Raw genomic sequence first — 56922 nt, 5'->3', positions numbered from 1 at the left:
ATCGCCGCCCATTTGGCGCCGCATCAGCTGCGCCTGGTCAACCTGCACGGCGGCGAAGACACGTATTACTTGGGTGTGGTGCGGGCGCAGGATGCAGCCGCGTTCAGCAAGGTGGCGCTGCAGGCGGCCTTGCGGCCCGTGTTACTGTGATTTATCCAATACAAGGAATCCATGCACGCGAAAAAATTCATCGATGCTGTCGTCGCATCCAATACGTCGCTGCTGGCCTTGTATGCGCAGGGACGCCAGGGACAGACGCGGCTTGGCACCCTGCTCGACGCACTGGCACTGGCCCAGGCCCAGCGCGAGCAAATCCTGGCCTTGATCAAGCTAGCGATCGATGACGCCACGTACCAGCTGGTGTGCGGCATCGAGGGCAGCGCTTCGCTGGGCGACAGCCAGCAAGAATACACGCTGCTCGACGAAGAGGGCCATACGCTGACGGGCGCGCTCGATGCGCTGCTGTATGACAGGCTGAACACCTGATCGACCGTCAGGCGCAGCGCACTTCGCCGAAATGCTGCGCCAAAGTCAGACCTAATCCCTGCTCCACGGCGTTTTCCACCTGCGCCGCCAGCGCGGCCGCCTCGATGGCAGCCTTGATGTCGCGCTCGTTGGTGGAGCCGGCCGGATAGCCGGAATTGACGCGCATGCCGCCGAAGACGAATAAACGGTAGACATCGGCCAGGCTGATGCGGTTGACGTTGCCCAGCAAGACCCAGTGGTCGGAACTGTCGGCCACGCGCTTGCCCCACTGCACGCGCACGGCGCCATCCACGTTGACTCGTCCCACCCAGCCCTGCTGCACCATCTTGTCGAGCAGGGTTTCCATCTCTTCGAAGCCCAGGCGCGTGCTGCGGCGAATCTCGGCGGCGCCCACCAGGGCCGAATCGGCGCAGTGGCAGGCCTGATGCAGCACCTTCAAGATGGCGACGGCATCGACGAATTCGCTGCCCGGCGCCGCCTCGTACCACCAGCGTTCATATTTCACGACGGGCAAGGCGGCCACCAGCAAGGCGCCCACCAGGGTGATCATCCAACTCAGGTAAATCCACACGAGGAACAGCGGCAAGGCGGCCAGCGCGCCGTAGATGCGCGAATAGGTGGGGAACTCCTGGATGAATTCACCGAAGCCCCGCTTGGCCACCTCGAACGCCAGCGCCGCCAGCAAGCCGCCCCAGGCCGCGTCGCGCCAGTCCACGTCGCGGTTCGGCACGGCGATGTAGAGCAGGGTAAACGCCAGCATGGTCAGGCCGATCGATACCAGCGTATAAAACACGGCGCCGATGAAAGGCACGGCGCCCACCACGCCGCTGGTGGCCATGAAGAGGCGCGAGGTCACCGTCAGCGAGACGCCCACCAGCAGTGGCCCCAGTGTGACGATGGCCCAGTAGACGAGCAGGCGTTTGCTCCAGCGGCGTTCCTGGCGCACGCGCCAGATGCGGTTGAAGACGCGTTCGATCAAGCCCATCATGCCCACCGAGGTGACGATCAGGGCGCCCGCGCCGATGGCCGACAGGCGCGTGGCTTTCGAGGCGAACGTCGTCAGATAGCCAAGGATGGTGTTCGAAATCCCCTTGGGCATCACGCTTTGCACGAAATAATCTTCCAGCGCGTGGCGGAAGGTATTAAACAGGGGGAAGGTGGTGAAGATGGCCAGCGCCAGGGTCAGCAGCGGCACCAGCGCGAACACGGTGGCGAAGGTCAGGCTGCCGGCCACCTGGGGCAGGCTTTCCTCGCGCACGCGGCGGCGCGCGAACTGCAGCAGGTCGCGCGTTTCGGACCAGGTCAGGCCGCGCACGACGGCCAGCCCCATGCTCAGGGCGCGCCACAGGTATTGAAAGAACGGGAGTATATATTTTGAAAACATGTGCAAAATCAGAACGGCGCCATGACAGCAGTCGTATCAGGCTGTAAAGCGCCCTATAATACCAATGATGAAGCCAACCAATCTGATTATTCTCGTCTTGTTTTATTCACGCCATGGCGCCACGCGCCAGTTGGCCGAGCTGATAGCCCAGGGAGTGGAAAGCGTGCCTGGCTGCGATGCGCGCCTGCGCACCGTGCCCGCCGTCTCGACGGTGGCCGAAGCGACGGCGCCCGAGGTGCCGCCTGATGGCGCTCCTTATGTGGAACTGGAAGACTTGCAGGACTGCGCTGGCCTGGCCCTGGGTTCGCCCACGCGCTTCGGCAACATGGCCGCCGCCATGAAGTACTTCTGGGATGGCACGGCCAGCGACTGGCTGTCCGGCAGCCTGTCCGGCAAGCCCGCCTGCGTGTTCACGTCCACGGGCAGCCTGCACGGCGGCCAGGAATCGACCCTGCTGTCGATGATGATCCCCCTTTTCCATCACGGCATGCTGGTCATGGGCCTGCCCTACACGCATGCAGAACTGATGACGACATCCACGGGCGGCTCGCCGTATGGCGCCACGCACTGGTCGGGCATCGCTGGCGACAAGGCCTTGAGCGACGATGAAAAACGCCTGGCCATCGCCCTGGGCCGGCGCCTGGCGGAAAACGCCGCGAAACTGGCAGGCGCATGATGCACGGCGCACTGCACAAGTATTTTCACTGGGGCGCCATCGCCAGTCTGGTCACCCTGATCGTCTGGTGCCTGCTGTGGGAAACCGTCGTCGCGCCGCTGCAGCCGGGCGGCTCCTGGGTCGTGCTGAAGGCGGCGCCCCTGCTCATTCCCCTGTATGGCGTCATCAAGCGCGACGTCTACACCCTGCAATGGTCGTCGATGGTGATCCTGCTGTATTTTACAGAGGGCGTGGTGCGCGGTTACAGCGACACGAATCCCGTCTCTGCCCTGATGGCCTGGGGCGAGGCGGCCATCGTCTGCATCTACTTCTTTTGCGCCGTGCTGTATCTGCGCCCGTATAAAAAGGCTGCCAAGCGCATGGCCAGGGAACTGCTGGAAAAAGTGAATAAAGTGAGCATCAAGAAATGAGCGAACAGACTATGCGTGAACAAACCGATTTCCTCGCCGCCTGCCGCGACCTGCTGGGCGCAGCGTATGTATTGACGGACCACGCCGACACGGCGCCCTTCCTCACCGACTGGCGCGACAGGTTGACCGGCAAGGCCCTGGCCGTGCTGCGCCCCGCCACGGTGGAACAAGTGGCAGGCGTGCTGCGCGTTTGCGCGCAATGGCGGATTCCCGTCGTGCCGCAAGGCGGCAATACGGGCCTGGTATTGGGCAGCATCCCCGACGACGCGGGCACGGCCATCGTGCTGTCGCTGGCGCGCCTGAACAGCATCCGCGCGCTCGACCCCGTCAACCGCACCATCACGGTGGACGCGGGCTGCATCCTGCAAACCATCCAGGAAGCGGCCAGCGCCGCCGGCTGTCTGTTCCCCCTGTCGCTGGCGGCCGAGGGCAGTTGCACCATCGGCGGCAACCTGGCCACGAATGCGGGTGGCACGGCCGTGCTGCGTTACGGCAATACGCGCGAGCTGTGCCTGGGCCTGGAAGTGGTCACGCCGCAAGGCGAAATCTGGAGCGGCTTGCGCGGTTTGCGCAAGGACAATACCGGCTACGACTTGCGCGACCTGTACATCGGCGCCGAGGGCACCCTGGGCGTCATCACGGGCGCGGTGATGAAACTGTATCCGCAGCCGAAAGCCTGCATCACGGCGCTGGCCGCCATGCCCTCGCCGGCCCACGCCCTGCGTTTGCTCTCGCTGATGCAGGACCATTGCGGCGCCAGCCTGACGGGTTTTGAATTGATGTCGCAGTATTGCTTGCAACTGGTGGCGCAGCAGTTCCCCCAGCTGCCGCGCCCATTTACCTGCGCGCATGGTCAGTACGTGCTGCTCGAATTATCCAGCAGCCAGTCCGAGGCGCACGCCGTGCAATTGCTGGAAGCGAGCATCGGCGCGGCGCTGGAAGAAGAGTTGATCGAAGACGCCGTCGTCGCCAGTTCCGTGGCCCAGTCCGAAGGCCTGTGGCAGCTGCGCGAACACATTCCGCTGGCGCAGGCGCAGGCGGGCAAGAACATCAAGCACGATATCTCGCTACCCATTTCCTGCATCGCCGATTTCATTGCCGTCACGGACGTGGCCCTGGAAACGGCCTTCCCCGGCTGCCAGCTGGTGTGCTTCGGCCACCTGGGCGACGGCAACCTGCATTACAACGTGGCGCCGCCGCCCGGCATGACGGACCAGGATTTCCTGTCCAACCAGGACGCCATCAACCGCATCGTGCACGACAGGGTAGCAGGCTTTGGTGGTTCGATTTCGGCCGAACACGGCATCGGCGCCCTGAAAAAGGACGATCTGGCGCGCTACAAGTCGCCGCTGGAATTGCAGCTGATGCGCGCCGTGAAACAGGCGCTGGACCCGCAAAACATCATGAATCCGGGGAAAATCCTGTGAAATCGCCGTCCCTCCTGCTCTGCGCCATGGCCTTGCTGGCCGGCTCCGCCCGTGCGCAGGACGTCTACAAATGCGTGCAGGATGGCCAGACCAGCTACAGTGCCACGCCCTGCACGGGCGGCCAGCTGCAAATCCTGGAAATCCCCTCGCCCCCGCCCGCCGTCGACAAGGGCGCGGCCACGCGCCAGCAACGGGTGGCCAGCCAGCTGGAGGCGGCACGCAAGAAACAGGAAAATCTGGCAGACCAGGCGCGCGAACGGGCCGCCAAACAGCTTGAAGCGCGAGACAAGCATTGCGCCCAGCTGCGCCTGGAGCAAAAATGGGCGGCGCAGGACGCCGTCGGCGCAGGCGACAGGAACCGCGACGCGGCGCAACTGAAATCGCGGCGCGCCGGCGAACGCCTGGCCGTCGAATGTCTGAATTGAGTGCACCGCTGGCCAGAGCGGCGACGACGCGCCTGCTGTCGCGCTGGCTGCTACTGGGCGAATGGCGCGCGCATCCCGTGCGCGCCCTTGTCGCCATCCTGGCCATCGCCATCGGCGTGTCGCTGGGCTTTGCCATCCATTTGATCAACGCGGCCGCCTTCAATGAATTTTCCACGGCCGTCAAAAGCCTGTCCGGCCAGGCCGACGTGCAAGTGGCCGGGCGCGAAGCGCTGTTCGACGAAGCCATCTACCCCTGGCTGGCGCAACGCGACGGCGTGGCCATGGCCTCGCCCGTGCTCGACCTGCAGGCCGCGGTGGCCGGCAAGACTGACGGCGGCCCGCTGCACATCCTGGCGTTCGACGTCTTCCGCGCCGGCTTCATCTCGCCCGACCTGATCGGCGCACCCGCCGAGGGCCACCCTTTCGACACGCTGGCCGACGACGCCCTCTTTTTATCGCCGGCCGCCTTGCGCTGGCTGAACGTGGCGCAAGGCGACAAGATTGCCCTGCAATCGGGCACGGGCACGGGCACGGTGTCGCTGCGCGTGGCCGGTTCGCTGCAGCGCGCGCGCGCCGGCCAGCGCATCGCCGTGATGGATATCGGTGCGGCGCAGTGGCGCTTCAACAAGCCGGGCAAGCTGTCGCGCATCGACTTGAAACTGCGCCAAGGGGTCAACCGCGATGCCTTCCAGGCGGGTCTCTCGCGCGCGCTGGAAGCGCAGTATCCGGGACGTTTCCAGGTGGGCCAGCCGAATGACGAAAACCAGAATAGCCGCAACAATAACCTCAGCCGCGCCTACCGGGTCAATCTGACGGTGCTGGCCCTCGTCGCCCTGTTTACGGGCGCCTTTCTGGTGTTTTCCACGCAGGCCTTGTCCGTCATCCGCCGCCGCGGCCAGTTCGCGCTGCTGCGCGTGCTGGGCATGGAGCGGGGCCAGTTGCTGCGCCAGGTGCTGCTCGAAGGCGCCAGCCTCGGCGTGGTCGGCGCAGCGTTGGGCATCGCTGGCGGCTATGCCATGGCGGCCGTCGCCCTGCGCTTCTTTGGCGGCGACCTGGGTGCCGGCTATTTCGCGGGCGTGCAGCCGCAAGTGCAATTCACGCCCGTCGCCGCCTTCGTGTATTTTTCCCTCGGCCTGGGTGTCGCCTTGCTGGGCTGCGCGGCGCCCGCGCTGGAAGCGGCGCGCGCCGCCCCCGCCATCGCCCTGAAATCGGGCAGCGAAGAAGTCGTGACGACGCGCCTGGCGAAAACCTGGCCCGCGCTGGCCTGTTTGCTGCTGGCGGGGGCCCTGACCTTGCTGCCACCCGTCTTCGAGCTACCCCTGTTCGGCTATCTGTCCATCGCCCTGCTGCTGATAGGCGCCATCGCCCTGATGCCGCAGCTGGCGGCCGTGGCCTTCCGTTTACTGCAGCGCGCCTGGCTGCGCACGGAAACGAGCAAGCACGCGCCCGTGCGCAGCCTGACCCTGTCCCGGCTGGCGAACGCCTCGGGCCAGGCCGGCATCGCGCTCGGTGGCGTGCTGTCGAGCTTTAGCCTGATGGTGGCGATGGCCATCATGGTGTCGAGCTTCCGCGTTTCCGTCGACGACTGGCTGTTGCAGATCTTGCCGGCCGACGTGTATGCGCGCACGGCCGCCAGCGGCGGCACGGCGGGCCTGCATCCACGCGAACAGGCGAGCATCACTGCCCTGCCCGAGGTGGCCAGGGTGGATTTCCAGCGCCTGCGCTCGCTGTCACTGGCGCCGGACCGCCCGAATGTGGTGCTGCTGGCGCGCCCCGTCAACCTGGCCGATCCGGGCAAAAGCATGGTGCTGGTGGGCGAGACCCTGCCCGTGCCGGATGGCGCGCAAGCCGTGTGGCTGTCCGAGGCGGCGGCCGACCTGTACAACCACAAGCCGGGCGACAGCATCAAGCTGCCGCTGGCGGGCGGCTTACACCAGTTCTTCGTCGCCGGCATCTGGCGCGACTATGCGCGCTCTTCCGGCGCCATCCAGATGCCGCTGGCCGACTACCGCGCCCTGACCGGCGACCTCGATGTCAGCGATGCAGCCCTGTGGCTGGCCAAGGACGCCACGGGCGAGCAGCTGCAGCAGCGCCTGAAAGCCCTTCCGTTTGGCGCCAGCCTGGAAGTATCGAACCCGTCGGCCATCCGCGCCCTGAGCCTGCAAATCTTCGACCGCAGCTTTGCCGTCACGTATTTACTGGAAGCCATCGCCATCGTCATCGGCCTGTTCGGCGTGGCCGCCACGTTTTCCGCGCAGACCCTGGCGCGCGCCCGCGAATTCGGCATGCTGCGCCACGTGGGCGTGACGCGCGGCCAGATTTTAGCCATCCTGGCGCTGGAAGGTGGCGCGCTGACGGCGCTGGGCATCGCCACCGGTTTTGTTTTGGGCCTGTTGATCAGTTTTGTGCTGGTCTTCATCGTCAATCCCCAGTCATTCCACTGGACCATGCAGCTGCACTTGCCATGGCCTTTGATCGCCACCGTGGCCGCCGCCCTGCTGACGGCAGCCGCCGCCACGGCCCTCATCGCGGGCCGCCAGGCGCTGTCCGCAGGCCCCATCCGCGCCGTCAGGGAGGACTGGTAATGCGCCGTTTGACTTGTTTGCTGTTGTTCTGCGGCGCAGCCGCCATCGCCGCGCCGCCCGTTTTCGCCCCCGTCACGCCGCTGCCGGCCGGACAAAGCCTGCGCCTGCCGCACGATTTCGGCGCCCATCCCGCGTACAAAACGGAATGGTGGTACGCCACCGGCTGGGTCAAAACCGCCGGCGGAGAACAACTGGGCTACCAGGTGACCTTCTTTCGCAGCGCCACCGCCACGGATACGATGAATCCCAGCGCCTTTGCGCCGAAACAGCTGATCATCGGCCACGCGGCCCTGTCCGACCCGAAGGTGGGCAAGCTGCTGCACGACGAGAAAAGCGCGCGCGAGGGTTTCGGCCTGGCCTACGCCAAGGTGGGCAACACGGATGTAAAACTCGACGACTGGCGCATGCAGCGGCAAGCCGACGGCAGCTACCAGGTCAGCCTGGCCGCGCGCGACTTTAGCTTGCAGCTAACCCTCGCCCCCACGCAGCCCGTGCTGCTGCAAGGCGTTGGCGGCTACTCGCGCAAGGGCGCGCGGCCCGCGCAATCGAGCTACTACTACAGCGAGCCGCAGCTTGCTACCCGTGGCACGATCGCCCGCGCGGGCGGCAAGCCGGAAGCGGTGACGGGCACCACCTGGCTCGATCACGAGTGGTCGAGCCAGGTGCTCGATGCGGACGCCAGCGGCTGGAACTGGATAGGCGCCAACCTCGCTGATGGCGGCGCCCTGATGGCCTTCCAGATCCGCAGCAAGACAGGTGCTAAACTATGGGCGCACGCGACATGGCGCGATGCGTCCGGCAAGATAACGCAGTTCGCCCCCGGCGAAGTCGATTTCACGCCCACGCAGCTGTGGCGTTCGCCCCGCACGCAGGCACAATACCCGGTCGCCACCGAAATCCGAACGGGCGCCACGCGCTGGCAGATCAAGCCATTGCAGCCCGACCAGGAACTCGATTCGCGCCGCTCGACGGGCGCCGTGTACTGGGAAGGCGCCGTGACGGTCGAACGCGATGGCCAGCCGGTGGGCCGCGCATACCTGGAAATGACGGGCTATGTCCAGCCGATGAAGTTGTAAGTACTACCGAATAGGTAAATCAAAGCGAAAAACAATGACAACCAGCACAGAAACAGGCAGCACGAGTACCACCGCAACCACACCGTCCCTCGACACCGGCAGCAGCCGCGAACTGAAAAAAGGCAGCCTGGCCGCCTTCAAGGGTTTGATGCCCTTTTTGACGCCGTACCGCAAGCAGTTCTTCCTGGCCGGTATCGCGCTGGTGGTGGCCGCCGCCTCCACCCTGGCCATCCCCGCCGCGTTCAAGCAGATGATCGACCTGGGTTTCGGTGGCGCGGCCGGATCGAAAAGCATCGAGCATGTCGACCTGGTGTTCCTGGCCCTGTTCGGCGTGGCGTCCATCCTGGCGCTGGCCACGGCGGCGCGCTTTTACACGGTGTCGTGGCTGGGCGAGCGCGTCACGGCCGACATCCGCAGCGCCGTGTACCGCCACGTCGTCACGCAAAGCCCCGAATTCTTTGAAACCACGCAGACGGGCGAAGTCCTGTCGCGCATTACCACCGACACGACACTGATACAAGCCGTGGTCGGCACCAGCATCTCCATGGCGCTGCGCAATGTGCTGCTGTTCCTGGGCGGCCTGGTGATGCTCTTCGTCACCAGCGCCAAGCTGGCCGGCATCATCATCGGCTTGCTGATCCTCGTCGTCGTGCCCATCATCGTGTTTGGCCGTCGTGTGCGCAAGCTGTCGCGCGATTCGCAGGACCGCATCGCCGACGCTTCGGCCATGGCCGGCGAAATCCTTAACGCCATGCCCACCGTGCAAGCGTTCACACACGAGAAAATCGAATCGAAACGCTTTGGCGACTCCGTCGAAGGCGCGTTCATGACAGCCATGCGGCGCATCCGCGCCCGCGCCCTCTTGACCATGATCGCCATCCTGCTGGTCTTCGGCACCATCGTGTTCGTGCTGTGGCTGGGCGCGCGCGCCGTGCTGGAAGGGTCGATGACGGGCGGCGATCTGGGCCAGTTCATCCTGTACGCCTCCATCGTGGCCGGCGCCATCGGCGCTTTGTCTGAGGTCATGGGCGAAGCGCAGCGCGCCGCCGGCGCCACCGAGCGCCTGCTGGAATTGATGGCCGTCAAATCGGAAATCGAGTCGCCTGTCACGCCGCTGCCGCTGCCGGCACGTGCCGCAAACGGCGCCTCTCTGTCGCTCGATGATGTCATGTTCTCGTATCCGTCGCGTCCGGACACCCACGCGCTCGATCACGTCAGCCTCGACATCCGCGCCGGCGAAACGGTGGCAATCGTGGGTCCGTCGGGCGCCGGCAAGACCACCCTGTTCCAGCTGTTCCTGCGTTTCTACGACCCGCAAAGCGGCAGCATCCGCCTCGATGGCGTGGATATCAAGCAGCTGGACCTGCATACCCTGCGCGACGCCATCGGCATCGTGCCGCAAGATACCGTGATCTTCTCGGCCGATGCCATGGAAAACATCCGCTACGGCCGCGCCGGCGCCAGCGACGAGGAAGTCATCGCGGCCGCGAAAATGGCGGCCGCCCACGAATTCATCGAGCGCCTGCCGAATGGCTATAAATCCTTCCTCGGCGAACGGGGCGTGCGCCTGTCCGGCGGCCAGCGCCAGCGCATCGCCATCGCCCGCGCCCTGCTGAAAAACCCGCCCCTGCTATTGCTCGATGAAGCAACCAGCGCGCTGGACGCGGAATCGGAACGCCTGGTGCAAAAGGCCCTGGAAGCGGCCATGGTGGGCCGCACCACGGTTATCATCGCGCACCGCCTTGCCACCGTCCAACGGGCCGACCGCATCATCGTCATGGAAGACGGCAAGATCGTCGAGACGGGCACGCATGCCTCGCTCGTTGCCCTGGGCGGCATTTACGCCAATTTGGCGGCCCTGCAATTCCATCACGTACAACTCAACTAAATACGACTCGCCATGAACGCCTTATTCCTCGCCAACCTGGGCATCACCGATTTCTGGACCTTTTTACTGGGGACCATCTTCATCGTCATCCTGCCCGGTCCCAATTCCATGTATGTGCTGTCGGTCGCCGCGCAACGGGGCGTGCGGCCCGCCTACCAGGGCGCCTTCGGCATTTTCGCGGGCGACCTGATACTGATGGTGTTGTCGGCCTGCGGCGTGGCCTCGCTGCTGAAAGCCAGCCCGGCCCTGTTTTATGTCGTGAAATACATCGGCGCGGCCTACCTGGGCTGGATCGGCCTGCAAATGCTGATCGGCTGCTGGCGCAAGCTGCGCGCGCCCGCGCCGGCTGAAGGCGTAGCGGCAGCGGCGCCAGCGCCCGGCAAGGAAAGCGATCCATTCCGCAAGGCCCTGATCATCAGCCTGATGAACCCGAAGGCCATTTTGTTCTTCATTTCCTTCTTCATCCAGTTCGTCGATCCGGCCTTCCCGAATCCCGTGCTGTCCTTCATCGGCCTGGGCCTGATCTGTCAGGTGATCAGTTTTACCTATCTGACAGCCATCATCTTTGTCGGCGCGCGCCTGGCCGAGACCTTTCGCCGCCGTCGTCGCCTGTCGGCCGGCATGGGCGGCGGCGTGGGCGCCATGTTCATCGGCTTCGGCGCGAAACTCGCCACCGCCACTCTGTAAGGAACTACCGTGAACGAGCTTGAACTGCGCCAGCGCTGCCATACCATCCTGCCGGGCCACCGCCAGCCCATGCCAGCGGCCACTTTCGCCGCCATGGCCGACTGGTGCGACGCCAACGACATCGCGCACGACACCTATGGCGAAGGCGCGCTGATCGAGCAATTCGAAAACAAGGTCGCCAGCCTGCTCGGTTTCGAGGCGGCCGTGTTCTGCATCACGGGCACCATGACGCAAGTGACGGCCCTGCGCCTGGCCTGCCAGGACCGGGGTTCCTCGCTGGTGGCACTGCATCCGACGTCGCACATCCTGCGCCACGAGCGGGGCAACCATGCATTGCTGGAGCACTTCAAGGGCTTGATGATCGGCGACCCGCACCGTCCATGGACGGTGGACGACTTGCGCGCCGTGCCCGATGCGCTGGGCGCCGCGCAGGTCGAACTGCCGATGCGCGAAATCGGCGGCCAGTGCCCGTCGTGGGATGCGTTGAGCCAGATCAAGCGGCACTGCCGCGAGCACAATATCCATTTACACATGGATGGCGCGCGCCTGTGGGAAGCGCAAGCGGGTTTTGGCCAGCCCTTGCCCGCCATCTGCGACGGCTTCGATTCCGTGTATGTCTCGCTGTACAAGGGCATAGGCGGCCTCGGTGGCGCCATGCTGGCCGGCAGCCGCCCGTTTGTCGAACGGGCGCGCGAATGGTTCCGCCGCCAGGGCGGCAATATCGTGCACCGCACGCCCTACGTGGTGGCCGCCGCCATGCAGTTCGACGCGCGCCTCGCCGCCATGCCGCAGTATTTTGCGCGCACGCAGTGGCTGTACGCGCTGCTGCGCGACTTTCCGAGCATCGCCGTCAACCCTGCGCAGCCGCAGGCCAACATGCTGCATCTGCACCTGCCAGTCTCACGCGAACGGGCCATCGCCATCCGCAACCAGGTGGCCGCAGACCAAGGCATCTGGCTGTTCAGCCGCGCCAGCCACGCAGCCCTGCCCGGGCACAGCGTGGTCGAATGGTATGTGGGGGATCAGTTGCTGGAACTGCCGGACGACACCGTGCGACTGGCCTTGACCCTGCTGCACCAGGCGCTGTGCGCCAGGGAGTAAGCCGACAACACCACAGTCATGCCAAAAAAAAGCGCCCGAAGGCGCTTTTTTCATTTCATGGCGGCCGGGTTGGCCGCCACTACCTGCTTAAAACTTGTAGTTATAAGCGAGACCGATCAACTGCATGCGGGTCTTGAACAGGCCCTTGGTGGTTTCACCGTTGCCGGTGCAGCCAGTCATTACCGGCGAGCAGTCATTCTTGTAGTTGACGTCAGCATCCTTGAAGTCGATATAGCTGTAAGCCAGGTCGATCGAGGAATTGGCATTCAGCTTCCAGTTCGCACCGATCGAATACTGCATGCGGTCGCTGTCCGGCAAAGCTGGATGGCGCAGCTCGGCGCTGGGTACCGGTGCCTGGTCGTGGGCGATACCGGCGCGCAGCATCAGGCTCTCGCTGTACTTGTAGTTGGTGCCCAGCGAGACGCGGTAAGTGTCTTTCCAGTTCTGGCGAATGCGCTCGGCGCCTTCGGCCGTCGGCGGGAACTGGATATCCAGGTTCTCCAGGCGCGAAGTACGGGTCCAGGTGACGTCGCCCATCAAGGCCCAACGATCATCCATTTGATGGAAGGCGTTGACCGACAGGGTTTCCGGCGTGCGCAATTCCACCAGCGCTTCCGAATTGACCTTGTTCGAGGCCTTGGCGATGAAGGCGTTCACGGCAGGATTGCTCGTCACCTGCGAGAAGTCCCAGATGGTGCTGCCCTTGAGCTTGTGCGAAATCGACGAACGGTAGGCGATGCCGAAACGCGTGCCTTCGTTCAGTTGGTACAGATAGCCCAGGTTGAAGCCAAAGCCCCAGTCATGGCCATCCATCGAAGCATGGCCATCCTTGATCGGGCCCTGCAGCGCGGCGCCGGCAGCTTGCGCCGCAGCCAGGCCTTGCGTCTTGGCGATATTGGCCAGGAATGCCTGCGATGCGGTTGGCGCAAATTTGCCCAGGAAAGCCACCGAACCCGGCACGTCCACGCCCTGGCCCAGTTCGGCCTTCATGTATTCGGCCGTCACGCCGAAACCGAACGAGTGGTGCTGGTCCAGCTTGAACGACACGGAAGGATTCAGGGCGATGGCTTCGAGCTTGATATTGGTGATCGCATAGCGGCCATACCAGTCATTGCCATAGTCCAGCTTGGCGCCATACGGCACGAACAGGCCCGCACCGACGCTCCACTGATCATTGATTTTCTTGCTGGCGTACAAGGCAGGCGCGACCACGGCGTCCGGCGCGTAATCCTTGGTGTCAGCGTAAGGCGTGCGATTGCCTGCGAAGAAAGGCTTCGAACCCGCATCTGTATAGGTCGAATGCGGCACGACAATGGTGCCGCCGCCGACGAACTGCGTGCCTTCCAGGCGCGACAGGCCGGCCGGGTTGTAGAAAATGGTCGATGCATCGCCGGCTTCGGCGCCGCTGGCATCGGCAGTACCCTGGGCGGTAACGCTTTGCGAACCGAAACGGTAGCCCGATGCTTGTGCGGTGGAGGAAATGCCGGCGAACGCGGCAACGATCAAAAGGGGCAGATATTTATGTTTCAAGTTAGTCTCTCTTTATTATATGAAATGTCTTCGGCACACTATCGTGGGCATACCAAGCTGCCCGTCTTGCACTTTTCTTGCCGCCGTGAACTCCAATCCACTGACGGCATGAGCGAAGCATATAATATTTTTAAAAAAAAAGCGAACGTTCGCTCTTTTTATGAAACGGCGTTGTTTTCCCTGCCAATCGTGGGGCCTCAGGCCGACAGCACGGGGGCTGGAAGCGGTATCAGAAAGCGCTGAAGCATCAGCGCCAGCATCTGTTCGGCCGGCACGGGGCGCGAGATGAAATAGCCTTGCACTTCGTTGCATTGCAGCGCGCGCAGGATATCGAGCTGCTCGCGCGTCTCCACCCCTTCGGCCACCACGCTCATGCCCAGCGCATGCGCCATCGACAGGATGGCGCGCACGAAGACTTCACCCTGCTCCGAGCGGCCCAGTTCCATGGTGAAGGCGCGGTCGATCTTCAAGCCATCCATGGCGAATTTCTGCAGTTGCGACAGCGAAGAATAGCCGGTGCCGAAATCGTCGCCCAACAGGCGCACGCCCAGCGCGCGGATGGCCGACAACTGTTCCACGGCGCGGTTCTGCTCATCCATCATGGCCGATTCCGTGATTTCCACCTCGATCAGCCGCGCATCGATGCAGTGGCGCGCCAGCGCCGACGCCAGCACCTGGTGCACGTCGCCACGGCCGAACTGGCGCGCCGAGACGTTGATGGAGACGGGCACCAGTTCCAGCCCGCTGGCCTGCCAGCGCGCCATCTGCAGGCACACCTTCTCGATGACAACTTCGCCCAGCTGCGAAATCAGGCCGCTGCTCTCGGCCACGGGGATGAATTCCAGCGGCGGCACCATGCCATGCTGCGGATGCTGCCAGCGCACCAGCGCCTCCATGCTGCACAGCTGCCCGCTCATGGCGTCGACGCGCGGCTGGTAGACGACGAGAAACTGGTCCTGCTCCAGCGCCGCCACCAGGCTTTGCTCCAGTTCGCGGCGGTTGCGGATGGTCTCGAACAATTCGGGCTGGAAGAAGCGGTGATGGCCCTTGCCTGCCACTTTCACGGCATACATGGCGATATCGGCGTTCTTCAGCAGCACTTCCGTTTCGGCGCCATCGCGCGGATACAGGCTGATGCCGATCGAAGCGCCCATCTTGTGGCGTTCGCTGCCCAGGTAAAACGGTTCGTCGAAGGCGATGGCGATACGCTGCGCCACTTGTTCGGCGCGGCTATCGTCCTCCACCGGGTTGAGCACGACGACGAATTCGTCGCCGCCCAGGCGCACCACATGGTCGCCCGGCCGCAGCACGGCCTTCAGGCGCAGCGACGCGGCGCGCAGCACCTTGTCGCCCTCGGCGTGGCCCTGCGTATCGTTGATATCCTTGAAACCGTCGAGGTCGATGAACAGCAGCGCCAGCATCTGCCCGGCAATGGCGGCGCGCCCCAGGGCGCCGGGCAGGAATTGCTGCAGCCAGTAGCGGTTGGGCAAGCCCGTCAAGCCATCTTCATTGGCCAGGCGGCGCAAGTCGCGCTCGTGCTCCTTGGCCGTGCTGATGTCTTGCAGGGTGACGGCCAGGCGGTCGCCGCTGCGCACCAGGCGCCGGCGTATCCAGCGCAGCTTGAAAGGATTGCCTTCCGGCAACTCGATTTCTTCTTCGGAAAAGCCGGACTGCATGGCGGCCCGGTAGTTATGGATCAGGTCGCGGAAATACGGCTCATGGGCGCGCGACTGAAAGCGCATGCCCAGCAATTGTTCGCGGCGCACGCCGAAGTAGCCGGCGCCCGGCTCGTTGCAGTCGACGATCTCGAAGTCGAGGATGCTGCCATCCTCGCCGCGCAGGGCGGCAATGATGTAAAAGCCATCGCTGGTGCCTTCGGTCGCCATGCGGTAGGCGTTGCGCACCCCTTCGGACTGGTGGTGGCGCCACGCCAGGCGCAGCGACAGCACAGTGGCGACGGCGGCAAAGGCCAGCAGCAGCACGGTGACGGCCAGGGCGATGCCGATATATATGGTGCGCGTTTCCTCGTAGGGATGCAGCATTTCGCCGTCCGACAGGCCGACCATGGCCGTAAACGGATAGGCTTTCAGCGCCTGCCAGCCCACATAGCGGCTTTGCTTGTCGGAAAAAGCGATCCTGCCGCCCGAATGCATGGCGCCGCTCTCCGTTTCCAGGAAGCTGGTGTCGAGAAACGGCGTGCCCTGGCCGTTCTGCATGGGCAGGACGCGCGCACCGAGGCGCGTGCTGAACAGCTCGCCCTCTTCGCCCACCATGGCGGACATGCCGAACTTGCCGAAATTGACGCTATTGTAGAATTCGGAAAAATAGCTGGAATGAAGGGAAACGAGCAGCACGCCGTCAAAATTGCCATCCTCGTCTTCCAGCCGGCGCGTGAAGTGCACCAGGCTTTCGTCGGCGCCCGGCACTGTGACCTCGCTGGCTGCATTGGCCCGTCCCAGCGCGATGCGCAGCGCGCTGGAATTGCTGCGCCAATGGCGCAGCAGGAAATCGCTGCGCTCGTTGACCCGCAGGCGCTGCAGCGGCGCTGTGGCCGTCACGGGGTGGCCCTTGCGGTCGAGGATGGCGACGATGGCAAATTGCGGCAAGGCATACATGCCCTGCGTCTTCAATTGATCGAGGCGCAAACGGCCGCGCGAATTTTCCCACTCATACTTGAGCTGCAAGGTCAGCTGGTCCATCTGCTCCAGGGTGCGCAGCAGGTACTGGCTATAGGCCTTCGACTGTGAAGACACGCTGTCGAGCGCCTGCTGCTGCGCCACCTTTTTTTCCGCCTCCAGCTGCAGCAAGGTGGCCGTCCACAGTACCGTGCACAGGACCAGCCCCAGCAAGGGCCACGCCAGGATCAGGCGCAAGTTGGCCTTCAGAAAATCGGCCCTGCTCATCTCCACCACGGCGGCGTTATTATTATTTACAAATTGTCGCAAGAACATGGTCCAGCATCTGCCGTTTCTATGTATTTCTTTAAGGACACACAAATTACCACAGAGTCATGTTTGCAGGTGAAACGGCAGCGCATTTATGTGTGCGGACGGCAGCCCGGCTGTCGCGCCTGCGTTACAATCACCATCCTTACCGTTGGAGAAATACATGCAGCAATATCAAGATTTGATCAAGACCGTGCTCGAAACGGGCAGCTGGCAAGACAACCGCACGGGCATCCGCACCCTGAGCGTGCCGGGTGCCATGATGCGTTTCGACTTGGCCAACGGCAACTTCCCAGCCGTGACAACCAAGAAACTGGCTTTCAAATCCGTGATCGGCGAATTGTGCGCCTTTTTGCGCGCCTCGCGCAACGCGGCAGAGTTCCGCGCGCTGGGCTGCAAGGTGTGGGACCAGAACGCCAACGAAAATGCGCAATGGCTGGCCAATCCCTACCGCGAAGGCGAGGATGACCTGGGGCCCGTGTATGGCGTGCAATGGCGGCAATGGCCTGCCTACAAGCTGCTCGATGCCGCCCAGCCCGCGCAGATTGCCGACGCGCAAGCGAACGGTTACGCGCTGGTCGCCCCCATCGTTGAAGACGGCGTGCAAAAAGTGCTGCTCTACAAGGCCGTCGACCAGTTGCGCGAGTGCCTCGATACCATCATGACGAACCCGGGCAGCCGGCGCATCCTGTTCCACGGCTGGAACCCGGCCGTGCTGGACGCCGTCGCCCTGCCCGCCTGCCATTTGCTGTACCAGTTCATCCCGAACGCCAGCACGCGCGAAATTTCCCTGTGTTTATATGTGCGCAGCAACGATATCGGCCTGGGCACGCCGTTCAATATCGCCGAAGGCGCGGCCCTGCTGCACCTGGTGGCGCGCCTGACGGGCTACACGCCGCGCTGGTTCACGTACTTCATCGGCGACGCGCACATCTATGAAAACCACCTCGAGATGGTGGAAGAGCAATTGAAGCGCACACCCTTCCCCGCGCCGCGTTTCGTCATTTCCGAGCGCGTGCCCGACTATGCGAAAACGGGCAAGTACGAGCCGGAATGGCTGGAAAAGATAGAACCGTCGGATTTCTCGCTGGAAGGCTATGAACACCATGCGCCCATCAAGGCGGCGATGGCCGTCTGATGGCGGTCGCACCGCTGGCCGCCCTGCACCGCAAGCTGTTTGACGAAACGGATGGCAGCAAGTTCGCCCGGCTGAAGGAGCGCCTGCTGAAAAAGCATGCGCCCGACGAGCGGCTGGCCGTGCTCGATATTCTGACGGCGTATGCGCGCGATGGGCAACTACTGCACTGGCGCAGTTTTTTGATGAGCGATATCGTGCACCTGGTGGAAGGCAGTCAACACGCGGCCTTTTTCGCCTGGGCATTGGAGCAGCCCAAACTGGCGTACTGGGGCATCGACGGCTTGCTGAAAAGTATAGGCGTGGATGCGTATGCGCCACTGGTGGCGCTGGCAGCGTCCGGCGCCACCAGCCTGGAAGTGCGCGCCAAGGCGATCAAGAGCCTGGCCGTATTCAGCCGCCAGCCGTTTGACCAGGGCTTGCCGTCCGATCCCGGCCACTGGAAGGCAGAGCAGCTGCGACTAAGCGCCGTGCTGGCCTGGCAAGCGGACGGCTACCCTGAGGGTGCAGGCTACAAGGCGCCCGCCACGCATGACACGCTGACCCAGCCGCTTTCGCGCCTGGAAATGGCAGCCACCTTCCTGGAGCGAAAACTGGCGCTGCGGCGCCAGCACGCACAGGACCTGGCGCAACCGTCGAACTGGCTGACGGTCGCCAGCGCCGAGGACATGGCCACCATCGACGCGCACTGGGTCTTGCCGGAGATATACCGCCGCTTCCTGGAATGGTATTCACCGCTGCGCGTGCATGTCGATGGCAAGTGCTTTCCCCAGGGCCTGCATCTGTACGGCGCGGCCGAGCTGGTGAAGGCCCAGCACGGCTACTCAGTCCATGCCGTGCAGCATCACACAATCGCTGCCTGGCCGCCGAAGCTCGTGGTGATTGCCGATGCGGGCGGAGACCCGTACTGCGTGCACCTGGAAGAAAGAAGCATCGACGGCGACTTGCCCGTGTACCGCGCCGAACATGGCACGGGCGGATGGCGCTTCGAGCTCCATACGGACGATTTTATCGCCTTCCTGCACCAGATCGCGCTGGCGGCCTAGCCTGCTTCGCCTCCCGGCCCACCCGGGCCGGGGCCGCCTGGCCCCCGTCCGCCCGGCGGACCGAAGCGCGGTTCGCGTTCGCCTTCTTTCGCCGCCGTGGTGGCGCCGCCGAGGCGATACGACAGCCCCACATAAATCATGCGTCCGTCGAAGCGCCGCGTGCTCGTCTCGCGCAGGGATGCGCTATTGATGACGGTTTCCATCTTGTTGCTGCTGAACACATCGGTCACGTTCATGACCAGACTCAATTGCGGCGTCGCCGTGTGGCGTAGACTGAGGTTCAGCGTGTTGTTCGGCGAGCGGTAGCCCTGTCCCGACAGCATCTTGCCTTGCATTTGCAGGGCCAGTTGCAGCTGGTTAGCCGGATTGATCTGGTAATTGAGGCGCGCGCGGCCGCTCAGGGCATTCGCCGTGCGCGTGCTGCGGTTGCCCAGGTCGTCCGAGCTGATTTGCTGGCTCCGCGCCAGATTGCCACTCGTGTTCAGGGTCAAGGATGGGGTCAGCTTGCCGCTGACACTGAATTCCAGGCCGCTCGAATGGCTGCCTTCGCCGTTTTCGCGCGTCGTCAGCAGCACATTATCGCTAATAAAATAGCGGTAATCGACGATGGCGTCCGTGTCACGCCGGTGGTAGGCGCGCAAGCTGCTTTCCAGTCCCGCGATCTTCGTTTCATAGCCGATCTCGAACGCGTCCGTCTGTGTGGGTTTCAGCTTGGGATTGCCGGCCGACACATTGAATTCGTCGCGGTACACCACGTACGGGTTCAGGTCGCCCGCGCTCGGGCGGCGAAGGCGGTGCGCATAGCTGAAGCGCAGATTGCTCTCGTCGCTGACTTTATAGGTGGCAAACAGGCTGGGGATGTAGTTGACGTAATTGTTGCCCACCTCGACGCCGCCCGTGATCTGGCGCACGTTCAAGTCCGTGTATTCGGCGCGCAAGCCGGCCAGCGCGCCCCAACGCTCTGTCAGGCGCATCTGGTAGGAACCGTACAGCGCGACAGTGCGCTCATCCATCTCGAAACGGTTGCTGCGCATGGGGTTGACGGTTGCCGCCAGGCTGGCCGGGTTGATGTCCGTGTACAGGGTGTCGAAGCTGCTCTGGTTGTCGGCCACCTTGTAGCCGAGCTTGACCGTGCCGCCCGCCAGCGGACGCTCGTAGTCGCCGCTGAAGTCGACGATGCGGTTGCCCGTTTCACTGTGCTGGCGCGCGCGGCTGTCGAAGGCATACACGGGCGCGACCGTGTAGGCGTTGGCGTAATCGCTGTCGCTCTCGTTGGTCGACGAGGACACGCGCAAGTCGATCTTCAGGGTTTCGCCCGGCACCGCTCCCTTGTGATCGTAGCGTGCGCCCCAGCTGGTGTTGCGGCTGTCGCCATTACGCACGGTGCTGCGCACATAATCGCCAATGAGATTGCCAGTGCTGTCGCCATTGAGGTAGCGGTCGAGCGAGCGCTGGTCGTTGCTGCGCCCGTTATACGACACGCTGGCGGCCAGGGTGTCGTTCGTGTTCAGGTTGTAATTGACGGTGCCGTGCAAGCCCAGCGAGTCATTCAAGCCAGTGCTGGTGGCGCTTTGGCTGCTGGGGGCGAAGGCGCCCATGCCGGGCGCCCGGCGTTCCAGGCGCTCGCGGCTGACCTCGGCGACGGAGTTGCGGCCGTCATGGCGCACATTGATGCCGCCCTGGTAGCCCCAGGGACCTTCGTTGTAGCTGCCGGAGACGGAACTGTTGTAGCGCCCGGCGATGCCCGCATTCGCATTCACGGTGGCAAAACCGCCCGGCTTGCGGTTGCGCCGAATCACCAGGTTCAAAATCGGGCCGCCACCGGCCTCGTTGCCGAACTGGGCGCCGGGATTGTTGATCACTTCCACGGACTCGATATCGTCGGCCGCCATGGCGTTCAGGGTGGCGCCGCGCGAATCGCCCTGCAGCATGGCCGATGGCTTGCCATCGATCAATATCTGCACATTGCTGCTGCCGCGCAAGGACACGGAACCGTCGGGATCGACAGCCACCGACGGCACATTGTTCAAGGCATCGGCCGCCGTACCATTGCTGCTGCCCACGTCGGACTTGACGTCGTAGACTTGCCGGTCGATGCGGCCAGTAGGACGTTCGGCCGTCACGCTGACGGAAGGGGGAGTATCGGCGGCAGGCGCCTTGGCCGATACGGGTGCTGGTGCGGGCTTGACGACAGTATCGCCGGTGACAGTTTGCGCCTGGACAGCGGCGCCGGTGGCCAGCAGGCTACCGCCCGCCAGACAGTGGAAAAGGATTTTATGCATTTGGCTACAAAATAATCGAGACGCTACGGATGAGGCGCTACGCCGCAGCGTGAGGGCACAGGTATGGGCATAGTTAAAGCATGCCACGACTCCATTCAGCAAAGCAAATGCGAACCATTGTTATTTACTTCAATTTACAAATCTCTTGCACTTGTGGTCGTACAGCCTCATCGGATGACCTTTACGCTACCTCAGCAAGCCATTGCCGCGCGCCAGTTTCAGCCAGCCCGGATATTCCGTCATCAATAAGTCATACAGTTCCGCATCGCTGTGTTCGTCCGGCGAGCTGACGGAAAAGTAATTGGCGTTGTCGACCAGGCGGCCCTGCAATTCGTCGAGCTTTTCCAGGAAGGGAAAGTCGGAATCGGCAAAGGCGGCGAGGAACTTGCTTTTCGATTTGCGCCCCTTGCCGATGCCCATGAATTGCCAGAAGATGGGCTCCTTGCTGGCCCAGCGCAATTGCTTCTCCGTTGTCGCCTGGTCGCTGGTGCCGCCATCGGTGACGAACATCACGTACACGGGCAGCTCGGCAGCAACGGGCCGCGTGCGCTCGCCGCCGGCCGCGTCGGGGAAGTAAAATGCGCGTATCGCCTGCATGGCGGCGCCATAGCGCGTGTCGCCTTCCAACGGGTGACGGGTGATCGCCTGCCCCACGTAAGTGTTGCAATTACTCAATGCCATGGGCGCCGGATGGTGGACATTTTTGCCGAACAGGAAAACATCGATTTCGCCATCGTCGTCGAACTTGCAGCCCAGGGCCAGGATGCGCTCGGCAAAACGCTGCACCAGCCCCTCCTTGTACAAGCGCCCCATGGAACCGGAAATATCCAGGCACAGACACACCTTGGCGCGATGCTCCGACAAGCCCACTTTTTGCAGCGACACGCCAGCCTGCTTGACCAGGCTGACCAGTTGTGGCGCCTCGCGCTCGACGCGCTTTTCCAGCTGGATCTTCGCCTGCTGCATTGCCGATGCCGCTGCAGCAGCAACAGGCGCGGCCTGGTCGACTTCGCCGCCGAAATGGCGCACCAGCGCATCGAGGCCGCCATTGAAACCCTGGCCCACGGCCATGCAGCGCCAGCCGTCATCCTTGCGGTAGAGTTCAAGCAGCATGACGGCTTTTTCTTGCGCAAAATCAGAGCCGGCAAAGGTAAAGCGGGCCAGTTCGCGCCCGCCCGCCCGCAGGCGCACGTAGCCGGATTGCAGCTGCGCCATCACGCCACCGCCATCGATGGACGCCGTCACGACGAGCCGGTCCATGCCGGCCGGCAAGCGCGCCAGTTGCAAGGCAAACGCGGCCATGTCGCCACCGCTGCCGGCGCGCGCTTCCACGCCGCCGCACGGCGTGCGCGGCTGGTTGAAAAAGGTCATGTAGCGCTCGTCGGACAGTTTGCCCGCCGTATCGAGGCCGAAGCACGCCACGTCGAGCGCCAGGCCCTGCGCGGCGACGCCGATTTCCAGCACGCCATCGGGAACGAGATTGGCCAGCGGCAAGCGCTGACCCTTGGCAAGAGTTTCCATCAGTGCCTCCTAGGCAATGTAGCGGCGCGGATTGTCCGCATTGAAATCATCTTCATCATCCTTGTCCTCGCCCTTGAAGACGACGGGACCGTTGAAGGCCAGCTGCAGGTTCTCGCCCTGCCAGCTCAGCCACGGCGTCGCTTCGCTGCCCGGCTCCGACGTCTTGCCCGACGGCTCCAGAATGATGCTGTCAGGCGTGATGCGCGCCATGCCGATCACATAGGTGTAGACCGTATCGTCTTCGGCCGCCTTGCACAGGCGGAAGTCGAACGCGCATTCGACGATCTGCTCGCCGTATTGCATGACCATTTTCGGGCGCATGGACGCCACCGGGACGGCGCCGTTGGCCAGCGCCGAATACACGCTGAAGACCAGGCCCACCGTGCCGCCGTAATGTTGCGCCAGCGCAGGATTGACTTCCACCGTTTCCGTGGCCGGCTCCTTGCCTGACGCGCCCGCCACATCGCCCAGGTGACGCACATAGGGCATGGCATCGAAGTTGCCGGGCTTATCGGGTGCCTGGATGAAGCGCATCTGGCCGTTCGGCAAGAGAATGCCGACCCGCAAATCGAGATCGTCGTTATCCTCGTCGCCATCGCCGTTATCGACCCAGGTAGCCTTCACGATGAGTTTTCTCGGCGCGCCCGCGCCCTTCTCCAGCGAGACCTTGTGCGTCTGGCCCGCCTTGGTCAGCGAGATTTTCGACAAGGAAATCTTGGGAGACGGCACGGGTTCAACGATGGCCTGCGCCACGACACCGCCGAAATGCGCGACCAGCGCGTCCAGGCCGCCATTGAAGCCCTGGCCCACGGCCATGAAGCGCCAGCCGCCATCTTTGCGGTAGAACTCGCCCAGCATGACGGCTTTTTCTTGCGCAAAATCAACGCCCGCATACGCGTAGCGGGCCAGCTCACGCCCGCCGTCGAGCAAGCGTACATAGCCGCTGGCCAGCTGCGCCATGGTAGCCGCGCCTTCGATGGCGGCCGTGACGACCAGGCGCTCGATGGAGGCCGGCAAACGCTCAAGCTGGTAGCTGAAACCGGCAGCATCGCCGGACGGCGCCGATGTTTCCACGCCACCGCACGGCGTGCGCGGCTGGTTAAAGAAGGTCATGTAGCGGTCGTCGGACAATTTACCGGCGGCATCGAGGCCGAAACAGGCAAAGTCCAGCGGCACGCCCGCACTGGCGAGACCCAGTTGCACGACATTGCCCGTGACGAGGCCGGACAGCGCAAGACGTTGCCCCTTGATCAGGTTTTCCATGGAGTCAGGGAGAAAGAAGGGAGAGACAGAACCGGGCAGCGGTGCCACCCGGTACATTTACGCAAACAACTACTTTTTACGCATTGATGCCGAAAGAACGGGCCAGAGGACCTAATCCACCCTTGAAACCCTGGCCGATGGCCTTGAATTTCCATTCGCTGCCGGCGCGGTAGATTTCGCCGAAGATCATGGCCGCTTCCGTCGAGCCGTCTTCCGACAGGTCGTAGCGGGCGATTTCCGCGCCATTGTCACCGTTCAGGCAACGGATGTAGGCCTTGCCCACCATGCCGAAGTTCTGCTTGCGGGCTTCCGCGTCGTGAATCGTGACGGCCACGGCGATCTTGTCGATGTCAGCCGGCACGTTGGCCAGGTCGACGGCGATTTTCTCGTCGTCGCCATCGCCGCCGCCCGTGGTGTTATCGCCCGCGTGGACGATGGAACCGTCAAGCGACTTCAGATTGTTGTAAAAAATGAAATCGGCGTCGGAACGGGACTTGCCATCCATTTTCAGCAGGAAGGCGCTGCCGTCCAGGTCGAAAGCGGCACCATCGGTGGCGCGCGGGTCCCAGCCCAGGCCAATCACGATTTTCTTCAAGCCAGGAGCTTCCTTGCTCAGGTTGACATTGCCGCCTTTTTGCAAACTGATCGCCATGGTAATTCCTTTTTAATTAATGTGGGGGTTGCATTCGGTGTTACAGGTCACGTCGCCGGCACCCCGGCTTGATGAGCCATGAGCCTACCATAAAGTCCCGGCTTGCCAGCCGCGCACTATTGAAAATAATGCCATACAGAAAGGACTGCGTCACGACCCTCCTGGCCAGAATGACGGATAATGCCGCTCGAGAAAAATTTTCACCATCCTGTACCAGGCTTATCGTTGAACAATACAAAGATACGACTCGTTTGCATTCCCGGCACCTTGTGCGACGAGCGCCTGTGGTCGCGCCTGGCGCCTGCCTTGGGCGACGCCTTTCATGTGCAACACCTGCCCTTGCACCAGGCGTGCACGCGCGCGCAGATGCAGGCAATGATTGCCAGCCACAGCGCCCCGCAGGCGCATCTGGTGGGCTTTTCGCTGGGCGCCTACCTGGCGCTCGAACATGCGCTGGCGCACCCGCAGCGCGTGAAGTCCCTCACTTTGATCGCCAACTCCGCCCAAGGTTTGCTGCCGGCTGAAATGAGCGCGCGCCGGCGCATCGTCACCATGCTCGAACGCAACGCCTATGCGGGCATCACGCGCCAGCGCCTGCGCGAACTGCTGCACCCGACGCACCTGAACGATGTCGCCATCACGGGACTGATCCAGCAGATGGGGCTGGACCTGGGCAAGGACGTGCTGCTGGCACAATTTCTCACCACCATCAACCGCCCCGACCTGATGGCGCGCTTGCCGGAACTCGATTTCCCCGTGCTGATCGTGGGCGCCGAAGAAGACAAGCTGGTCAACCCCGACGACCTGCGTGCCATGGCGGCCCGCTTGCCACAAGCCACCCTGCACGTACTAAAAGACAACACGGGCCACATGATACCGCTGGAAGCACCAGGCGCGCTGGCACAAGCCATGCGCGCGCATCTGGAGGCGGCAGGCAATTTCAACGATAATGACGGGCATCGGGCATCGCCCCCACCTTTTTCACAGAATCCATGAGCCATCTGAACATCATCGTCGCCACCGACCAGCAAGGCGGTATCGGCATCGACAACACCCTGCCGTGGAAATTGCCGGAAGACCTTGCGCACTTCAAGCGCCTGACGACGGGCCACCCCATCCTCATGGGCCGCAAGACCTTCGATTCCATCGGCCGCCCGCTGCCGAACCGCCGCAACATCGTCATCACGCGCAACCCGGACTGGCGCCATGAGGGCGTGGAAGCGGTGTCGTCGGTGGAGGCGGCCATCGCGCTGCTCGACGGCGCGCAAGGCTATGTCATCGGCGGCGCCGAGATTTACAAGCAGGCACTGCCCCTGACACAGCGTTTGATCATCACGGAAATCGGCCAGACGTTTGACTGCGACGCGTTTTTCCCCGCCGTGGATCATGCCGTGTGGCAAGAAACCGCGCGCGAAGCGCAGGTCTCGGAGCAATCCGGCCTGCCGTACGCCTTTGTCACGCTGGAACGCAAAGCCTGATAAGGTGATATAGATAGAGATAGAGATCGAGCCAGAATGTTGCTGTAATACCCCTGTCACACCGTTGCGTCACGCTAGCGCAAGCGTTTGACGTTTTGCTACGATATTTTTTTCCCGCAGACGCCGCATTTCTGCGAGAATCCCGTTCTTATTTTTTTTCTGCGGCTGCCGGCTTGTACTACCGCCTGAAGTCGCGCCCTAGTCCGCCCCTCCATTGCGTCAGGGGCGGCTTGCTTTTTTGGAGACATGCATGAAATTTCGTTTCCCCATCGTCATCATTGACGAGGATTTCCGTTCTGAAAATACGTCCGGCCTGGGCATTCGCGCCCTTGCCGCCGCAATGGAAAAAGAAGGCATGGAAGTGCTGGGCGTGACCAGCTACGGCGATTTGTCGCAATTTGCCCAGCAACAATCGCGCGCGTCGGCCTTCGTGCTGTCGATCGACGATGAAGAATTCGGTGCCGGTTCGGTCGAGGAAACCGACCATGCCTTGAAGTCCCTGCGCGCGTTTGTCGAAGAAATCCGCTACAAGAACGCCGATATCCCGATTTACCTGTATGGCGAAACGCGCACCTCGCGCCATATCCCCAACGATATCCTGCGCGAACTGCATGGTTTCATCCACATGTTCGAAGATACGCCCGAGTTCGTCGCGCGCCACATCATCCGCGAAGCGAAATCCTACCTGGACGGCCTGTCGCCACCGTTCTTCCGCGCGCTGGTGCACTACGCCAACGATGGTTCCTACTCGTGGCACTGCCCCGGCCACTCGGGTGGCGTGGCTTTCCTGAAGTCGCCGATCGGCCAGATGTTCCACCAGTTCTTCGGTGAAAACATGCTGCGCGCCGACGTCTGCAACGCCGTCGAGGAACTGGGCCAGCTGCTCGACCATACGGGCCCTGTCGCCGCGTCCGAGCGCAATGCGGCGCGCATCTTCAATGCCGACCATTGCTATTTTGTTACGAACGGCACTTCGACCTCGAACAAAATGGTGTGGCACTCGACCGTGGCACCGGGCGACATCGTCGTCGTCGACCGCAACTGCCACAAGTCGATCTTGCATTCGATCATCATGTGCGGCGCCATTCCCGTGTTCCTGATGCCGACGCGCAATCACCTGGGTATCATCGGCCCCATCCCGCTGGCCGAATTCACGCCGGAAAGCATTGCCCGCAAGATCGAAGCCAACCCGTTCGCGCGCGAAGCGAAGAACAAGAAGCCGCGCATTTTGACCATCACGCAATCGACTTACGATGGCGTGATCTACAACGTGGAAACCCTGCGCGGAATGCTGGACGGCAAGATCGACACCCTGCACTTCGATGAAGCCTGGCTGCCGCACGCCACCTTCCACGATTTCTACAAGAATATGCACGCCATCGGCAAGGACCGTCCGCGCGCCAAGGAATCGATGATCTTCTCGACCCAGTCCACGCACAAATTGCTGGCCGGCCTGTCGCAGGCTTCGCAAATCCTCGTGCGCGAATCGGATACGGTCAAGCTGGACCAGGACGCCTTCAACGAGGCTTACCTGATGCACACTTCGACCTCGCCACAGTATTCCATCATCGCCTCCTGCGACGTGGCTGCGGCCATGATGGAAGCGCCGGGCGGCACCGCCCTGGTGGAAGAATCGATCATGGAAGCGCTCGATTTCCGCCGCGCCATGAAGAAGATCGACCAGGAATGGGGCCAGGACTGGTGGTTCCAGGTGTGGGGTCCGGACAGCTTCAACGACGAAGGCATGGGCCAGCAGGAAGACTGGATGATACGCGCCGAGGATGACTGGCACGGCTTCGGCGACCTGGCTCCCGGCTTCAACATGCTCGACCCGATCAAGGCGACCATCGTCAACCCGGGCCTGTCGCTGGATGGCCAGTTCGGCGCAACGGGCATCCCCGCGTCCATCGTCACCAAATACCTGGCCGAGCACGGCGTCATCATTGAAAAATGCGGCCTGTACTCGTTCTTCATCATGTTTACCATCGGCATCACCAAGGGCCGCTGGAACACCTTGCTGACGGCCTTGCAGCAGTTCAAGGACGACTACGACAAGAACCAGCCGATGTGGCGCATCCTGCCGGAATTTGCGGCGGCCAATCCACGCTACGAAAAAATGGGCTTGCGCGACCTGTGCCAGCAAATCCACGATTTCTACAAGGCTTACGACGTGGCGCGTTTGACCACGGAAATGTATCTGTCGGACATGATCCCGGCCATGAAACCGTCGGACGCGTTCGCCAAAATGGCGCACCGCGAAATCGAGCGCGTGGCCATCGACGAACTGGAAGGGCGCATCACGTCCATCCTGCTGACGCCGTATCCACCGGGCATTCCGCTGCTGATCCCGGGCGAACGCTTCAACAAGACCATCGTCGACTACCTGCGCTTCGCGCGCGACTTCAACGAGCGCTTCCCCGGCTTCGAGACGGATGTGCATGGCCTCGTGAAACGCGAAGTCGATGGCAAGCGCGGCTATTTCGTGGATTGCGTGAAGTTGGACGAAAACGTCTAAAAAACCTCGTCGTTGCTTGAACTGCCACTCTTAGCGCCACCTTTCAGGTGGCGTTTTTCATGCTGGGCCACCGCGCACGCTTGCGCCAACGCCATATGAACGGCCTCGATCAGATGGGTGACCTGGCGCGCCGGGTCGAATTGCTTGCCTTCCATCTTACATCCCTGCACTTCCAGGCCCAGGCTGTCTGCTGCGCGCCGCTTGAGCGCCTGCGGCAAAGCACCCTGCGGGGATGGCATGCAAGCCAGCGGTAAGCAAAGAACCGGGCAGTACGGCGCACGGCATGTCGCCGTTAGCGTAAAAACCATCGTTTCCAGAGCAGCGAGCTTCCTTGTCAAGATGAGCGTTCAAACAAGCTTAATTGGCAGGAACGATTACGTCGCCTATCCGCCACAGCGACGCTGAACGCGAAAAAATATTTTTCATTTGCAACACACAAATTTCGCGCTACATCGTCAAAAATGACGTCATTTATACGACAACAGGCATCAGAAATAAATGTAGACAACATGCAAATGCTTAATTGAAAACAGCTTTTTGGTAGGCAGGCCCTACAATAAACGGGCCAGAATTTAATTGCCCGGAAGAAACTAGATGATAGACCTTACTTTGCGCCGTTTGCTCGCCATCACATTGTTCAGCCTACTTGCCGCCTGCGGCGGTGGCGGCGACGGCAAGGCCGGCTCCGCCCAGAACCCGGAGGTCTCGGTCGTACCGCCTGCGACCACCGCCCCCGGCGATCCGCAAGTCCCTGGCTCCACGCCGGGCGATACCGTTGCGCCGCCACCCCTGACCACGCCGCCAGCCAAGCAAGCGACCAGCTTCACGCGCCAGGAAGCATCGCGCTTCCTGGGCCGCGCCACGTTCGGAGCGAACATGCCGGCCATCGATGCCCTGGCTGCCAGCGACAGCGACGCCTGGTTCCGCGCGCAGTTTTCCAAGTCGCAAACCTTGCATCGCCAATATATCGATGCCATGCTGGCAGCGCAGGCCGCCGGTGGGGAACGCAGCAGTTTAAGGACGTTCTACGAAACGTTCTGGCAACAAGGGATCCGCGGCGATGACCAATTGCGCCAGCGCATGGCCTTTGCCTTATCAGAAATCTTCGTCATTTCCATGCAGAACGACTCCGTACAGCCGCAGGTACGTGGCGTGGCCAGCTATTACGACATGCTGGGCCAGCATGCCTTTGGCAACTTCCGCGACCTGCTGGAGGGCGTCGCCCTGCATCCGATGATGGGGCTGTACCTGTCCCACCTCCGCAACCAGAAGGAGTCGGCCACGCGCACGCCCGATGAAAACTTCGCGCGCGAAGTGATGCAGCTATTCACCATCGGGCTGTACCAGCTGAATCCGGATGGCAGCCTGAAACTGTCCGGCGGCAAACCCGCCGAGACTTACACGCACGACGACGTAGCGGGCCTGGCGCGTGTATTTACCGGCTGGAGCTGGGCCGGACCGGATCAGAGCGCCACGCGATTCTATGGCGGCACGCCCGATCCCGACCGCGACTGGAAGCCGATGCAGAATTACGCGGCTTATCATTCCAGCGGAGACAAACGCTTCTTGGGCCAAAGCATTTCCGGTACCAGCAGCGGCCAGGCCGACCTCAAACTGGCGCTCGACACCCTGTTCAACCATCCCAATGCGGGACCGTTCTTTGCCCGCCAGCTGATCCAGCGCCTGGTCAGCAGCAATCCCAGTGCCGCCTACATGGGACGCGTGGCGGCCGCCTTTGCCAACAATGGCAGCGGCGTGCGCGGCGACATGCAAGCCATCATCCGCGCCGTGCTGCTCGACCCGGAGGCGCTGGCCCCAAACGGCACCACTTTGCGCACAGGCAAGTTGCGCGAGCCGCTGCTGCGCCTGGCTGGCTGGATGCGTGCCTTCGACGCCAAGCCAACTGGCGGCCGCTACAAACTCTATTACCTCGACGACCCTTTGAGCGGCCTGGGTCAGAATCCATTGAATCCGCCTTCCGTCTTCAGTTTTTTCCGCCCCGCCTATACGCCGCCCAATTCCGCCCTGGCCGGTGCGGGCCTGGTGGCGCCGGAACTGCAGATCACGGCTGAACCGTCAGTGACGGGCTATCTGAACTTCATGCAGGATGCTGTCAATAGCGGCGTGGGCGAGAGCCGCGACATCAAGCCCGACTACACGCGTGAACTGGCGCTGGCCAGCGACACCGGTGCCCTGCTCGAGCGCATAAACCTGCTCCTGATGCATGGCAGCATGCCCGCCAAACTGCGCGGACAAATCCTGACCGCCGTCAATGGCATCAGCATCCCAACCGCCACGTCCAGCAATGCCACGCAAATTGCCACGGCCCAGGCCAACCGCGTCAAGCTGGCGATTTTCCTGACCATGGCCTCGCCAGCCTACCTGGTGCAAAAATAAGATCGATCCTATGCAAAATCTTCCATTTTCCCGCCGCCGCTTCCTCGGCTCCATGCTGAGCCTGGCCGGTACTACGGCCGCCCCCTTCGCCCTGAATCTGGCCGCCATGGGCAACGCCGCCGCGCAATCGGCCGGCGACTACAAGGCCATGGTGTGCCTGTTCATGGCAGGCGGCAACGATGCCTTCAACACGGTGCTGGCCACCGATCTCACATCATGGAGTGAATACTCGCGCCTGCGCAACACTGGCGGCGCCGATTCCATCCACCTGCCCGGCGTCGGCGAAACGGGCGGCGTATTGCCGGTGGTGCCTGCTACAGCGCAAACGGGCCGCACCTTCGCCCTGCATCCCCAGCTGGCGCCGCTGAAAGACTTGTTCGACAATGGCCGCGCAGCCATCGTGGCCAATGTTGGCACTTTGATCCAGCCCGCCACCCTGGCGCAGTACAAGGCGGGCAGCGTGGCCTTGCCGCCCAAGCTGTTTTCGCACAATGACCAGCAATCGACGTGGCAATCGGGTTCGCCGGAAGGGGCCAGCGTGGGCTGGGGCGGCCGGGTGGCCGACGTGGCTGGTTCGCTCAATACGAATGCCATGTTCACGGCCATTTCCGCCTCGGGCAACTGCCTCTTCCTCAGCGGGCGCCAGGTGCGCCAATTCCAGGTGGGTCAGGCAGGCGCCGTGCCTATCCGCGGCCTGAGCGGCAATCTGTATGGCAGCACGGGCGGCGCGGGTGCGCTGCAAGCCATCGTCAACGATGCGGGCAGCGACCTGATCGAACAGGAACACGTGGCCGTCGTGCAGCGCGCGATTTCCAGCCAGAGCGTGCTGAGCGGCGCCATGCTTGCGGCCGGCGCGGGCGGCGTGCCGAATCCGCCGCCCTATGTCAACCCGAACACGGGCGTGTCCGGCGTCAACCAGCTGGCCGTGCAATTGCAGACGGTGGCGCGCATCATCGGCGGGCGCGGCCCCCTGGGAGCGAAACGGCAAGTGTTTTATGTGACCTTGGGCAGCTTCGACACGCATGACCGCCAGAAGGAGCTGCATGGCGACTTGATGGCCCGCCTGGCGCACGCACTGGCGTATTTCGACGCCACCCTGGCGGCCCTGCAGGGCGCCGACGTGCGGCGCCAGGTGACGACATTTACGGCATCGGACTTCGGCCGTACCTTCAGCAGCAACGGCGATGGCACGGATCACGGCTGGGGTGCGCACCACTTTGTCGTGGGCGGCGCCGTGAAGGGCCGCGACATCTACGGCGCCTTCCCCGCCACTGGCCTGGGCCATGCGCTGGACGTGGGTTCCGGCGCCCTGCTGCCGACCACCTCCGTCGACCAGTACGGCGCCACTCTGGCCACGTGGTTCGGCGTGGCCGATAGCCAGCTGGCCGACGTGTTCCCGAATATCGGCAACTTCAGCCGGCGCGACCTGGGTTTCATGACGACAACTTAACCATTGACAGCGATCATCAGGGTGACGACATAGCCATCGCTGGCATTGCCCGTCACCGTGGCCATCTGCAGGCTGGTGCCATCGCTGAAGACGTTGTCGGTGGCATAGCTGATCTCTGCCAGCTTGCGCGCGCTGGCTGTGTAGCCGCTGGCCGTGTACACCTCGGTTAACGTTGCCATCGGGAACGTGAACTGCGACGTCTTGAGGCGATTCGCGGCGCTGGCCGCCTTGGCCAGGCTGGGATAGACCTCGAAGTGTACGTGCGGCATGCGTCCCGCGTAGCAGCCAGGAAAGATGGTCGTAAAGACCAGCTTGCCGGCGCTGTCCGTTTCCTGCACGCCGCGCAGGTAATTTTGCGCCGTCACGCCGCTCGAATACAGCGAATACAGGCCGTCGCGGTCGCAATGCCACAGGTAGACGGCATAGCCGGCCAGGCTGGCACAACTGCCGCTGGCGTTGAGCAACTGCAACTTGATGCTCAAAGGCACGCCCACCGCCACGCCCGTGGCGCCGTTAAAGCTGGCGCGAATATCGCTGCGCACCACGCCCGACTGGTTCAGCACATTGATGATGCTGCCGCCATTCGTGTTCGTGCCATCGGCCGGGTACGGCCCGCCCGTTTCATCGGGGATCACCGGACAGGCGCCCGCCGTCGGCAGCGTGACGGTGCCGGCGCCGCTGCCTGCCGCCGTGCCGCTGGCGTCCGAACCGCCGCCGCAGCTGATCAGGGGCAAGGTGGTGGCGCCGGCCAGCAGCCAGCGCAGGACTTGCCGCCGCTCAGCCGCCCATCGCATCATTTCGAGGTCGGATGCCAGACCGTCATCATGTAAGTCCATACCTATTCCAACAAGTGGGGCAAACCCGCCAAGGCGGGGCTCAGACTGGCGCACAGGAACAGCACCTGTGTCGCCTGTCGCGAGAGCGCCTGCAAGCTGCTGCCCGGATGCAAGACATGGATGCGCATGCTGACTCTCCCTGTGGTCGCGCGTGCCGTTTACGGGAGGCGCTGGGGGCGGCGTGGAACTTGGCGGCTGTCGCGCCGCTGCTGCGCTTGCTTACGCTGCTCGGGCGTCAGCACGGCCAGCAATTGTTGCTCCAGCCGCGCCTGCTGCAAGCTGATTGTCGCCATGGCTTGCGCCGCCGTGTTCGCCAGTGCGCTGGCCTTCGCATCGTCGTAGGCGCTCGATCCTGCCAGCTCGCGCAGTTGCGCATGCGCCTTGAAAGCGATCTTTTCCTGTTCGCGCAGCAAGGGCGCCTGGGCGTAGGTGGCGGCGAAGACCTTGTCCTGCTGCGCCTCGCTCAAGTCGATGCCGTGCAGGAAAGGCGGCAGGCCGGGTCCGCCGGGGCCGTGGCCAAGGCCGGGCGGCGGCCCAGGCATGGCGCGCGCTAACGGGTCGTCCGGTGCAGAGTCTTGCTGGGCCAGTGCCAGCAGCGGCATGCTGCAGGCGGACAACAGCAACAGGGATACGGCGATACTCAGGTATTTCATCGGGCTTTCCTTTCGTGGCGATCAACCCTGATTGTCGGCGTCTGGCATGTAAAGCAACGTTAGGGCCGCGTAAAAGCGTGTAAAGGAAGGGCCGCGATGGTAAGCAGACGTATGTAAAAGCGGGTAAAAACGCCCTGATCAGCCCCCTATGGCTGCTATCATCGGGCGATATTCACCCGAAAAAAGCACAGGCATGAGCAAGGTTTTATTAATCGATGACGACGTGGAACTGGTCGGCATGTTCCAGGAATACCTGACGCAGGAAGGTTTTGAGGCCCGCGCCGTGCATGACGGCGAAAGCGGCGCGGCCGAGGCGCTGACGGGCCTGTACGCCATCGCCGTGCTCGACGTCATGATGCCGCGCATGAATGGCCTGGAAACCCTGCGCCGCATCCGCGCCGGCAGCAACTTGCCCATCCTCATGCTGACGGCGCGCGGCGACGATACGGACCGCATCGTGGGCCTGGAACTGGGCGCCGACGATTACGTGACCAAGCCGTGCACGCCGCGCGAGCTGACGGCGCGCATCCGCGCCATCCTGCGCCGTTCGCAAGCGGCGCCGCACGACAGTTCGGGCCTGGCGCCGCTGGCCGTGGGCCAGTTGACGATGTGGCCCGAGCAGCGCCGCGCCGCCTGGGCCGGCGCGCACCTGGAGCTGACGAGCACGGAATTCAACCTGCTGGAAGTGCTGGTGCGCCATGCAGGCAAGCCCGTGAGCAAGAATCAATTGTCTGAACTGGGCCTGGGCCGGCCCATGGCACGCTTCGACCGCAATATCGACGTGCACTTGAGCAGCCTGCGCCGCAAGCTGGGCAGCCTGGCCGACGGCCGTTCCTGCCTGCAAACCGTGTACCGTCTCGGCTACCAGCTGATCAAGGAGTAAGCGTGGGCCGTCTGTTCTGGAAGTTTTTTCTGTGCATCATGCTGGCGCAAGTCACGGCCACCATCGGCATCGGCGGTACCTTCTGGCTGAAAAACCGGGCGGCGCAACAGGAACGGGCCCTCGACATCGACACCAGCCCGCCCGCCCAGATGGCCATCGAAGCGGCCAGCGCCACGCTGGAAGCAGGCGGCAGCAAGGCCTTGCAGCAGTTTCTCGGCAAGATGGAACGCATGCGCGTGTTTGCCGTCGATGCCCAAGGACAAGAATTGATGGGCCGCATAGTCCATCCGGCCATGCTCGGCAAGGCGCGCGCGCTGCTGGCGCAAGGCTCGCCCCATGCCGTGGTGCGCGAGGTCGGCGGCAGCGACGGCACGCACTACCTGCTGTTCCTGCCCTCGTCCGTCCGTTTTCGCACTGCCGAGGCGAGCGCCGCGCGCGACACACTCAACGCCGTCACCCTGAGCGGCCCGCGCGTCATGAGCGCCCCCCGTGCCGAGGCGCCCGACATGCCGCCGCCGCACCCCGACTACCAGCGCGGCCCGCCGCGCGAGATGGGTGGCATGGGCGGCATTCCGCCCGGTCCGCGCATGGACAGCCCCTACCGCACCTTCATTCCCCTGGCCGCCGCCATCGCCGCCAGCCTGCTGTTCTCCTTCTTGCTGGCCTGGTATTTTTCGCGCCCCATCCGCGACTTGCGGCAAGCGTTCGAAGCCGCCTCGCACGGCGACCTGGCGCCCCGCTTCACGCCAACGGCAAGCGCGGCGATGAATTGACGGACCTAGGACGCGATTTCGACCGCATGACGGGCCGTTTGCGCAGCCTCATGGATAGCCAGACGCGCTTGCTGCATGATGTCTCGCACGAACTGCGCTCGCCGCTGGCGCGCTTGCAAGCCGCCATCGGCCTGGCGCACCAGCAGCCCGACAAGATGGACGCCTCGATGCAGCGCATCGAGCGCGAAAGCGAACGCATGGATAAGCTGATCGGCGAACTGCTGACCCTGTCGCGGCTGGAAGCGGGCGCCGGCTCGCCCCTCAGCGAAGACGTCGGCATCGCCGACCTGTTGCACGATATTATGGAAGACGCGCGCTACGAAGCGAAGGCGCGCCAGGTGGACATCGCCCTGGCGGGCGACGCGGCCAGCGCCGAGACCGCTGTCACGGGGCGGCCGGAACTGCTGGCGCGCGCCGTGGAAAACGTGGTGCGCAATGCCGTCAAGCACAGCCCTGATGGCGGCACGGTGGAAGTAAGTTTGTCGCGCCAGCATGATTGCTTGCGCATCGCCGTGCAAGACCGGGGACCCGGCGTGGGCAGCGCCGACCTGGCCAACATTTTCCAGCCGTTCTTCCGCGCCAGCCATACCCAGCACAGCACGGACGGCCATGGCCTGGGCCTGGCCATCGCCCAGCACGTGATCAGTGCCCACGGCGGGCGCATCGGGGCCAGCTTGCGCAGCGGTGGCGGGCTGTGCGTGGAAATGCTGTTGCCCGTCAAAACGCCAGGCTGAGCTGGCGGCGGGTAGTGCCCGAGACCCTGTTACGCCTGCGTATCGATGATGTTGCCCAGGGTGGACGCGCTTGATTTGGCCGGACTCGTCGCCGTATCTTGCTGCGCCGCCTGTTGCGCCGCTGCCGCTTGCAACTGAGCAATTTGCGCCTGCAAGGCCTGGATTTGCTGCGCCAACTGCTGCTGCAGCTTTTGCGACGCGTCCGTCTGCGTGCCCTTCTGCGTTTCCGTCAATTGCTTTTGCGCCGCCGTGATCTGCTTTTGCAGCGCCGCGATCTGCGAACTGCTGCCCGAACTGGCGCTACTGGCGGCGCCGACTGTGCCGACTGCGCTGCCTGAACCGATTGCCGCTACCATGATGCCTCCCGAGTGTGTCGATACCAAGGTTAACGGCAGGCATGGGCACGGATGTAGTGCTGCGGGTGTAAAGGCAGGTAAAGAGCGCGGCCGGCACACACTCTTGCTTCTCGGCACAAAAAACTGGCACACTGACGCTTCCCCTGCCAGACCCTGATCGGATCGCCATGCCCCTGCTGCCCGCCCTGCCCGACCTTGTGCCCCGCCAGCGCTGCGGCGTGATCGAGTTTCCCGTCCACCACATGCGTGGCGGCACGTCGACTGGCCTGGTCTTGCACGCGTCCTGCGTACCGGCCGAGCAAACTCTGCGCGAGGAATTGCTGCGCCAGCTGATGGGCGTGCCCCAGTCCGGCCGCCTGCCGGGCAACCGGCAGATCACGGGCCTGGGACGCGGTGCTCCTACCAGCAATAAAGTCTTCCTGGTCGAGGTGGAACAGCATGCCGGCCAGCCGCGCCTGGTCAGCACCCTGGCGCAACTGGCCGGCGAGCACGGCGATATCGACTGGAGCGTGAACTGCGGCAATATGTCGTCCGCCCTGCAACTGTGGGGCCTGGACAGCGGCGTGATCGAGGCGCTGGCCATCGGCACGCACGATATCGATATCCGCAACACCAACACGGGCGTCATCACCACCTCGCGCATGGCGCGCGAACTCGATGGCAGCTTTACCGCCACCGGCATTCCTGGCGTGCCCGGCAGCTTCCCCCGCGTGGACCTGTTCCTGCAGCAACCCGCCGGCGCCAAGACGGAAAAATTATTACCAACAGGCAAGGCGCAAGACACGGTGCACGGCTACGACGTCTCGTGCGTGGACGTGGCCGTGCCCATGGTCATCGCGCAAGCGCGCCAGTTTGGCAAGACGGCGCAGGAAGCAATACGGGAACTGGAGGCGGACACGGCTTTCATGCAAGCCATCCGCCAGGTGTGGAGCGCGGCGGGCCTGTTGATGGGCTTGCGGCGGCGCGATGGCGAGTTGATGACCTTGGAAGAACTGGCACGCAGCGAGACCATCCCCAAGTTCTGTATCGTGGGGCCGGCAACGGGAGAGGGAAATATTGCGGTACGTTACTTTACGCCACAGGCGGGCCACGCCTCGCTGGCCGTCTCGGGCGGCTGCTGCTTGGCGGCAGCTTGCTTGATACCGGGCACGGTGGCGCATGCGCTGGCGCGCGGCGTGCCGCCCGTCGGGCAGGCGAATGCAGAGATTGAACTGGGCATAGCAAACCCGGCCGGCATCCTGGGTACCACCATCGTGGCGCGCCAGGCAGGAGACGCCATCGCCATCGACAGCGCGGCCTACCGGCGCAGCACGCAAATCTTGCTGCGCGGCCATGTTCCCCTGTACCAGCCCTCAGCCGCACTGAAAGCGTGGCTGCTGAAGCAATTTTAAAGCAAGACCGGCAATCAGGTCTTGGGCAGGGTCACGCCAACCTGGCCCTGGTATTTGCCGCCCCGGTCCTTGTACGAGGTTTCGCACACTTCATCGGACTCGAAGAACAGCACTTGCGCCACGCCTTCATTGGCGTAGATTTTCGCCGGCAACGGTGTCGTGTTCGAAAACTCCAGGGTCACGAAGCCTTCCCATTCCGGTTCGAACGGGGTGACGTTGACGATGATGCCGCAGCGCGCATAGGTGCTCTTGCCCAGGCAAATCGTCAATACATTGCGGGGAATGCGGAAATACTCGACCGTGCGGGCCAGCGCGAACGAGTTCGGCGGGATGATGCAATAGCCCTTGCCCGACACATCGACGAAGTTATTCGCGTCAAAATCCTTGGGATCGACGATGGTGGTGTTGATATTGGTGAACAACTTGAACTCGTCGGCGCAGCGGATGTCATAGCCATAGCTGGAGGTACCGTAGGAGACGATGCGGTTGCCGTCGCGTTCCTTGACCTGGCCCGGTTCGAAAGGCTCGATCATGCCCGTTGCTTGCGCCATGCGGCGTATCCATTTATCGCTTTTAATCGTCATCGCAGGGGGCTCTTTCTAGAATATCGGAATGGCGGGGGGCCGCACGCATGCAGCAGGCACGGCCCGAATGGCAGGATTTTACGCGAAAACCCGCCACTGTTGGCCCCTGCGATATGAAAATCGTTGGCGTCAGGCTACTGTTTCGCCAGCAAGGAAGTGATCATCTCGCGCACCACTTGCGCCGTCAGTTGCGGGTTTTCCATGGGAAACAGATGGCCGCCCGGTACCTGGCGGAAAAACTTGCCCACCAGCTTGCGCGTGGCCTTCAAGCCCGCCTGGCGGCATTCCACCGATTCCGTGCCGCCGATAAAACCGATGGGCACGGGAAAGCCATCCTTGACGAGGCTGCCGATGTGATGCGGCAAGCTGCGGTAGACCTGCGTTTCCACTTCGCGCGTGAAGCGCAGCTGCACTCCTTCCGGATGAGGGACCAGGCCGCTGTCTATATAGTCGCGCAAGACTTGCGGCGCCCAGATGGCGAACATGTCCTTGGCGCCAAAGTGGTCATACGCAGCTTGCGCATCGGGCCACAGCTTGCGCCGCCGGGCGGAAAAGCGCGACGGAGAAAACCGCTCGCCCAGCGCCGTATTGCGCGCCAGGCGCACCAGCAAGGCGCGCCAGCCGGCCACCACGGGCGAATCGAGCAAGACCACGCAGCGCACCAGGTCGGGCCGTTGCTTGGCCACCATCACGCTGAGCATGCCGCCCAGTGAATGGCCGACGAGGATCACGGGCGTACTGTAGCGGCGCTCCAGCTCATCGATATACTCGCGCACCAGTTCGGGCCAGCCCGTGCTGACGGGGTAAGCAGGATCGTGCGCGTGCATGTCGAGCGCCTGCACATCGTAGTGCTGGCCCAGCAAGCCGAACAGCTTGCGGTAGGTGCCGGCAGGATAACTGTTGGCGTGGGCAAAGTGCAGTTGCGGGAGTGTCATCGTGGGATGCTGCCGGTGAATGCGATAGGCAATTGTAATGGCATGCCGGCAAGGCGTATCAGAGGAAGGCCTCTAATTTCCGGGGTGGCAGCGGGGGCGCTTGCGCCATGCCGGGCACGAAGGAGGCCAGCACCGCGCCCAGCTCCGCGCTTGATTCCACCACGCAAAAGGCATCGTCAAACGCATGCTCGCGGTTCATCTGATTGCGCACAATGATGCATTCCAGCCCGGCCGCGTTGGCGGCGCGCAAGCCGCGCGGCGAATCTTCCACGGCCACGCAGTCGGCGGCGGCCAGGCCCAGGCGCTGCAAACCCAGCTGATAGCCGTCGGGCGCCGGCTTGCTTTCCGCATACATTTCACGCGTCAGCACGAAGTCGAAGTGCGACAACATGCCCGTGGCCGCATGGCTGATCTGGAAATGCTGTGCGTAGGCGCTCGTCACCACGCCCATGGCCACATGCGGGCGCAGCGCCGCCAGCACTTGCCCGATGCCGGGCATGGCCAGCCGGCGCGCCTGACGCAAGCGTTGCGCAAACAGCACGGTGCGCTCGGCGCGCAGGCGATCGACCAGTTCGATGGGGTGGCCCTGCCCCAGCAGCAGATGCCAGGCGCCATAGTTATTGTCCAGGAACCAGTCAAAGAATTGCTTCGGCGTCAAGTCTATGCCGTAGGGCAGGAGCAAATCGCGGTTGCTTTCGTAAAACAGCTGTTCGGTGTTGACCAGCACGCCATCGTTGTCCCACAGCACGCCCTGGATGGTTTTCATGGCTATTGCCGTTTGAAAACTTACTTGAAGAAGATGTCGTAGGACAACTTGACGATCAGCAGCACCAGCAGCACCAGGAACAGGATGCGCACAAAGGCAGCGCCGCGGCGCACGGCGATCCAGGTGCCTGTCAGGGCGCCCAGGATGTTGCACACCGCCATCGGTGCAGCCACCGCGTACACCACGTGGCCGGCGGGAATGAAGAAGGCCAGCGCGGCCACGTTGGTGGCGATATTCACCAGTTTCGAGCAAGCCGAAGCGAGGATGAAATCGAAGCCGAAGACGCGGATGAAGAGGAAAATCAAAAAACTGCCCGTGCCCGGCCCGAACAGGCCGTCATAAAAGCCGATGGCGCCGCCGATGACGATGGCGAGGATGCGTTCACGCGGGCCGATGGGGCGCGGCTCGCGCGTACTGCCGAAATCTTTCTTGATGAAGGTATAGATGGCCATGATGATGATCAACACCAGCACCATGGGACGCACCACCTGCTGCGGCACATACGACACGGCGGCGGCACCGATGAAGGACATGACGAAGGCGCTGGCCACGGCGGGCAGCACCAGCAGCCAGGGAATGTTGACCTTGCCGACGAACGAGCGGGCGGCAAACGTGGTGCCGCAGGCCGACGCCAGTTTATTCGTGCCCAGCAAGGACGTGGAGGCCATGTTCGGCATCAAGTTGAACAGGGCCGGCAGCTGTATCAACCCGCCCCCGCCCACGGCGGCATCGATCAGGCCGGCAAAGAAGGCAAATAAACACAGCAGTGAGATGGTCAGCATGATAGGCAATGAGGAATGGGCGACAGCGGCAGTATAGGCGCCGTGGATTTTTCCGGATGCAACTTCAAATTGCGCAAAACGCAATCAGGCGTAACGCTTGACGGAATGCGCCCCGTGCGGTCTACTAGCCTCTTTTGCCGGGAGTCACGCAATGTCGATGAAGCTGATGTGGGAGATCCGCGCCTTTTGCACCGTGGTGGAAAAGCGCAGCTTCATCCACGCGGCGCGCATGCTGGGACGCTCGCCGTCGGCCGTCACGCGCGCCATCCAGTTCCTTGAAGACGCCATCGGTGCCGAACTGATCCTGCGCACGCAAAAGCAGTTCACCCTGACGACGGCTGGCGAAACGTATTATGCGTCGGCCAAGCACTTGCTGGAAACGCAGGCCGAGGCGGAAGATCAATTGGCCGAGCTGAGCAACTCACCGCAAGGCTGGGTGCGCCTCTCGGCGCCGGAAATCCTCTCGCTGGGCTTCTTGCCGAAAGTAGTAGCGCAATTTTCGCGCGATTACCCGAATGTGTCCGTGGACATTCATTTCTCGGACAAATCGATCGACCCCATCCAGGAAAAGCTGGACTTTGCCATCCGCGGCGCCTTCCCCCAGTCGAGCGAGCTGATCGGCTATCCCCTGTGGAATTACCGCCGCTACATGTACGCCTCGCCCGACTACATCGCCCGCATGGGCGCGCCCGACGAACCCGAAGAGCTGGCCGGCCACGACATCATCATGCACTCAGCCCCGCGCATCCTGCGCGACTGGCATTTCGTCTCTGCTACGCGCAACGTGCGCTACCAGGTGCAACCGCGTTTCCGCTTCACTTCCGGCATCGCCACTTTTCAAGCGGCCCTGGAAGGCGCCGGCATCGTGCGCCTGGCCAGCTGGCTGGCCGAGCCAGCCGTGGCCGCCGGCAGCTTGCAAAGAGTGTGCACGGCGTACCGGCTGACGTCATCGAAAGAGCTCGATCCCAGCATCCACGCCGTCTACGGCACTTCGCGCATGGCCAAGGGCGCGCGGCTGTTTCTTGAATATGTACGACAGCGGGGAGTCGAAATACCGGATGAACGCGCAAGTTAGCGTCTATTGCACGGCGATGACATCGCTATATACGGAAAACTGCGCACCATCGAAAGCAAAAGTCGCCACTTCGCGCATGCCCAGACGCGCATGCGCGCGCAGCGAACCGAGATTGTCGCGCCGGATGAACAACACGGCCTCTGCGCCCCCATGCCGCGCGCGCATGGCAGAGTACAGCAGCGCCAGCAAACCCTGTCCCCGCTCCGAGGCCGCAATGCAGACGGGACCATACACATAGGCGTTTTCACTTCCTGCATACGCGGCCAGCATGGCCAGCACCACGGGTGCCTGCACGGTGGCTGTTGCCGCGCTGAACAACACGCCAACGACAGACCCGTCCAGCACGCGCCGCGCCACGATGACGGGCGATGCGCCATCCGCCATGGCGGCCACCTTGTCGCGCGAAAACTCGCCCGTCAGGCTGCCGCCCTGCGAGGGGGAATTGGCTTGCAACAAGGCTGTGATGGCGTCGATATCGGCGGCCTGGGCCGTGCCGATACGGTAAGCGTGGCTGGACTGGCGCAATCTGGACTCCTCGGACGATGATTCCGCGAGCGTAGCATGAAAGGACTAGCGCTCATGCCAGTAGCGCGGCCGGCTGGCCCGATGCAGCGTCACATCAATATTGCTGCCAAACTCCAGCACCACCGCCCCCGCCACATCCGTGCGCAGCCGCGTGATTCCCAGGTCGCCATAGCGCGCATACACCTGCGGTTTCGGATGTTTATAGCGATTGCGGTGCCCGACCTGGAAAATCGCCAGCGTCGGATGGACGGCGTTCAAAAACGCCGGCGTGGATGAGGTGCCGCTGCCGTGATGCGGCGCCAGCAGTACGTCGGCCACCAAGTCGCCGTCCGCCGAGCGCGCCAGCAATTGCGCTTCCTGCGCCGCTTCGATGTCGCCGGCCAGCAAGATTGCATGCTGGCCTGCCGTGATTTTCACCGTGCAGCTGCGGGCGTTCGGTTTCAGCGATATATCGTCGCGGCTGGCTGGCAGCGGGTGCAACATGGCAAAATGTACGCCTTCCCAGGTCCAGCGCTGGCCCGCCATGCAGTGCAAATACGGGCGCCGGGCTTGCCGCCGGGCCTCGACGGCCGGGTGGCCATCGAACAGCGACGAGGCCAGCCAGCCTACGCCTATGTTTTCCAGCAAGGATACGGCGCCGCCCGCGTGATCGAGGTCGCTGTGGGAAATGATCACACCGTCGAGCTTGCCTATGCCGCGTGCGCGCAAGTAAGGCACGATGACCCGGCTGGCGCCATCGGAATCAAGGCTGTAGGCCGGTCCCGTGTCGTACAGCAGGCGGTGACCGTGCGTTTCCACCAGCACGGCCATGCCTTGTCCTACGTCAAAGGCCGTGATCCACATCTGGCCAGGTGGCGGGCTGGACGGCAAGGCCGTCAGCAGGGGCAGCCAGCCCAGCATGCCCGCCCAGCGATGCGGCCATCCCCGTGGCGCCAACAGCCATGCCGTGCCAAACAATGCCCAGCAAAAACTCCACCACGGCGGCGCGGGCGCCGTCCACACGGCAAAACGGCGCGCGCCCAGCCAGTCCAGCACGTGCGCCAGCATCTGCACGATGGCGTGCGACAGCAGCAACAGCCAGTCGCACAAGGGCGCAGGCAGCAGGCTGCCCGCCAGCGACAGCGGCGTGACGACCAGGCTGATGACGGGAATGGCCAGCGCGTTGGCCACGGGGCTGACCAGCGACACTTGCGAGAACAGCAGCATCGTCAAGGGCACCAGCCCCACTGTCACCACATATTGCGTGTGCGCGCCCAGCGCCACGGCCGCGCGCAAATGGCGCCAACGGCTGGCGCTGTCCGGCAAGGATGCCGTGGTGCGGCCCACCGTCGCATACAGGGTGGTGGCGACGGCGCCGAACGATAGCCAGAAACCGGGCCACAGCACGGCCCACGGATCGAGCAGCACGACCACACCCAGCGCCAGGCACAGCACATGGCCCATGCTGGTGATGCGCCCCAGCCACAAGGCCAGCGCCACCACCAGCAACATATACAAGGTGCGCTGCGCGGGCACGCCGAAGCCGGCCAGCAGTACATAGAAAAATGCCGCCAGCGCGCCGGCCAGCGCCGCCACCTTTTGCGCCGGCAACAGCAAAGGCAGTTGCCGCTCCGTGAAAAACGAGCGCCGCCACAGCGCACCCGCGCCCAGGGCGAACAGGCCCGCGATCATGGTTATGTGCAAGCCGGAAATTGAAATCAAATGACTGACGCCCGTGCGGTTGAACACTTGCCAGTCCGACTGGGGGATGGCGCGCTGGTCGCCCACCACCAACGCCACGATCACGCCGGCATACTGTTTGCCGTCCAGGCTGCGCAGGATACGCGCGCGCAAGGCCGCGCGGCTGGCCTCCACCACATTGCCGAAGCCGGGCACGAAGCCCGCCAGGCGCAGATTCGGCGTGTCCGCGCGCGGCTGCGGCCGCACATAGCCCGTGGCGCGCACGCCCTGCTCCAGCAGCCACGCTTCGTAGTCAAAACCCATGGGATTTGCGTTGCCATGCGGGCGCTGCAGCCGTACCGTGAGACGCCAGCGCTCGCCCGGCTGCACGTCGCCCACTTCGTTCGTCACCGCATCGCGAAAACCCGCGTACCAGGACAGGGCGATCAGGGGAGGCACCCTCGCTCCAGCGGACTTTTCCACGGCAAAATTGAAGCGCACGCCCTGCTCGAAACGGTACGGCAAGCTGGCCACCGTGCCCACTACGGTGATGTCCTGACCTTCATCGGCCGGCGCCAGTTGCGGCGCCAGGGCCGCGTGGGCCAGCCAGGCTGCCCAGTAAAAGCCCAGTCCCACGCCAGCGGCAAGCGCAATAACGGAACGACAGCCGTAACCCCAGCGCACGTGGAGGCGCAGCGGCAGTGCCGTCAGCAGCGACACGCCAGCGATCACCCACAGCAGCGCACCTGCCTGCGACGGCAAGCTGGCCTGCGTCTGCAACCAGGCGGCGCCAGCGGCAAAGCCGAGTATCAGGGTGCGCATGGGAGCTCGCTGCGAAAAGGGCTCAGGTACTGTGATCGCTTTCGACTCTTTGCCATCTGATCTGGCGCAATGGTGGCGTGGATAAGAACACTCAGGCACCCAATCCGTCACCATCGCTGGCGAAACTTTCCCCATGCTAAGATGACCATCCGGCGCCCAGGCGCCACGACTTTGCGGACCTTGCATGACCCTACTGACAGCGGCGGAAACCTATTTGCAAGACTTTCATCAGCGGCAAGTCGGCGTAACCAGCGCCGCGTTTGCCCATCTGCCAGCCAATTCCCCCGCCGATAGCTGGGCCTCGTCCTACGACGTGCTGACCAGCCTGGTACCGGCCGTGGACACGCCGTTGAGCGTGCTCGATCTGGCCTGCGGCGACGGCCATCTGCTGGGTTTGCTGGCAGCCAGGCAGCAGCCCCGGCTGCAACTGCTCGGCGTTGACATGAGCCAGGCTGAACTGGCCGCCGCGCGCGCCGCCCTGCCCCCGTCAGTACGGCTGCTGCTAGGCCGCGGCCAGGCGCTGGATGTGCCATCGGCCAGCGTGGATTATTTCGTCTCGCATATGGCGCTGATGCTCATGGACGACATCGAACAGGTCGTGCGCGAAATGCGCCGCGTGCTGCGGCCCGGCGGCCAGGTTGCGGCCATCGTCGGCCGGACTTTCTTGCTGGGCGAAGTGAACGAGGTTTTCATGCGCGTCTTCAATCCGATCGCCAGTACCGAGCTGCCGCCGCTGCGCTTCGGCGATCGGCGCACCGGGTCGGAAACCGGCTGGCGCGAGCTGCTCGATGGCGCGTTCGCGCAGGTCACGTTTGACGATATCGACGTGCCCTGGTCGCCCACGCGCGCCGAACTGTGGACCGCCCTGACAGACACGTATGACATCGACCGCCTGGACGATGACGCCAGGCAGCGCCTGCGCAGCGCGTTCCTGGATGCCGTGGCGCCGCTGCAATCCGGTGACGGGACGATCGCCACCGGCTGGGGGCTGCGCCTGGTACGCGCGCGCGCCGCCTGAACATGCAAGCGCCATGGCGGGCCCCCACCGCCCGCCTCTATCGACGGTATAATCGGCCTCGCTTACTTCAACACCCAGGCACGACATGACTTCCTCCGCACTTCCTCCCGATACTTCCAGCGACATTTCCGACAGCAGCGAAGACAATAACGATGCCACCCTGGTCGCGGAACTGGGGGCGCTGGCCGAGCATATCCGCCTGGTCAAGATGGAAGGCCGCGTCTTCGTGCGCTTTTCCGGCGTGGTCAAGGCGGGCCACCTGGTGGTGCCGTATGCGCTGGTGCCGGCACAGGGCGTGCTGGCGCGGCCGGCCAAGTGGCGCAAGATGGACCGAGATGCCAAACTCGCCCTGGTGCGCGAACGGGCCAGCGCGGCCGTCTTCGAGGAGCTGCGCCAGCACGTGATGGATTTCGTCGCCGATATCGCGGGCCTGAGCGAAGACGTGGACACGGACCCGATGGTTTTCCTGCGCACCTTGGCCGACATGCAGACGTCGGAGCCGGCCGGCATGGTCTTCGAGCGCATCCGCCAGCGCTTCAATCACGCCATCGAGCGCCAGCAGGAAGAACAGCACGCGGCGCGCACGCGCCAGAGCATCAACCTGGCCGAGTATCCCGCCTCGTTCGAGATGGCCCGACGCCTGCCGCGCCGCTTCATCGCCCTATTGGGGCCGACGAATTCCGGCAAGACGCACCGCGCCATGGAAGCGCTGGTGAAGGCGAAAAGCGGCATCTACCTGGCGCCATTGCGCTTGCTGGCCCTGGAAAACTATGAACGCCTGCAGGAAGCCGCGCCACATGGCAAGCCGCTGGCCGTGAGCCTGATCACGGGCGAGGAACGCCGCGTGGTCGACGGCGCCACGCACGTGGCCAGCACGGTGGAAATGCTGGACACGAAAACCGTCGTCGAAGTGGCTGTCATCGATGAAATCCAGATGCTGGCCGACCCGGACCGGGGCGCCGCGTGGACGGCGGCCGTCTGCGGTGCGCCGGCCCACACCGTGTACCTGGTGGGCGCGCCGGAAGCGCGGCGCGCCATCGAAGCGCTGGCCGAGCGCCTGGACTGCCCGCTGGAAGTGCACGTACTCAAACGCATGGCGCCCCTGTCGATGGAGCCGGGCGCCGTGCGCAAGGTGGGCAAGCTGCGCCGCGGCGACGCTGTCATCGCCTTTTCGCGCCGCGAAGTGCTGATGTGGCGCGACATGATCACGGAAACAGGGCTGTCGGTGGCCACCGTCTATGGCAACCTGTCGCCCGAAGTGCGGCGCGCGCAGGCGCAGCGCTTCCGCGATGGCACGGCCGATATCGTCGTCGGCACGGATGCGCTGGCGATGGGCTTGAACATGCCGATCGCGCGCATCGTCATGACCACCTGCGTCAAATACAATGGCCGCGAAGAGGAAGAGATTTCGGCCGCGCTGGCGCGCCAGATCGCCGGACGCGCGGGCCGCTATGGGGTGCACGAAGAAGGCCTGGTGGCCGGCTACGACAACGAGACGCATGAAGTCATGCGCGCCCTGCTCAAGGAAAAGCTGCATCCGCTCAATACCAGCGGCTTTGCCGTGGCGCCCTCGCTCGAACATTTGCACCGCATTTCGTCGGTGACGGGCGAGCTGTCGCTGTCAAAGCTGCTGCGCCGCTTCATCCACAACATCGACGTGCCGGACGGCTTCTTCTTCCCGCGCATCACGGAAGACCAGCAGGAGCGCGCCGTCTGGCTCGACACCCTGCCCCTGTCCGTGGCCGACAAGTTCACCCTGTCGCTGGTGCCGATATCGAGCAAGGTGCCGTCCTTGCACACGGCGTGGGAAAACTGGTCGAAGAATCTGTCGCAGGGCAAGACCAGCACACTGCGCCAGCACGCGTATGGCACAAGCACGCAGAATCTGCAGCAGGTGGAAGACACTTGCCGCTACTACTCGGCGTATGCGTGGCTCAGCTACCGCCTGCCCGAATTCTTCCCCGATATCGCCGTGGCGCAAAGCCTGTCGCGCGATGCGTCGGAACGCGTCGATTCCATCCTGCGCGCGCACAATGCGGCGTCGCGCGGACGCTCCGGCAAAAAGTTGAAATAAAAGTCAACGGATTTGCAGAAGCCAGCCCTGCTCAGTGGCGAGATAGCGGGCCGCTTGCAGGGCAATGCGCCGCCCCCTCCCTGGCCGAGGGCAAGCAGAGGCATTACGGTTTCGGTGCCGCATAATGCAATTTGAGTACCAGCCCATTATGGTCATCGGCCATGTAGATATCGCCATCCTGGCCCTGCTTCACGTCGACGGGCGCACCCCTGCCCTGCTTGCCCTTGCGCTCCCAGTTACCGATCAAGTCGACGGACTTGCCCAGCGGCGCGCCGGCCTTGTCGGGCAGCAGCGCCACCAAGCGGTGGCCGTTGCTGCGGTAGCCGTGGTAGCCGATAATCAGGCTGTTCTTGTACAGTTCGGGGAAGCGGCTGGCCGTGTAGAACGTCATGCCCAGCGGCGCGGCGTGGCCGGGTAGCAGGCGCTGCGGCGCCATGTATTGGGCGGCGCAAGCCGTTTTCGGATACTCGGGGCTGGCCACATTGTCGTCGTAGCAGTACGGCCAGCCATAATGCCGGTCGGCCTTGATCAAATTGAGTTCTTCATGCGGCAGGTTTTCGTCGCTTTTCAGTTGCGGCATGGCGGCCTGGATGGCGTCGCGCGCATTTTCCGCCTGCCACAAGTCGCCCGTCGCCGGGTGGAAGGCCAGTGCCATCGAATTGCGCAAGCCGCGCGCATGCGTGCGCCAGCCCGTCACCGTACCAGCCGGCCAGGCCATCTTGTATTCGCGGATGGCGCCCAGCGCTTCCGCGCCTTCGGCCGAAGGGCAAGCTTTGGCCGGGTCGGGCGCCTTGCCATCGTTCTCGCAATGGTCGGTGCTGGAGCCCACGTTCACATACAGGTCGCCCTTGGGGCCAAAGCGCATGGTCGTCAGCAGGTGCAAGCCCAGACCCGGCAGGCGCGGCGTCTTCGCCGTGCCGCCGATGATGTCGGTGAGGGCGCGCGATGGATCGCGCAAGTCGAAGCGGAAGATGCGTCCCACCTCGCCCACATACACCATGCCGTCCGGCCCCTGCACGATGCCGTTCGGGCGATCGAGCTTGTCGAGCAGCAGCTTGCGTTCGTAGCCGGGGCCGGCCGCCTTGCGCTGCAACAGCCACAATTTACCCAGCTTCGGCGCCCATCCCGCCATGTCCGTGACGAGGATGTCGCCATTCGTCAGCGGCAGCACGCCACGGGGAAATTTCAGGCCGTCGGCCAGCACGGCCACGCAAAAGCCGGGCGGCGTGGTGACGTCCAGGCGCGGCATGCCGTCGCACTGGGCGCTGGCCGCCGCCATGGCGGGCGCCAACACGGTGGACATGCAGGCCGCCAGGGCGCCGGAGATGATCTTCTTGTTCATGAGGGTGTTTCCATCAAGGGTAGTCGGGGTAGCACGGCGCGCGCATTGGCGCTGGTCGCAGCCGCCACTTGCGCAATATCAAGGCCGCGCAATTCGGCCAGCACGGCGCCGATGCGCGGCAATGCTTCAGGGCTGTTGCGGCCAGGATGAATCCAGCTGGGGGAAATATCGGGCGCGTCCGTCTCCAGCACGATGGCACCCAGAGGCAAGTCCGTGGCCATGCGGCGTATCTGCAGCGCGCGCGTAAAGGTCATGGAGCCGCCGAAACCGAGCTTGAAACCGAGGGCTATATAGCCCTGCGCCTGCTGGAAGCTGCCATTGAACGCATGCGCGATACCGCCGTTCGGGCGGATCTGGCGCGCATGCTTGAGGACGATGTCCTGCGAGCGGCGCACATGGGCCAGCACGGGTAAATCGAAGTCGCGGGCAATCTTCAGCTGTTCGCGCAAAAAATGCTCCTGCTTGACGCGCATGGCCGGTTCGCACAGCATGGGAAGGAAGAAATCGAGGCCGATCTCGCCGATGGCGACAAAGCGCGGGTCGTCCATGGCTTGCGCCACCGCCTCGCGCAGGGCGATCAAATCGTCTTGCGTGGCATGCGGCACGTAGATCGGGTGGATGCCCAGCGCATAGCAGGCGTTAGGCGCCGCTGCCGCCAGGCCCTGCACGATGGCGAAATTGGCCCGTTCGACGGCGGGCATGACGATCATCGCCACGCCCTGCTGCTGCGCGCGCGCCGCCACCTGCAGCGATTCGCTGCCGAATTCATGCGCGTCAAGGTGGCAGTGCGTGTCGATCCACATGGCGAACTCCTAGTATTGCTCAGTATCAATAAGGCTGCAGCCCTTCGTCCGTCAGGCGCAGCACGCGGTCGCAGCGCTTGGCCAGTTCGATATCGTGCGTGACGATGACGAAGGCCGTGCCCAGGGTGCGTGACAATTCCAGCATCAGGTCAAAAATCTGTTCGGCAGTGGCGTGATCGAGGTTGCCCGTCGGTTCATCTGCCAGCACGCAGGCCGGCTGCGTGACCAGGGCACGCGCCAGGGCCACGCGCTGGCGCTCGCCACCCGACAATTCACCCGGCGTGTGCGTGACGCGCTTGGCCAGGTTCACGCGCGTGAGAATTTGCTGCGCCAGCTCGGTGGCGCTCGCGCGCTTCATGCGCCGTATCATCAGGGGCATGGCGACGTTGTCCAGCGCGGAAAACTCGGGCAGCAAGTGGTGAAATTGGTAGACAAAACCCAGCGAGGCGTTGCGCAGGTCGCCGCGCGCCTTTTCGCTGAGGGTGGCGAAATCTTTGCCCAGCAGGGTCACCTTGCCGCTGGTGGGCGTATCGAGCCCGCCCAGCAAATGCAGCAGGGTCGACTTGCCGGAACCGGAAGCGCCGACGATGGCGACCCGCTCGCCGCGGTGGATATCGATGTCGATGCCGGCCAGCACCTGCACCTTGTAGCTGCCTTGCGTGAAAGTCTTGCCCAGGCCACGGCAGGACAGGACGGCAGTATCGGCGGAAGCGCCGTTGGAGGCAGGTTTGTTCAGATCGGTCATGGTAGTAGTCAGTGGTTTATTCATAGCGCAGGGCTTCCGCAGGCTTGACGCGGGCAGCCCACCAGCTTGGGTACAGGGTCGCCAAAAAGGCGAGGATCACGGCCAGCACGCCGATCTTGGTAACGTCGGGCCAGCGCAGGTCGGACGGCACGGTGCTGATGAAGTAAATGTCCTTGGAAAGGAACTGCACGCCCAGCAGATGCTCGATGAAGGGCACGATGACGTCGATGTTCATGGCCACCAGCACGCCGCCGCCTACGCCCAGCAGCGTGCCCAGGATGCCCACCAGCGCGCCCTGGATCATGAAAATCTTCATGATGGAGCGGGGAGAAGCCCCCAGGGTACGCAAAATCGCGATATCGGCCTGCTTGTCCGTCACCGTCATCACCAGGGTCGACACGAGGTTGAAGGCGGCCACCGCGATGATCAGGGTCAAAATGATGAACATCATGCGCTTTTCCGTCTGCACGGCAGCGAACCAGTTGGCGTTCAGCTTGGACCAGTCGCGCAGCCACAGGTGGCCCGGCATGGATTTTTTCAGCTCCGCGGCCACTTGCGGCGCCTGGTTCATGTCAGCCAGGCGCAAACGCAGGCCGGACGGGCCGTCGAGACGCAGCAAACGCTGGCCGTCTTCGATATTGATGAAGGCCAGACCGGCGTCGAATTCATTGTGGCCCGCCTGGAAGATGCCGCTGACGGTAAAGCTGCGCATGCGCGGCAGCACGCCCGCCGGCGTGACCTGGCCCTGCGCCAGCATCAAGGTGACTTTTTCGCCCAGGTTGACGCGCAGCGCGCGCGCCAGCTCGATGCCCAGCACGATATTGAAGGTGCCCGGCTGCAGTGCCTTGAAGCTGCCCATGCGCGTCTGGCCAGCCACGTCGGAAACGTTCGGCTCTTCCTCGGGCAGCACACCGCGCACGATGGCGGGACGCAGCGCATCGTCGCGCAGCAGCATGCCCTGCGTTTCCACAAACGGCGCGGCGCCTTTCACGGCCGGATTTTTGAATGCCTGCGCCGCTTCGGCGCGCCAGTCCGGCATGCTGCCGCTGTTGTCGAACACTTCCACGTGGGCCAGCACGGACAGCATGCGGTCCGTCACTTCCTTCTGGAAGCCGTTCATCACGGATAGCACGACGATCAGCGCCGCCACGCCCAGGCCGATGCCGGCCATGGAAATGAGTGAAATGAAGGAAATAAAACTGTTGCGGCCACTGCGCTTGCCGGCCCGCGTGTAGCGCAGGCCGACCAGCCATTCGAAGGGCAAATTCTTGAAAATACTCATTGTTCAGGCGGTCTTTATCGTTTCTTGGGGAATTATTCGTAGCGCAAGGCCTCGGCCGGCTTGACACGCGCGGCGCGCCAGCTCGGGTAGATCGTCGCCACCAGCGCCAGGCCAAAGGCGATCAGGCCGATCTGCGCCACATCCAGCCAATGCACATCGGACGGCACGGCGCTGATCTGGTAGATTTCCTTGGAGATGAAATGCAGGCCGAAGATGCCTTCGATGAAGGGCACGATGACGCCCACGTTCAGCGCCAGCACGACGCCGCCGATCACGCCCAGCGCACTGCCCAGCAAGCCCACCAGCGCGCCCTGGATCATGAAAATCTTCATGATGGAAAACGGCGAGGCGCCCAGGGTGCGCAAGATCGCGATGTCTGCCTGCTTGTCGGTGACCGACATCACCAGCGTCGAGACGAGGTTGAACGCGGCCACGGCGATGATCATGCTGAGGATGATGAACATCATGTTCTTCTGGCTTTGCACCAGCGCATACCAGCTGGCACTGGCGCGCGACCAGTCGCGCATCCACAGCTGGCCCGGCATCGACGCTTTGAGTTCGCGCGCCACCTGCGGCGCCTGGTTCATGTCGTGCAGGCGCAGACGCAGGCCGGACGGGCCGTCGAGCTGCAGCAGCTGTTCGGCGTCCTGCATGTTGACGAAGGCCAGGCTGCCATCAAGTTCATTGTGGCCTGCCTCGAAGATGCCGGCCACCTTGAGCGCGCGCATGCGCGGCATGACGATGCCATTTGCCGGGTCGCCCGCCCTTGGCTCGCGTTCCAGCATCAGGGTCACGTTCTGTCCCACTTTCACGTCGAGCGCCTTGGCCAGGTCGATGCCCAGCACGATGTTGTACGAGCCTGGCGTGAGGTCCTTGAAACTGCCCTGTTTCATCTGGGAGGCCACGCTGGAGACGGTGGCTTCCTGCTGCGGCAGCACGCCGCGCACGACGGACGGGCGCATGGTTTCGTCGTTCAGCAGCATGCCCTGGGTTTCCACGAACGGCGACACGGCTTTCACTTGCGGGTTGGCGTAGGCGGCGCGCTCCTGCGCCTGCCAGTTCGGCATGGAACCGCTGGTGTCGAACACCTCGACGTGCGCCAGCACCGACATCAAACGGTCGGTGACTTCCTTCTGGAAGCCGTTCATGACGGAGAGGACGACGATCAGGGCGGCCACGCCCAGGCCGATGCCGGCCACGGAAATGAGGGAAATGAAGGAAATGAAGCTGTTGCGGCCACTACGCTTCCCGGCGCGCGTATAGCGCACGCCGACCTGCCACTCAAAAGGAAATTGTTTGATGATGCTCATGCGCTCCCGCGACAACGATAATATGCGAGCGCGCAGTGTGCCACACAAATGACACTCATGCGTGAAACACATCACCGTGGCGCCACTTTTCCCCCGCCCGCCGCCAAGGGAAAAACCGCGGGGACTACTCCCCCACCGCCACAATCGCCTACAATCTCGGGATGAATCAACTTACCCTCGTACTGCCCTTCGCCTTGCCCAATGCCGAACTGGCTGCCGACCTGCTCAAGGTCTTGCAGGCGCCCGCCCTGGCGGCCCTGCTGTCGCGTACTTCCAATTGCAATTTGGAAAGCTTTGACAACGCCAAGCGCCTGCTGCCGCATGAAGCGTGGCTGGCGCACGCGCTGGGCCAGTCGCCCGCGCCCAACGGCGAGGCGGCGCAGGCGGCCTTTGCAGCCCAGGCCATGCGCGGCTATGGCCTGGCGCCGGAACCTGGCGCGCGTTACTTCCTGCTGCATCCGGCCCACCTGGCCATCGCCCGCAGCCATATCAGCCTGGAAGACTTGCGCCAGCTCAAGCTGAGCGAGGCCGATGGCCGCGCCCTGTTCGACATTGCGTCCCCCTATTTCGACGAGATCGGCCAACCGCTGGCATACGGCGACGCGGCCACCTGGTTCATGCGCGCCGATGGCTGGAGCGACTTGCAGTGCGCCTCGCCGGACGCCGCCACCACGCAAGACCTGTCCCTCTGGATGCCGGAAGGCGAGCACGCGCGCGCCGCGCGCCGCCTGCAAAACGAAGTGCAGATGCTGTGGCATGAACATCCCGTCAACGCGGCGCGCGAAGAGCGGGGCTTGAAAGCCATCAACTCCTTCTGGATCTGGGGCGGGAGCCTGGCCAACGCTGAAGCTGCGCGCTGCGCGGCCAGCCTGCATACAAAGGACGCGCCCGGCTGGCTGGCCGCGCTGGCGGAACCATCACGGCGCGATGCCAGTCCAAACAGTGTGCTGGCAAGCGAACAGGACGCGATCGTCGTGCTGGGCGGCCTGATCGAAGCGGCACAGGCGCAGGAGTGGGGCATGTGGCTGCAACAGTTGCAGGCACTGGAAGCAGACTGGTTCGTGCCCCTGCTGGCGGCCCTGAAAGATGGCCGCCTGGGCCAGTTGCGTCTGATGCTGAGCCACCGCGACGCCTGGCTAAGCTGTACCACCAGCAAGCACGCGCAGCGCAAATTCTGGCGCGCGATTACCCTGAACAAGTTGAAAGCATCATGACCCGTACCCGCATCGCCACCCGTCCCTGCCCTTACCGTGAATCCGAACTGCTGCGCCAGGGCGGCATCCACCCCGTGCTGGCCCGCCTGTACGCCTCGCGCGGCTTGTCCGACGCGGCAGAACTGTCGAGCGAATTGGCGGCCCTGATGCCGCCGTCCGGCTTGCTGCACATCGGCGCGGCCGGCGTCTTCCTGGCCGACGCGATTGCCGCCAAGAAACGCATGGTCATCGTGGCCGACTACGATTGCGACGGCGCCACCGCTTGCGCCGTGGCCATCCGCGGCTTGCGCGCCATGGGCGCCGACGTCGATTTCATCGTGCCCAACCGTTTTGAATACGGCTACGGCCTGACGCCGGAAATCGTCGAACTGACGGCGCGTGAAAAGTCGCCCGACATCATCATCACCGTCGACAATGGCATCGCCAGCATCGACGGCGTGGCCGAAGCCAACCGGCGCGGCATCCAGGTGGTCGTCACCGACCACCATTTGCCGGCCGACACCCTGCCCGACGCAGCCGTCATCGTCAATCCGAACCAGCCTGCCTGCGGTTTCCCCAGCAAGCATCTGGCCGGCGTGGGCGTGGTGTTTTACGTCTTGCTGGCCCTGCGCGCCGAAATGCGCCAAAGAGGGATTTACGACCAGAAAACCCAACCGCCGCTGCAAAACCTGCTCGACCTGGTGGCGCTGGGCACGGTGGCCGATGTGGTGCGCCTCGATACGAACAACCGCATCCTCGTCGCGCAAGGCCTCAAACGCATGCGCAAGGGCAATATGCACGCGGGCGTGGCCGCCCTGTTCCGCGTGGCGGGCCGCGAAGCGCGCAGCGCCACGCCGTTCGACCTGGGCTTCGCGCTGGGACCACGCCTGAATGCGGCCGGCCGCCTGCAGGACATGTCGCTGGGCATCGAATGCCTGATCACGGACGACGAAGGCCGCGCCTGGGCGCTGGCGCAGCAATTGAACGACATCAATCTGAAGCGCCGCGAAATCGAGGCGGAAATGCAGGATACGGCCCTGCTGCACCTCGATGATTTCGAGCCGGCCAACAGCAGCACCATCAGCGTCTTCGATGCATCCTGGCACCAGGGCGTGATCGGCATCGTCGCCTCGCGCTTGAAGGAAAAGTTTTATCGCCCAACCATCACGTTCGCGCCGGGCGCGGACGGCTGGATCAAGGGTTCCGGCCGCTCCATCCCCGGTTTTCACTTGCGCGACGCGCTCGACCTGGTGTCGAAACGGGCGCCCAGCCTGATCGACAAGTTCGGCGGCCACGCCATGGCGGCGGGCTTGACCATCCGCGCCGACGCCTTCGACGCGTTTTCCCAGGCCTTCGAAGCCGTGGGTCAGGCCTGGCTCAGCCAGCAACAGCTGGAAAGAGTGGTAGAAACGGACGGCCCGCTGGAAGACGCCTACTACACGACGGCCTTCATCGAACTGATGGATGGCCAGGTGTGGGGCCAGGGCTTCGCCCCACCCGTCTTTTGCGATGAATTCCGCGTCGTCAGCCAGCGCATCCTCAAAGAACGCCATTTGAAACTGCTGCTGGAAAAGAACGGCGTACGCTTCGACGCCATCTGGTTCGGCCACACGGACGCCCTGGGCGAACGCACAAGGGTCGCCTTCCGGCTCGATGCGAATGAATACAATGGCACGACGAAGGTGCAGTTGATGGTGGAGCACGCCGAGCCTGTGTTGTGACACCTAACAGTACCTACTGCGCGTCGGTATAGGCCGCCTGCGATGCTCACCGTACTAGTGTAGTGCTTCGTTATTCTTTGAACTAAGCCTCCGATTGGCACGGATCACTTTTTGCAGGATGTCGTTAGCCTTGGCGGTCCATACAAACGGCTTCGGATTCTGATTATGGGCCGCAATATATTCATGGATTGCGACGGTCAGTTCATGGACGCTACGAAAGACTCCGCGCTGGAGTCGATCCGTTGTCAAACTGCGGAAGAAGCGCTCGACCATGTTGAGCCAGGAGGCGGACGTCGGCGTG

Annotated in this window: 50 protein-coding genes and 1 pseudogene (1 of these 51 only partly in view); 27 read left to right on the top strand and 24 right to left on the bottom strand. The window is 63.5% G+C overall.

Annotation, left to right across the window (positions count from 1 at the left end; genetic code table 11):
• Positions 1-150: the 3' portion of a DUF6630 family protein gene (locus CSZ94_RS06300; RefSeq protein WP_102120729.1), read on the top strand. Its footprint begins 1839 nt before the window's first position; the window shows 150 of its 1989 coding nt (coding positions 1840-1989); its start codon lies beyond the left edge, outside the window; the stop codon is at positions 148-150.
• A gap of 21 nt (positions 151-171) precedes the next feature.
• Complete coding sequence (locus tag CSZ94_RS06295) at positions 172-486, top strand: hypothetical protein (RefSeq protein ID WP_102120728.1); 315 nt, start codon at positions 172-174, stop codon at positions 484-486.
• A 7-nt stretch (positions 487-493) separates the two neighbouring features.
• Here CSZ94_RS06295 and CSZ94_RS06290 read toward each other — a convergent pair whose 3' ends face one another.
• Positions 494-1870 carry a YihY family inner membrane protein gene (locus CSZ94_RS06290; protein WP_258000808.1) on the bottom strand — a complete coding sequence of 459 codons (1377 nt, stop codon included), beginning with the start codon at positions 1868-1870 and terminating at the stop codon, positions 494-496.
• Positions 1871-1937: 67 nt separating this feature from the next.
• Here CSZ94_RS06290 and wrbA point away from each other — a divergent pair, with 67 nt between their 5' ends.
• From wrbA to CSZ94_RS06245, 9 genes are read left to right on the top strand one after another with little or no spacing between them, the layout of a single operon-like run.
• Positions 1938-2546: an NAD(P)H:quinone oxidoreductase gene (gene wrbA, locus CSZ94_RS06285; RefSeq protein ID WP_102120767.1), complete on the top strand. Its 609-nt coding sequence runs from the start codon at positions 1938-1940 to the stop codon at positions 2544-2546.
• Positions 2546-2956, top strand: coding sequence for a DUF2069 domain-containing protein (locus tag CSZ94_RS06280; RefSeq protein WP_374703563.1), 411 nt, complete (start codon positions 2546-2548; stop codon positions 2954-2956). The genes wrbA and CSZ94_RS06280 overlap by 1 nt, the downstream gene beginning before the upstream one ends.
• The gene (locus CSZ94_RS06275) at positions 2953-4383 is read left to right on the top strand and encodes an FAD-binding oxidoreductase (RefSeq protein WP_102120726.1); all 1431 of its coding nucleotides are present in this window, start codon (positions 2953-2955) and stop codon (positions 4381-4383) included. Before CSZ94_RS06280 ends, CSZ94_RS06275 begins: the two co-directional genes overlap by 4 nt.
• Entirely contained in the window at positions 4380-4808 is a 429-nt protein-coding gene (locus tag CSZ94_RS06270) for a DUF4124 domain-containing protein (RefSeq protein ID WP_102120725.1), read from the top strand. Before CSZ94_RS06275 ends, CSZ94_RS06270 begins: the two co-directional genes overlap by 4 nt.
• A complete protein-coding gene (locus tag CSZ94_RS06265; protein ID WP_102120724.1) occupies positions 4796-7393 on the top strand; it encodes an FtsX-like permease family protein in 2598 nt (865 codons plus the stop codon). Before CSZ94_RS06270 ends, CSZ94_RS06265 begins: the two co-directional genes overlap by 13 nt.
• Positions 7393-8469 (top strand): lipocalin-like domain-containing protein, encoded by a 1077-nt coding sequence (locus tag CSZ94_RS06260; RefSeq protein ID WP_102120723.1) that lies wholly within the window; start codon positions 7393-7395, stop codon positions 8467-8469. Before CSZ94_RS06265 ends, CSZ94_RS06260 begins: the two co-directional genes overlap by 1 nt.
• Positions 8470-8503: 34 nt before the next feature.
• A complete protein-coding gene (locus CSZ94_RS06255; protein ID WP_102120722.1) occupies positions 8504-10357 on the top strand; it encodes an ABC transporter transmembrane domain-containing protein in 1854 nt (617 codons plus the stop codon).
• Between the two features lie 12 nt (positions 10358-10369).
• Positions 10370-11044, top strand: coding sequence for a leucine efflux protein LeuE (gene leuE / locus CSZ94_RS06250; RefSeq protein WP_102120721.1), 675 nt, complete (start codon positions 10370-10372; stop codon positions 11042-11044).
• Between the two features lie 9 nt (positions 11045-11053).
• Positions 11054-12145 carry a threonine aldolase family protein gene (locus CSZ94_RS06245; protein WP_102120720.1) on the top strand — a complete coding sequence of 364 codons (1092 nt, stop codon included), beginning with the start codon at positions 11054-11056 and terminating at the stop codon, positions 12143-12145.
• An 87-nt stretch (positions 12146-12232) separates the two neighbouring features.
• Here the strand turns inward: CSZ94_RS06245 and CSZ94_RS06240 are convergent, their stop codons facing one another.
• Positions 12233-13675 carry an OmpP1/FadL family transporter gene (locus tag CSZ94_RS06240; RefSeq protein WP_102120719.1) on the bottom strand — a complete coding sequence of 481 codons (1443 nt, stop codon included), beginning with the start codon at positions 13673-13675 and terminating at the stop codon, positions 12233-12235.
• A gap of 197 nt (positions 13676-13872) precedes the next feature.
• Positions 13873-16626 carry a bifunctional diguanylate cyclase/phosphodiesterase gene (locus CSZ94_RS06235; RefSeq protein ID WP_102120718.1) on the bottom strand — a complete coding sequence of 918 codons (2754 nt, stop codon included), beginning with the start codon at positions 16624-16626 and terminating at the stop codon, positions 13873-13875.
• A gap of 157 nt (positions 16627-16783) precedes the next feature.
• Between CSZ94_RS06235 and CSZ94_RS06230 the strand changes: the two genes are divergently transcribed.
• Both CSZ94_RS06230 and CSZ94_RS06225 read left to right on the top strand, forming a co-directional pair.
• A complete protein-coding gene (locus CSZ94_RS06230; protein ID WP_102120717.1) occupies positions 16784-17758 on the top strand; it encodes a thymidylate synthase in 975 nt (324 codons plus the stop codon).
• On the top strand, positions 17758-18801 hold the full coding sequence (locus CSZ94_RS06225; RefSeq protein ID WP_102120716.1) for an SMI1/KNR4 family protein: 1044 nt from the start codon (positions 17758-17760) through the stop codon (positions 18799-18801). The genes CSZ94_RS06230 and CSZ94_RS06225 overlap by 1 nt, the downstream gene beginning before the upstream one ends.
• Here the strand turns inward: CSZ94_RS06225 and CSZ94_RS06220 are convergent.
• The 4 genes from CSZ94_RS06220 to CSZ94_RS06205 all read right to left on the bottom strand — a co-directional run bounded on the left by CSZ94_RS06220 (position 18798) and on the right by CSZ94_RS06205 (position 24519).
• Entirely contained in the window at positions 18798-21083 is a 2286-nt protein-coding gene (locus tag CSZ94_RS06220) for an outer membrane beta-barrel family protein (protein WP_102120715.1), read from the bottom strand. The two genes, CSZ94_RS06225 and CSZ94_RS06220, sit on opposite strands and share 4 nt — an antisense overlap.
• A gap of 186 nt (positions 21084-21269) precedes the next feature.
• Positions 21270-22604, bottom strand: coding sequence for a VWA domain-containing protein (locus CSZ94_RS06215; protein WP_102120714.1), 1335 nt, complete (start codon positions 22602-22604; stop codon positions 21270-21272).
• 9 nt (positions 22605-22613) lie between these two features.
• Complete coding sequence (locus CSZ94_RS06210; RefSeq protein ID WP_102120713.1) at positions 22614-23867, bottom strand: TerD family protein; 1254 nt, start codon at positions 23865-23867, stop codon at positions 22614-22616.
• 76 nt (positions 23868-23943) lie between these two features.
• Entirely contained in the window at positions 23944-24519 is a 576-nt protein-coding gene (locus CSZ94_RS06205; protein WP_102120712.1) for a TerD family protein, read from the bottom strand.
• 225 nt (positions 24520-24744) lie between these two features.
• Between CSZ94_RS06205 and CSZ94_RS06200 the strand changes: the two genes are divergently transcribed.
• From CSZ94_RS06200 to CSZ94_RS06190, 3 genes are all read left to right on the top strand, one after another.
• Positions 24745-25515, top strand: coding sequence for an alpha/beta fold hydrolase (locus CSZ94_RS06200; protein ID WP_258000807.1), 771 nt, complete (start codon positions 24745-24747; stop codon positions 25513-25515).
• A complete protein-coding gene (locus tag CSZ94_RS06195; protein WP_102120710.1) occupies positions 25512-25997 on the top strand; it encodes a dihydrofolate reductase in 486 nt (161 codons plus the stop codon). Before CSZ94_RS06200 ends, CSZ94_RS06195 begins: the two co-directional genes overlap by 4 nt.
• Before the next feature lie 250 nt (positions 25998-26247).
• Entirely contained in the window at positions 26248-28512 is a 2265-nt protein-coding gene (locus CSZ94_RS06190; protein ID WP_102120709.1) for an arginine/lysine/ornithine decarboxylase, read from the top strand.
• Here the strand turns inward: CSZ94_RS06190 and CSZ94_RS06185 are convergent.
• The gene (locus tag CSZ94_RS06185) at positions 28509-28751 is read right to left on the bottom strand and encodes a hypothetical protein (RefSeq protein ID WP_146009747.1); all 243 of its coding nucleotides are present in this window, start codon (positions 28749-28751) and stop codon (positions 28509-28511) included. The genes CSZ94_RS06190 and CSZ94_RS06185 overlap by 4 nt on opposite strands.
• Before the next feature lie 355 nt (positions 28752-29106).
• On the opposite strand from CSZ94_RS06185, the gene CSZ94_RS06180 reads away from it, so the two are divergent.
• A complete protein-coding gene (locus CSZ94_RS06180; protein WP_102120707.1) occupies positions 29107-30909 on the top strand; it encodes a DUF1800 domain-containing protein in 1803 nt (600 codons plus the stop codon).
• Between the two features lie 10 nt (positions 30910-30919).
• A complete protein-coding gene (locus CSZ94_RS06175; RefSeq protein WP_102120706.1) occupies positions 30920-32359 on the top strand; it encodes a DUF1501 domain-containing protein in 1440 nt (479 codons plus the stop codon).
• On the opposite strand, the gene CSZ94_RS06170 is transcribed toward CSZ94_RS06175, so the two are convergent.
• From CSZ94_RS06170 to CSZ94_RS06165, 3 genes are read right to left on the bottom strand one after another with little or no spacing between them, the layout of a single operon-like run.
• Positions 32356-33195, bottom strand: a complete 840-nt coding sequence (locus tag CSZ94_RS06170; RefSeq protein WP_102120705.1) for a dioxygenase family protein — start codon at positions 33193-33195, stop codon at positions 32356-32358. The two genes, CSZ94_RS06175 and CSZ94_RS06170, sit on opposite strands and share 4 nt — an antisense overlap.
• Positions 33196-33197: 2 nt before the next feature.
• On the bottom strand, positions 33198-33323 hold the full coding sequence (locus CSZ94_RS28505; RefSeq protein WP_258000806.1) for a hypothetical protein: 126 nt from the start codon (positions 33321-33323) through the stop codon (positions 33198-33200).
• Positions 33324-33353: 30 nt separating this feature from the next.
• Positions 33354-33848, bottom strand: coding sequence for a Spy/CpxP family protein refolding chaperone (locus CSZ94_RS06165; protein ID WP_102120704.1), 495 nt, complete (start codon positions 33846-33848; stop codon positions 33354-33356).
• 193 nt (positions 33849-34041) lie between these two features.
• Here CSZ94_RS06165 and CSZ94_RS06160 point away from each other — a divergent pair, with 193 nt between their 5' ends.
• The 3 genes from CSZ94_RS06160 to CSZ94_RS28495 are packed head-to-tail and all read left to right on the top strand — an operon-like array spanning position 34042 to position 36238.
• A complete protein-coding gene (locus CSZ94_RS06160; protein ID WP_102120703.1) occupies positions 34042-34731 on the top strand; it encodes a response regulator transcription factor in 690 nt (229 codons plus the stop codon).
• A 2-nt stretch (positions 34732-34733) separates the two neighbouring features.
• The gene (locus CSZ94_RS28500; protein WP_258000805.1) at positions 34734-35504 is read left to right on the top strand and encodes a hypothetical protein; all 771 of its coding nucleotides are present in this window, start codon (positions 34734-34736) and stop codon (positions 35502-35504) included.
• Complete coding sequence (locus tag CSZ94_RS28495; protein ID WP_258000804.1) at positions 35501-36238, top strand: sensor histidine kinase; 738 nt, start codon at positions 35501-35503, stop codon at positions 36236-36238. Before CSZ94_RS28500 ends, CSZ94_RS28495 begins: the two co-directional genes overlap by 4 nt.
• A 29-nt stretch (positions 36239-36267) precedes the next feature.
• Here CSZ94_RS28495 and CSZ94_RS06150 read toward each other — a convergent pair whose 3' ends face one another.
• Positions 36268-36594 (bottom strand): FlxA-like family protein, encoded by a 327-nt coding sequence (locus CSZ94_RS06150; RefSeq protein WP_102120702.1) that lies wholly within the window; start codon positions 36592-36594, stop codon positions 36268-36270.
• A gap of 167 nt (positions 36595-36761) precedes the next feature.
• Between CSZ94_RS06150 and CSZ94_RS06145 the strand changes: the two genes are divergently transcribed.
• A complete protein-coding gene (locus tag CSZ94_RS06145) occupies positions 36762-37985 on the top strand; it encodes a PrpF domain-containing protein (RefSeq protein ID WP_102120701.1) in 1224 nt (407 codons plus the stop codon).
• 14 nt (positions 37986-37999) lie between these two features.
• Here CSZ94_RS06145 and dcd read toward each other — a convergent pair whose 3' ends face one another.
• From dcd to CSZ94_RS06125, 4 genes are all read right to left on the bottom strand, one after another.
• Positions 38000-38569 carry a dCTP deaminase gene (dcd, locus tag CSZ94_RS06140; RefSeq protein WP_102120700.1) on the bottom strand — a complete coding sequence of 190 codons (570 nt, stop codon included), beginning with the start codon at positions 38567-38569 and terminating at the stop codon, positions 38000-38002.
• Between the two features lie 134 nt (positions 38570-38703).
• Positions 38704-39504, bottom strand: coding sequence for an alpha/beta fold hydrolase (locus tag CSZ94_RS06135; RefSeq protein WP_102120699.1), 801 nt, complete (start codon positions 39502-39504; stop codon positions 38704-38706).
• Positions 39505-39562: 58 nt separating this feature from the next.
• Positions 39563-40270 carry an HAD family hydrolase gene (locus CSZ94_RS06130; RefSeq protein ID WP_102120698.1) on the bottom strand — a complete coding sequence of 236 codons (708 nt, stop codon included), beginning with the start codon at positions 40268-40270 and terminating at the stop codon, positions 39563-39565.
• Between the two features lie 20 nt (positions 40271-40290).
• The gene (locus CSZ94_RS06125) at positions 40291-41052 is read right to left on the bottom strand and encodes a sulfite exporter TauE/SafE family protein (RefSeq protein ID WP_102120697.1); all 762 of its coding nucleotides are present in this window, start codon (positions 41050-41052) and stop codon (positions 40291-40293) included.
• 151 nt (positions 41053-41203) lie between these two features.
• Between CSZ94_RS06125 and CSZ94_RS06120 the strand changes: the two genes are divergently transcribed.
• Positions 41204-42127: a LysR family transcriptional regulator gene (locus tag CSZ94_RS06120; RefSeq protein WP_102120696.1), complete on the top strand. Its 924-nt coding sequence runs from the start codon at positions 41204-41206 to the stop codon at positions 42125-42127.
• A gap of 3 nt (positions 42128-42130) precedes the next feature.
• On the opposite strand, the gene CSZ94_RS06115 is transcribed toward CSZ94_RS06120, so the two are convergent.
• Positions 42131-42652 carry an N-acetyltransferase gene (locus CSZ94_RS06115; RefSeq protein WP_102120695.1) on the bottom strand — a complete coding sequence of 174 codons (522 nt, stop codon included), beginning with the start codon at positions 42650-42652 and terminating at the stop codon, positions 42131-42133.
• 45 nt (positions 42653-42697) lie between these two features.
• Positions 42698-45133 (bottom strand): DNA internalization-related competence protein ComEC/Rec2, encoded by a 2436-nt coding sequence (locus tag CSZ94_RS06110; protein ID WP_102120694.1) that lies wholly within the window; start codon positions 45131-45133, stop codon positions 42698-42700.
• Positions 45134-45317: 184 nt separating this feature from the next.
• Here CSZ94_RS06110 and CSZ94_RS06105 point away from each other — a divergent pair, with 184 nt between their 5' ends.
• The gene (locus CSZ94_RS06105; RefSeq protein ID WP_102120693.1) at positions 45318-46151 is read left to right on the top strand and encodes a class I SAM-dependent methyltransferase; all 834 of its coding nucleotides are present in this window, start codon (positions 45318-45320) and stop codon (positions 46149-46151) included.
• A gap of 85 nt (positions 46152-46236) precedes the next feature.
• Entirely contained in the window at positions 46237-48225 is a 1989-nt protein-coding gene (locus tag CSZ94_RS06100) for a helicase-related protein (RefSeq protein ID WP_102120692.1), read from the top strand.
• 103 nt (positions 48226-48328) lie between these two features.
• Here CSZ94_RS06100 and CSZ94_RS06095 read toward each other — a convergent pair whose 3' ends face one another.
• From CSZ94_RS06095 to CSZ94_RS06075, 5 genes are read right to left on the bottom strand one after another with little or no spacing between them, the layout of a single operon-like run.
• Positions 48329-49567: a PQQ-dependent sugar dehydrogenase gene (locus CSZ94_RS06095; RefSeq protein ID WP_102120691.1), complete on the bottom strand. Its 1239-nt coding sequence runs from the start codon at positions 49565-49567 to the stop codon at positions 48329-48331.
• The gene (locus CSZ94_RS06090; protein WP_102120690.1) at positions 49564-50370 is read right to left on the bottom strand and encodes a TatD family hydrolase; all 807 of its coding nucleotides are present in this window, start codon (positions 50368-50370) and stop codon (positions 49564-49566) included. Before CSZ94_RS06090 ends, CSZ94_RS06095 begins: the two co-directional genes overlap by 4 nt.
• Positions 50371-50395: 25 nt before the next feature.
• Positions 50396-51115: a lipoprotein-releasing ABC transporter ATP-binding protein LolD gene (gene lolD / locus CSZ94_RS06085; protein WP_102120689.1), complete on the bottom strand. Its 720-nt coding sequence runs from the start codon at positions 51113-51115 to the stop codon at positions 50396-50398.
• A 16-nt stretch (positions 51116-51131) separates the two neighbouring features.
• On the bottom strand, positions 51132-52397 hold the full coding sequence (locus tag CSZ94_RS06080) for a lipoprotein-releasing ABC transporter permease subunit (RefSeq protein WP_102120688.1): 1266 nt from the start codon (positions 52395-52397) through the stop codon (positions 51132-51134).
• Positions 52398-52429: 32 nt separating this feature from the next.
• Positions 52430-53707, bottom strand: coding sequence for a lipoprotein-releasing ABC transporter permease subunit (locus CSZ94_RS06075; RefSeq protein ID WP_034788543.1), 1278 nt, complete (start codon positions 53705-53707; stop codon positions 52430-52432).
• 161 nt (positions 53708-53868) lie between these two features.
• Here CSZ94_RS06075 and CSZ94_RS06070 point away from each other — a divergent pair, with 161 nt between their 5' ends.
• Entirely contained in the window at positions 53869-54921 is a 1053-nt protein-coding gene (locus CSZ94_RS06070) for a hypothetical protein (protein ID WP_102120687.1), read from the top strand.
• Positions 54918-56621 (top strand): single-stranded-DNA-specific exonuclease RecJ, encoded by a 1704-nt coding sequence (gene recJ / locus CSZ94_RS06065; protein WP_102120686.1) that lies wholly within the window; start codon positions 54918-54920, stop codon positions 56619-56621. The genes CSZ94_RS06070 and recJ overlap by 4 nt, the downstream gene beginning before the upstream one ends.
• Before the next feature lie 54 nt (positions 56622-56675).
• Here recJ and CSZ94_RS06060 read toward each other — a convergent pair.
• A pseudogene (locus CSZ94_RS06060) lies at positions 56676-56922 on the bottom strand (IS630 family transposase); the annotation flags it as partial.

The organism is Janthinobacterium sp. ROICE36 (genome assembly GCF_002869965.1).
In the GTDB taxonomy this organism is placed as follows: domain Bacteria; phylum Pseudomonadota; class Gammaproteobacteria; order Burkholderiales; family Burkholderiaceae_D; genus Janthinobacterium.
Note: the sequence above shows the minus strand (reverse complement) of the source record. Positions and strands in the feature narration are given on the sequence as shown.

Bases quoted from the DNA above. Each gene is read 5' to 3' on its own strand.
- CSZ94_RS06190 (WP_102120709.1), top strand. From the start codon at position 26,248: ATGAAATTTCGTTTCCCCATCGTCATCATTGACGAGGATTTCCGTTCT.
- CSZ94_RS06120 (WP_102120696.1), top strand. From the start codon at position 41,204: ATGTCGATGAAGCTGATGTGGGAGATCCGCGCCTTTTGCACCGTGGTG.
- CSZ94_RS06150 (WP_102120702.1), bottom strand. From the start codon at position 36,594: ATGGTAGCGGCAATCGGTTCAGGCAGCGCAGTCGGCACAGTCGGCGCC.
- CSZ94_RS06125 (WP_102120697.1), bottom strand. From the start codon at position 41,052: ATGCTGACCATCTCACTGCTGTGTTTATTTGCCTTCTTTGCCGGCCTG.
- CSZ94_RS06280 (WP_374703563.1), top strand. From the start codon at position 2,546: ATGCACGGCGCACTGCACAAGTATTTTCACTGGGGCGCCATCGCCAGT.
- CSZ94_RS06205 (WP_102120712.1), bottom strand. From the start codon at position 24,519: ATGGCGATCAGTTTGCAAAAAGGCGGCAATGTCAACCTGAGCAAGGAA.
- CSZ94_RS06185 (WP_146009747.1), bottom strand. From the start codon at position 28,751: ATGCCATCCCCGCAGGGTGCTTTGCCGCAGGCGCTCAAGCGGCGCGCA.
- CSZ94_RS06100 (WP_102120692.1), top strand. From the start codon at position 46,237: ATGACTTCCTCCGCACTTCCTCCCGATACTTCCAGCGACATTTCCGAC.
- CSZ94_RS06075 (WP_034788543.1), bottom strand. From the start codon at position 53,707: ATGAGCATCATCAAACAATTTCCTTTTGAGTGGCAGGTCGGCGTGCGC.
- CSZ94_RS06175 (WP_102120706.1), top strand. From the start codon at position 30,920: ATGCAAAATCTTCCATTTTCCCGCCGCCGCTTCCTCGGCTCCATGCTG.
- CSZ94_RS06105 (WP_102120693.1), top strand. From the start codon at position 45,318: ATGACCCTACTGACAGCGGCGGAAACCTATTTGCAAGACTTTCATCAG.
- CSZ94_RS06090 (WP_102120690.1), bottom strand. From the start codon at position 50,370: ATGTGGATCGACACGCACTGCCACCTTGACGCGCATGAATTCGGCAGC.
- CSZ94_RS06275 (WP_102120726.1), top strand. From the start codon at position 2,953: ATGAGCGAACAGACTATGCGTGAACAAACCGATTTCCTCGCCGCCTGC.
- CSZ94_RS06080 (WP_102120688.1), bottom strand. From the start codon at position 52,397: ATGAGTATTTTCAAGAATTTGCCCTTCGAATGGCTGGTCGGCCTGCGC.
- CSZ94_RS06255 (WP_102120722.1), top strand. From the start codon at position 8,504: ATGACAACCAGCACAGAAACAGGCAGCACGAGTACCACCGCAACCACA.
- CSZ94_RS06095 (WP_102120691.1), bottom strand. From the start codon at position 49,567: ATGAACAAGAAGATCATCTCCGGCGCCCTGGCGGCCTGCATGTCCACC.
- CSZ94_RS06290 (WP_258000808.1), bottom strand. From the start codon at position 1,870: ATGTTTTCAAAATATATACTCCCGTTCTTTCAATACCTGTGGCGCGCC.
- CSZ94_RS06215 (WP_102120714.1), bottom strand. From the start codon at position 22,604: ATGGAAACTCTTGCCAAGGGTCAGCGCTTGCCGCTGGCCAATCTCGTT.
- CSZ94_RS06165 (WP_102120704.1), bottom strand. From the start codon at position 33,848: ATGAAATACCTGAGTATCGCCGTATCCCTGTTGCTGTTGTCCGCCTGC.
- CSZ94_RS06110 (WP_102120694.1), bottom strand. From the start codon at position 45,133: ATGCGCACCCTGATACTCGGCTTTGCCGCTGGCGCCGCCTGGTTGCAG.
- CSZ94_RS06170 (WP_102120705.1), bottom strand. From the start codon at position 33,195: ATGGACTTACATGATGACGGTCTGGCATCCGACCTCGAAATGATGCGA.
- CSZ94_RS06235 (WP_102120718.1), bottom strand. From the start codon at position 16,626: ATGTTCTTGCGACAATTTGTAAATAATAATAACGCCGCCGTGGTGGAG.
- wrbA (WP_102120767.1), top strand. From the start codon at position 1,938: ATGAAGCCAACCAATCTGATTATTCTCGTCTTGTTTTATTCACGCCAT.
- CSZ94_RS06295 (WP_102120728.1), top strand. From the start codon at position 172: ATGCACGCGAAAAAATTCATCGATGCTGTCGTCGCATCCAATACGTCG.
- CSZ94_RS06260 (WP_102120723.1), top strand. From the start codon at position 7,393: ATGCGCCGTTTGACTTGTTTGCTGTTGTTCTGCGGCGCAGCCGCCATC.
- CSZ94_RS06230 (WP_102120717.1), top strand. From the start codon at position 16,784: ATGCAGCAATATCAAGATTTGATCAAGACCGTGCTCGAAACGGGCAGC.
- CSZ94_RS06195 (WP_102120710.1), top strand. From the start codon at position 25,512: ATGAGCCATCTGAACATCATCGTCGCCACCGACCAGCAAGGCGGTATC.
- CSZ94_RS06265 (WP_102120724.1), top strand. From the start codon at position 4,796: ATGTCTGAATTGAGTGCACCGCTGGCCAGAGCGGCGACGACGCGCCTG.
- CSZ94_RS06225 (WP_102120716.1), top strand. From the start codon at position 17,758: ATGGCGGTCGCACCGCTGGCCGCCCTGCACCGCAAGCTGTTTGACGAA.
- dcd (WP_102120700.1), bottom strand. From the start codon at position 38,569: ATGACGATTAAAAGCGATAAATGGATACGCCGCATGGCGCAAGCAACG.
- CSZ94_RS06130 (WP_102120698.1), bottom strand. From the start codon at position 40,270: ATGAAAACCATCCAGGGCGTGCTGTGGGACAACGATGGCGTGCTGGTC.
- CSZ94_RS06180 (WP_102120707.1), top strand. From the start codon at position 29,107: ATGATAGACCTTACTTTGCGCCGTTTGCTCGCCATCACATTGTTCAGC.
- CSZ94_RS06160 (WP_102120703.1), top strand. From the start codon at position 34,042: ATGAGCAAGGTTTTATTAATCGATGACGACGTGGAACTGGTCGGCATG.
- recJ (WP_102120686.1), top strand. From the start codon at position 54,918: ATGACCCGTACCCGCATCGCCACCCGTCCCTGCCCTTACCGTGAATCC.
- CSZ94_RS28505 (WP_258000806.1), bottom strand. From the start codon at position 33,323: ATGCGCATCCATGTCTTGCATCCGGGCAGCAGCTTGCAGGCGCTCTCG.
- leuE (WP_102120721.1), top strand. From the start codon at position 10,370: ATGAACGCCTTATTCCTCGCCAACCTGGGCATCACCGATTTCTGGACC.
- CSZ94_RS06210 (WP_102120713.1), bottom strand. From the start codon at position 23,867: ATGGAAAACCTGATCAAGGGGCAACGTCTTGCGCTGTCCGGCCTCGTC.
- CSZ94_RS06145 (WP_102120701.1), top strand. From the start codon at position 36,762: ATGCCCCTGCTGCCCGCCCTGCCCGACCTTGTGCCCCGCCAGCGCTGC.
- CSZ94_RS06070 (WP_102120687.1), top strand. From the start codon at position 53,869: ATGAATCAACTTACCCTCGTACTGCCCTTCGCCTTGCCCAATGCCGAA.
- CSZ94_RS06135 (WP_102120699.1), bottom strand. From the start codon at position 39,504: ATGACACTCCCGCAACTGCACTTTGCCCACGCCAACAGTTATCCTGCC.
- lolD (WP_102120689.1), bottom strand. From the start codon at position 51,115: ATGACCGATCTGAACAAACCTGCCTCCAACGGCGCTTCCGCCGATACT.
- CSZ94_RS06220 (WP_102120715.1), bottom strand. From the start codon at position 21,083: ATGCATAAAATCCTTTTCCACTGTCTGGCGGGCGGTAGCCTGCTGGCC.